Source organism: Paenibacillus xylanexedens (genome assembly GCF_007676705.1).
In the GTDB taxonomy this organism is placed as follows: Bacteria; Bacillota; Bacilli; order Paenibacillales; family Paenibacillaceae; genus Paenibacillus; species Paenibacillus xylanexedens_C.
This window is the reverse complement of record NZ_VEBF01000003.1, coordinates 519,043-576,713: the sequence shown is the minus strand read 5'-3', so window position 1 is coordinate 576,713 and position 57,671 is coordinate 519,043. Positions and strand designations below refer to the sequence as shown.

The window sequence follows — 57,671 nt, the reverse complement described above, 5'->3', positions numbered from 1 at the left end:
TTTCTGGCCTATGCTCATCACCAAAGACCCTGACCTGCAGCTGGTATCGGCTGGTCTGCGCAGCTTCTTTGTAGAAGGCGGGGCATATGGACTGGCTTGGCCACAGATTATGGCTGCGAGTGCCTTCACCATCGCACCACTACTTATTCTCTTCCTGTTCACCCAGAAGACGATCATGCAGAGCGTGAATATCACGGCTGGTGTGAACAAGAACTGATATGAATCACCATGTACAAAGGCATCTATCCAGATGCACCGTGTCAACACCAACATTTCACCTAAAACGGGAGGAACGACAATGAATTGGAGTCAGGCAAGCATGACATGGAAAAAGAGATTGAGGTTGAACTGGAAGGGTGGCATGTCGCTGGTACTCGCGACCAGCTTTGCACTGCTGACCGCTTGTGGAACACAAGCACCCGCAGAATCAGGCACGACGGCTGCTGCCAGTGGAACCGAAGCGCAGGCGAAAGATCCGGTGGAGATTGAATTCTGGTATGGTCTGGGTGGTAATCTGGGCGATAACATGAAAAAGACGATTGATGCGTTCAACGCCTCCCAGAACGAAGTCGTTGTAAAAGGAATTGTACAAGCCGATTACACGGAAACGGAACAGAAGCTGCAAGCAGCAATTGCTTCCAAGAAGGTTCCGGCCGCTGTACTCAGCTCCAATATAGACTGGGCACGTAAAGGATATTATGCACCTATGGATGAGATGATTGCCGCTGATCCGAATTTTAAGAAAGACGATTTCATTCAGACATTTCTGAACCAGGGACAGGTGGATGGAAAGCAATACTTTTTGCCAATGTACGGTACGACTCAGATCATGTATTACCGCATGGATACGTTCAAGGAGAATGGAATCGATCCAGCGAGTCTGACGACATGGGAGAAGCTGGCTGAGGCAGCTGCGAAGATGAGCAAGCAAGAGAATGGCAAGACCACCTTCTACGGTTGGGAACCGATGTGGGGTAGAGACAATATGATTGATGCCGTGCTGGGTAAGGGCGGACAGATTCTTAGCGACGATGGCAAAACTGTCATGATCGACTCCCCGGAATGGATCGAGACATGGGACTTGTTCCGTAAATGGATTAACGAAGACAAGATTATGGGCATTCACTATGGAGGTCAGGGCTGGGAGTACTGGTACAAAACGATTGATGATGTGATGAAGAATAAAGCAGCGGGTTACACGGGATCTAGTGGTGACCAAGGTGACTTGGACTTTAGCGTAGTCGCTGCGATGCAACAACCAGGCTGGGAAGGCGTTGGTGAAGGAAAACCAGTAGCTAGTGCCATTTCGGCAGGTATTCCGTCAGCTGCAAGTCCTGAACAACAACAGGCAGCGTACAAGTGGCTTACGTATTTCTCTGAGACTTCGAACACAGCTTCATGGTCTATGAACACCGGATATATTGCAGTTCGTCAATCGGCTCAACAAGATCCAGAGTTCATGAAATTCAGTGAGGAAAATCCACAGATCACCGTACCACTGCAACAAGCAGCTCACGCTTCGGCTCCATTCCAGGATCCAACGGGTGGCAAAATCAATGATGCATTGAAGGATGCAGCTGATCAGGTGCAGATCAATAATATGCCAGCTGAACAAGCGCTGAAGGAAGCCAAAGAGAAAGCGCAGAAAGAACTGGATCGTGTAACGAAATAAGAAACGTATACAGGCAATTGACTCACGCGAAAAGGGCGGTACATGCTGTACCGTCCTTTCCGTTCATACAAGATCGCAGACAAGGAGTTTAACCAATGCAAGATGAGACGTATGTGGACGGATTACCGAATCCGATTGAAGCCGTTTTGTTCGACAAGGACGGGACATTGCTTGATTTTACAGGTATGTGGGGATTCTGGAGCGATTGTGTGTTGAACGACTTCAGAGATCAGTTGGCAATCCGAGGACTGCGTATCAACACAGATGAACTTCCGCAGATCTGGGGTACATTCCACGATGAACAAGGCCGAATGAATGGGTATGACGTGCGAGGGCCGCTTGCGATGGGAACCATGGATGATGTGTATGCCGTGCTGACGTGGCATGGATATCGTGCGGGTCTCAGCTGGGCGGAAGCCAAGATTATGGTTCGGGGATGCTTGGCGCGAGCGGAGGAAGAGATGGAGAAGCATCGTCCGGCACATCCGTTACCGGGCGTTCGTGAATTCCTTGAGCAGTGCCGTAGCGAAGGTATCGTTATGGGCGTAGTAACGGCAGATGATACACCAAGTGCGGTTAAACATTTACAGTGGATGGGACTGGATTCCTTTTTTGACGTGGTGATTGGTACGGATCTGGTGGAGCGGGGCAAACCTTTTCCCGATATGCTACTGCTCGCCTGTGAACGGTTGGGTGTATCTGTGCAGCATACTGTGGTCATTGGGGATACGGACGGAGACATGGAGATGGCACGAACGGCTGGTGCGGGGTATAGGATTGGCATTGGAGAACCGGGAAAAATCCGCTTGGCGGATAGGACGATTCAATCGTTCCATGAATTAATGAATGGTGGGTTCGGCCAATGACGAACAGTCATGCTTACTTGGGCTGGGTACTACTGGCAATGGCCATCGTGCTGGAGCTTAGCGCTACCATTTTGCTGAAAGTATCGGATGGATTCTCGCGGTTATGGCCTTCGGTGTTGATGTTTGTCTGTTATGGCGCAAGCTTTACCTTTCTCAACTTTGCAGTGAAGTATATGCCGCTGGCTGTGGCATATGCGATCTGGTCTGGCGTGGGCATTACGCTTATTGGCATCGTGGGGCATTACTATTTTGGTGAACGTCTGCGGCTCACGTCGATGGTCTGGATCGGTTTTATTCTGATTGGCATTATTGGACTGAAATGGAGTGATTCCTGATGAAAAATGAACATACACCTGAGCAACCTCTTGCTACCTTCCAAGTCATTACAGATACGCATGTACGGGATGAGGCAGACCACATTCATAACCGACATTTGGAGCTGGCACTTGCTGATATGGCCACGTATAGTCAGGGTAGCAGTGGGATTATGCATGTGGGCGATGTGACGGATCGAGGTCTGCCGAGCGAGTACCGTGAGTTGCAACGTATATGGAAGCAACATGCGGAGCGCTTGCCCGATATCCGGTACACGGTAGGTAATCATGATATTGGAGCCGTGGTATGGCAAGATCCGCCGATCGTGTTGCTTGAGATGAAAGAGGATGAAGTAGCCGAGTTGTTGGAGCAAGAGACAGATATGGAGCTGGTTCAAAAACAAACCGCTGCTGAATCAGCTGCACTAATTGGGCAGTTATCAGGTGGAACTTATACGTTGTCTGCCGCACCTTCGGATCAGGAGGGTCAGGATATGTCAGAGGAAGCTCAGTCCATTACAATCGCCGGGTTATGGCAACGTCGATTGAGTGATTTTGAAGCGACAACCGGCATGAAGGGTTCCTACCACGATCACTGGATCGACGGGTATCATTATATTTTCTTGGGCACTGAGCAACCTCATCCGAAGGATTGTGATATGTCGGCTGAACAGTTGAAGTGGCTGGAGGCGAAATTGTCTGAACGTGCAACGTCGGATCATCCCATCTTCCTGTTCTTGCACCAACCGCTTATGGATACGGTAGCTGGTTCGTTGAAGGAACAGGGATGGTATGGGGTGAATCAGGATGCGGAACTCAAGACTGTCCTCGCCAAATATCCGCAAGCGATTCTCTTTTCAGGTCATACCCATTGGCAGTTAGAGGCGCAGCATACAATGTACGATGGTGCAGGCCACATGCCAACGATGTTCAATGCTTCGTCTGTAGGTTATCTCTGGACAGATCAGGATGAGCATCTGGAGGGCAGTGAAGGACTTCATGTTGAGATTTATAAGGATCGAGTTGTTGTGAAGGGACGGAACTTTGTTACGGGCGAATGGATTGAGGGTGCTGAGTTTACGGTGCATTATCCTGTAGAAGGGTAGTTATTCGGATAGTCAACGAGAAAGGGGCATTCTAAGAGTCAATGTCATTAAGATGAGTTAGACTTGATGATGTTGCTCTAAGGGTGGCCTTTTTGGTGTGCATCTGTTGATGTGCATCAAATCAAAGGATGGATAGTTCATTTTCACCTCACTTTTACGAACATCTGCCCCATAAAGTTCCACGTGAAACGTAGTAGGAGTACATAATACTGGGTAAAGTTGTAAATGGGTGTTCGTACAAACTATACTCAAATAAGTCACATTAACTTATTAATCGGTAGTCTAACCTTATTCATGGAGAGGAAGTAGAAGCGGCATATGAGAGAACTTCAAGTTGCAACGAAGTACGGTACAGTTCAAGGCGAGCTTTTGCATGGTGCAAGCGTATGGAAGGGCATTCCCTATGCGAAACCCCCAGTAGGTGAATTACGTTTCCAGGCTCCGGAACAGCCCGAATCATGGGATGGAATACGACAGGCCACTCAATTTGGACCTGAGAATATACAACCTCGAAATCATCAACCAGAAGGCCTGACAAAACTTCCGAATGAGTCAGAAGATAGTCTATATCTGAACATCTGGGCGCCTAAGGAAAAAAGCGCGGAACCACTGCCGGTCATGGTATGGATTCACGGCGGCTCTTTCGTATCAGGTTCAGGTAGCCAGCCTATGTATGATGGTACGCAGTTAGCGGTTCGGGGTGAGGTCATCGTTGTGACAATCAACTACCGACTCGGACCTTTGGGTTTCCTTCACATGGCCCCATTGGATGATTCATTTGTATCCAATGCAGGTCTGCTGGATCAGGTTGCGGCGTTACAATGGGTGAAGGACAATATCTCTGCTTTTGGTGGTAACCCGGACCAGGTTACGGTGTTCGGCGAATCAGCAGGCAGCATGAGTATTGCGGCGTTGATGGCGATGCCAGCGGCCAAAGGACTCTTCCATCGTGCCATTATGGAGAGCGGTGCTTCACAATTCATGCCGGCAGAGCAAGCTTCAGCAATGCGGGAAGGGATGCTGAAGATTCTTGGCGTGGACCGGGATAATCTGCAGAAGCTAAGTACAATCCCTGTAGAGCAGATTATTGCAGCTGGTGAAACGGTCAAACAGCAGAGCGGAGCAGGCATGGCATTATTATTCCAACCTGTATTGGATGGGGAGATACTTCCACAGATTCCACTCCAGGCGGTGAGCGAAGGATCAGCACAGGACATCCCGGTGCTGATTGGTACGACATTGCACGAGGGTGCACTGTTCATCCAGCCGCATGTACCGTATTCAAAAGAAATCGATATGGTTCAGGGCGTAGACTTTATGACACCAGATCTGCAGAATCGGGTATCCATCGCGGACAGTTATCCGAAAACGGCTGATGGACAAGCTCAAGTTATGACCGATATGTTCTTCTGGCGGTCATCGCTGCAATATGCTGCGGCACAGCAGAAGTATGCCCCCGTGTGGATGTATCGATTTGATTGGGTCATGCCGGAACATCCCCTGTTGAAAAGAGCAATTCACAGCATCGAAATGTTCTTTGTGTTCAATACACTGCATGTCCTTAAATTCATGAATGCGGAGCCCGACGAAGCTGCGTCGGTACTTGCTCTAAAGGTACAGGATGCATGGATTTCCTTTGCCAAGAATGGCAAACCTGAGGTTGCAGGTGTGAACTGGCCAGCTTATGAGCAGGATCGCGCGACACTGATCTTCAACCATGAGATTGAAGTTGTGCATGATCCTGAAGCATCCAAGCGTAAGTTACTGGGTCTGTAGTTCAAAAAGAAGGCGACTCCATTATGTATAAGTGGAAGGCGCCTTTTTCTGATGCCAGTGCATGGAAGCTTAGTGCTTAACAGACATGTTAACTATTTACGAGAGGCTCGCGTGCGGGATACCTCATCGAAGTAGAAGGAACGTTTCCCACGGGAGAACAGCACAATGAAGACATGAATGAAGAGCACGGCATAGACCAACATATAGACACCGACTGTTCCTAGGGAAAGCAATATTTGATAAGGCCGGAGCATTACATCCTGATTACTGGTGAAGGCATAGTCATTGACCCAGCGGATGATTGTAATCACGAACCACGGCGTGTAAAGTGCGAGCAGTCTTTTAAATAATGATTCGATGGTCGGTGAGCCGCTCTGGCGATTCACATATCGGAAGCGCAGAATAGCTGAGCCTGGTGTTGTTCCGCTCCGTACCCATGGAATGAAGAACAGTACGATGACCATCGCGATGGATGTATTCAGTGCTTCTTGAATTACATCGGACGGGGTGAAGATGGACAACACATTGGTAATCAGCACGACTACCGCACCGTCGATAAGCAATGCAAGCAGTTGTGGTACGGGATACACGCGATTTTGCTCCACGATCTGCTCACTTTTCGCCTGGATACTTGCTTGGGATGGAAACAAAGCGAGTAGAATGGGAGCTGTGACAAATCCAAGCACTGTTCCTGAAGTGTTCAATAACAGATCATCTACATCAAACAAGCGATAGGGACAGTTGTAATACCCGTAGAATCCGGTGATTTGAGTGATCTCGAAGAATAAGGAAAGCCCCAAGCCACCCAGTAGAGCATATTTCCAGAACGATCTCTTTTGAAAAAAATAACGGATATATACACCTAGCGGCATGAGAAGCAGGACGTTAAATAGAACTTGCAGAAAGGCTCTGCCCTGAATCATGCTGAGATAGCTGGATGGCTGAGACCATACAACGGGTGTTTCCTTCATGATGTCTTTAACAAAAGTGAATGGAACCAGATTATAGTAGATCGTGTCAGCAGCTTGCTGTGCACAGGTATCTCGCGTAGTCGGAAACGGGAGAATGACAAGGCAGTAGGCAGCCAGAATATAAAAGATAAAGGAAAAGCTGATGCCAAACCGCGACCAACTAAAGAAGCCGTCCTTACGATAACCATAGATCAACCACGGCACCAGCAAAAACATGGCCGCGACGACAAATATAGCAAATGCCGCTTGCACCGGAAAAACATATGAAGACATGAGTAGGCACTCCTTTGATATCAGAAAAATATAGTGAATTTCACCAGAATTTCATGCATTTGTAGTGCGTATCTAATAGTTACATCATAAGTAGTTACCCTTAAAGTGAGGGAGGCATGAACCTTAAATTTGGTTTAAATCCATTCATGCAGTGAGCAAGCGTATGGAACATACCGCCGAAATCCCGTATACTTGCGGGAAAGCCAATCGTAGAATGGAGAGTTTAATACATATGTCTAATTTGCCTAACTGCCCGAAATGTAATTCTGAGTACACGTACGAGGATGGTAACCTGTTGGTTTGCCCGGAGTGCGCGCATGAATGGTCTCCAGAAGGGGAAAATGAGAATGCAGAGGATGCAAAAGTAATCCGTGATGCCAACGGAAATGTGCTAAGTGATGGCGATACCGTTACGGTCATTAAAGATCTGAAGGTAAAAGGCAGCTCACTCGTGGTCAAACAGGGTACGAAAGTGAAGAATATCCGCCTGATTGATGGGGATCATGATATTGATTGCAAGATTGACAGTTTGGGTGCGATGAAGCTGAAATCCGAGTTTGTGAAAAAGATATAAGATAAGATCGAGAAACGTTCAGTTCCGTATCCAAGGGAATTGAACGTTTTTTTGTTTGACAGGAAATATTTAGTAGATATATACTGGTTGGAATTTAATTTTTGAACATGCTTGGGTGGTCTACATATCAGAAAAGGCAGGTGTCAGAGCGATGAAGAGAGATCATATTATTAAATATTATTCCGGGTTTGATGAGTGGGGGAGATTGGAGCGGGAACCGATTGAATTCATCATTAACATGCATTACATCAAAGAGTATCTTCCTGCCAACGGTCATATTCTGGATAATGGCGCTGGGCCGGGGAAGTATGCCATGGAGCTGGCGAAACTGGGGTACCAGGTTACTTTATCTGATCTGACACCGTCCTCCGTAGATACTGCACGGCAAAAGGCTCAAGAGTTCGGTTTGACACAGCAATTCAATGGATTCCATGTTCTCGATGCGACTTCGCTCTCCGGTATTGCTGACGAGACTTATGATGCGTCCCTCATGCTGGGGCCGTTGTATCACCTGCAGACAGATGAGGAGCGTGTGGCTGCTGTGCAGGAGTTGTATCGTGTGACCAAGCCGGGGGGCATGGTGTATATAGCGATGCAGAGTCGAATGCGCATGAGTATCAATTCGTTACAATCTCCGCAGCATTGGAAGCCAAATGACCATATGGGAGCAATCCGTTCTTTTGTGGAAAAGGGTATATTCGATCATCAGGATCAAGGACGATTTACGGGAGCATACTATTTTAATATTCAGGACGTTACGCCCTTCATGGAACAGCACAACTTCGAAACTGTTGATTTGATTGGTTCATCGAGCCTTAGAGCGATGCTCACGGACGAGCAGCTACAACACTGGCAAGAACGCGGCGAGTATGATGAACTCATGCAATATATGATTGAAGCGGCCAAAGATCCTTCCATATTGGGAATCTCGTCGCACCTGCTGTACATTGGGAGAAAGAAATAATCATAAAAGTGCCCTCTGGAAACAGAGGGTACTTGTGTTTTTTATCAAAATAGTTCAATATTAAGATACATAACAAAAGGTGATCTACTTACAATAGGTTAGATGGACAACGGATCGCTTCATACCAGGGAGGAACAGACAATGGAAATAGGAATTAGTACATTTGTGGAGACGAATCCGGATGTAAAAACAGGAGAGCTTATCAGTCATGCGCAGCGCATTCGCGATGTCGTTGAAGAGATTGTTTTGGCAGATCAGGTGGGTCTGGATGTATACGGCGTGGGGGAACATCATCGTGCTGACTACGCGGCTTCATCACCAGCTGTCATTCTGGCAGCCGCAGCTTCACAGACGAAGAATATTCGCCTGACGAGTGCGGTAACGGTGCTGTCATCGCATGATCCGGTAAGGGTATATCAGGATTTCGCGACACTGGACGGCATTTCGAATGGGCGTGCAGAGATTATGGCAGGGCGGGGATCATTTATCGAATCGTTCCCACTATTCGGCTATGATCTGAACGATTATGATGAACTATTCGACGAGAAACTGGATTTACTGCTCAAACTGCGTGATTCGGAAAAAGTAACCTGGGAAGGCAAACATCGCCCTTCCTTTAACAATCTGGGCATCTACCCGCGCCCTGTACAGGAGAAACTTCCGGTATGGATTGGCAGTGGCGGTAATCAGGAGTCCGTAGTTCGTGCAGGATTGCTCGGTTTGCCACTGGTGCTTGCCATTATCGGTGGCCGTCCGGTACAATTCGCACCATTGGTGGAACTGTACAAGAAAGCAGCTGCACATGCGGGACATGATGCTTCCAAGTTGACCGTTGCTTCTCACTCTCACGGCTTCATTGCCGATACAACAGACGAAGCCGTGGAGAAATTCTTCCCGCCAGCTCAAGCGGTTATGAACATACTGGGCCGTGAACGTGGCTGGGGACACTATAGCCGTGCGACATTTGATGCGGCGCGCAGCCTTGAAGGTGCATTGTATGTAGGTGATGTGGAGACGGTAGCTCAGAAAATTATTTACCTGCGCAAAGAAGTCGGCATTACTCGCTTCATGTTACACACCCCCCTCGGCACCATGCCGCATAACGAGGTAATGAGAGCAATTGAACTGCTTGGTAAAGAGGTCGCTCCAATCGTGCGCAAGGAAATTGCACGTTGGGAAGCCGAGAACCAAGAGGCACGTTAATCAGCTGTAAATCAATATGGTTATAGATAGTGAACAAAGGAAAGGAGCATGTCCTAGGCGCATTACGCCAATGGACCTGCTCCTTTTTCGTTTATCTTCTAAAAGCTTCAAATACAGCACCGACTCCATGCTTATCCATTTGCAGATGTACTCAAAAGGGAGTGTATGACCATCGATACCGTATGATCATAGAGGGTTCTGGCAGCTTCTTCGCTCTCAATATGACCTCCCAAGTACAGATGAATAACACCGTGTAAAGGAGCCCAGATCATTCGTACCGCAAGCAGGGGATCTTGCACCTGAATCATTCCCTGTTCAATGGCTATCTCCACCAGGGCAGATACTTGCTTCAGTGCAGTCGCTGTTCCCTGCAAGGTCTCTCCATCCGGTTTGAATTCGGAAAAAGAACCTCCGAACATCAGCTGATAGAAGCTGGATTGCGAAATGCCGAAGTCCCAGTAGACGTAGGCCAGATCACGGAAATATTGTTCGAACGACGCTTGTCGGGGTATAGCTTCAAAATACTGGGCCATAAGAGAACATCCCTCGAAATATAGATGTTTGGCTAACCCTTCTTTTTTCCCGAACAGGTTATATATGATTTTGGTGGAACACTCCATGCGTTCAGCAACACGGCGTACCGTGACGGCCTCTGGTCCATGCTCTTGCAGTAAAGCAGCAGCAGCATGCACAATATTTTGCCGCAGATTATCCGAGTGCTGGAGTCTGGCTTGCTGAAAGGTCGTTACTGTATGTGCAGATTCCGTGGAACCTGAATTATGATCCTTCATTGATTTCATCCTCGTAACCGTATTGTTGTTCAACAGAAACTACGTTTCCGTTTCTTAAGGTCATTCTACTGTTTTACGCGGGCTAACGTCAATTTAATCCGAATTAAGAAAAGAAGCACCATGTTCTAATTTCAAATTTAACAATTATTATTTGACAGGATCGTGGATTGTGGTTACGATGGTTTTATACAGAAACAACGTTTCCTTATAAAAACGAGAATTCCAATTACAATTAGAGGATGGATGAAAAATGAAAAAGGGTCAACATCAATGGGTACTTATTACAGGTGCTTCTTCAGGTATCGGGGAGATTTTTGCACTCGAAATGGCTTCCAAGGGTAAAAATATCGTGCTTGTGGCCAGAACGGAGTCCAAACTGAATCAATTGGCAGAACGAATAGAGCGTACATATCAAGTGAGGGCTGAGGTAATCGTATCGGATCTTTCCGAGGTAGAGGCACCACGGAACGTATATGAGGAATGCCAGAATCGGGGTATACAGATCGATATATTGATCAACAATGCTGGATTCGCTACTCATGGGTTATTTGAACAAGTGGATGGTTCCAGGCAGCAGGATGAGATTATGTTGAACGTGTTGGCCGTGACCAATATGACACATCTTTTCTTGCCAGGCTTGTTGCAGAAGAAACATGGTGCTGTCATTAATGTGTCTTCAACGGCTGCCTTTCAACCTGATCCGTATATGGCTGTGTATGGAGCGACGAAGGCATTTGTACTTTCTTTTACAGAGGCCTTATATGAAGAAAACAGGAAGCGTGGTGTTCAGTTCTTAGCGCTATGTCCGGGTTCAACTGAGACTTCGTTCTTTGATGTAGTGGGCGCTGAAGAAGCCTCCGTGGGCAAACGTGATACACCTGAGCATGTCGTGGCAGTGGCCATGAGGGCGCTGGAGTCAGGCAAACCTTATGCTGTGCCTGGGGCCCAAAACTATTGGACAGCGCAGTTCTCCCGCCTCATGCCACGCAAGTCCATGTTGCGAATCGTAGGAAGTATGCTAAGGCCACGTTCCAAGGGTGGTAAAGCAGAGAAAGTGCAAGCCTGAATAACTTATATGAGATGAACGCTTTAGGCCAAAATGCCTTTGGCCCGAGCTTCCTTCATCCAGTCTGGAAATTCGGTAAGGAGACGATCATACAATTCTTCATCACTGATCTTGGAGATGTCGTCCAGTGCAAAAAAGTCAGCATTATCGATGAAACGTCCAGTCATATCATCGAGATTCTCCAGAATACCGTAATTGGCTTGTCCCAAGCCGACGAATTGCCAGAACAGATTTTTGGTTGAGCTTTCGGTAATAAGCCGCATGATTTTCCCTTTTTGACTGACTCCACCATCGCTAAAAAAGATAATATACGTTGGGATCTTCACATTAGGTTCCTCGATCGTGTATTTGCGAATGACATCCTGCATCACAGGAGGTTCGTTGTTGGTACCGCCTTTGCTTCCCAACGTATATGTGCGTTCAATATAATTCTCGAAATCCCTGGCGGTGACGCTAGGGGCACGCAAGAAGTCTTTGGCAAAGAACCAGACGTCCAACTCTCCGTTATCGTCAAACGCTGATGCAATCGCCAGGATACGCTCGAAGGCTTCTTGCACAACGCCTTTTCGATACAGATGGTACATGGAGCCTGATGCATCGAATACGACGGCAACACGTGCCTGTATAGGTTCAATATTTTTCTTTTGCAGAGACAGGGTTACTTTACGCTTGAGGAGATCGATCTTGGTCAGGTTTAGTGGTGCATGATTCGTGTTCGGTACAGCAACAGATGCCGGGGCTTCAAGAGAGGTCGCTGCAACTTCAGCACGTGCCGTGAGAAGGACCTGTTCAGCTTCCGAGGTGTCGTTACTCTCAATCTCAACACCAAATGACTCTGCCAGCGGCTGCAACCCACCAAAGAAACCTCGTCCAATTGCACGAACTTTGAATCCGTCACGATACTTATAGATTTCAATGAAAATAAGTGCTGTTTCCGCAGTGACTTGCGTGATCTCATAGGTAATCTGCTGGGAACCTGCTTGTACAATCGCCTGACATGCCTGAACATCGGCAAATGTGCCTCTCGCATCCAGAGTAGCCGTAAACACACATTTTTCCACAGGAGCCTGCCGTAATTGATTCGTATCCAGTACAAAAGAGGATTGCAGTTCCTCTGCCTGTTGCAGAAGTACACTATGGTGAGGATCAGCCTTCTGATTATAAAATACAAAATAGTCGTCAGATGGAACTTTTCCTTCTTCGTTCACCATAAAGCAGCTAACATCCAAGGGAGAAGGGGTTGATGTACACTGAATGGTTACCTGAATTTGCTCGCATTCGTTGATGCTGATATTTTGCCCTGAGTTTAATTGAATGAACGAATCGGTCATGATCGGATGCCTCTCTTCTCCAATATAATGGTTGAAAATGAACAGTAACAAGATAGATTCTGAGACAAATGTTTCCATAAGTCAATCGTTTACCCGATGTTCTTACGTCTGCTCTGACTCGTACTTTTCCCGATGCTCCTTCTTCATCTTCACATAGTCCGGATCCGTCTTCGCAATCTCCCATTGCGCTTTGAATATGGCTGCCGCTTCTGCCTTCACCTTATCATTCTGATAGGGCAGGATCGAGCCATCCTCCTTCGAATATTTGCGTCCTCCTTTGTGATTCGTATACCGTCTGGCCCGTGTATAGCCCATCTGGAGAAATTTGCGAGCCATATCCATACCAACGAAATCTCCCTTTTTCTTATACTCCAAAAACAGCTCATAGATCTTCTCCGATGACTCTGTCGCAATCTCGGGTGTCTTGAACCGCCAGTGTGGCAGAATTTCGCCTTTGTACGGCTCAACCATGAGAACACCCTGCTCGCCCCGGCCTACGGTGTACAGCTCAGGATGTTTGCGCAGATCTAGCTCTTCATAATTGATGCTGTAATCAAATTTTTTCATTTGTATGCCCTCCTTGAGATGATATGTGTTCCCGTCAACAATTTGTAATCTGTACTATCGTTTACCCGGTCTTATTAAGGATGAAAATAAGTGAAAAAGCGTTGTTGACATATAATATGTCTCCTGTATAATGACATATTATATGTCAATTTAATAAAATACATTTGTGAAGGACGTGTTGTGCATGAATCAAGTTTCATTGCCCTCAATGACGGTATTGCAGTACTTGGCTCATATTCACCAGTTATCTTACACTCAGGTGTGCAAAGAGGTAGGACTCACTCCACAGCAATTTAATGACTGGGTCAAGAAACGTCGACCAATTCCTAAGGATAGACTGCAACAACTGGCCGATTATTTTCATGTCGAACATGAAGTGCTGATTGATGGACAACATTATTTGCGTGATCTCACACCTGAAAATACAGTGGATGTACAGATCCTTTTTATTCAACAGAAGTTAGAGAAGGAAGGGGAAGAAGAGGAGCAAAAAGCCTACGAGATGAAGCTTCTCCAGTTGCTGCGGGAGAAACACAAGCAGGCTTTAATTGCGAGATTTGCAGCGATCATTGAACAGGGAGGCGAGAAAACGCTCAAACATTCTGAAGAATGGCTTAGTAAAGCGGAGTCCATGGCAAGTGTATCTGCACCCTTCTCACATCAGGAGGGGGAGAAATGAGCACAGCATTCGCAGTGAAATCTCAAGAGAACTTTTGGGTCTGCAAAAATCAGGATGTGATCTACGATGGAGTATATCTTTTCACAAATCAACGTGGTCTGCACAAAACTGCCTTGATCATGCCTCCATCACTTCCTGCATCATGGACTTCAGTCTATGGGAGTCTAACCGTTTCTCAAGTAGGGAAGGAGAATCCCAATGGAGGAATAAATGAAGCAGGGCTTGTGATTGAACAGACCACGTTATGGTCGACCCATTATCCAGCTGAAGACGGCCTTCCAGTTGTAAGTGAGCTTCAGTGGATACAGTATCTTTTGGATACATGCAGTACTGTAGATGAAGCATTGGAGGCAGCGGGGAAAATCCGAATAGATCAGAGCACTTCCCAGTTGCATTATTTAATCGCAGATCGCACCGGGAATTATGTAATTGTGGAGTTTCTCCAGGGTCATATGTGTGTGCATTCCGCGCCTTTGGAGGCGCCAGTAATTACAAATACCGCATATAGTGATGCAATAAGTGAACTGGAGTCAGGGCAGAATGTATGGTCACAATGGGACGATTATGAGAAGAATTCAATGGATCGGTTTTCATGTGTTGCCGACATTTATACTAATTCCGGGACATTTCTTGATAATCCAGACGCACTCTTCAAGGTACTGGCTTCTGCCAAACGCGAAGATACGGTATTTTCCTTAATCTATGATCTGCAGCGAATGGAAGTACATTTAACAACGTCAAAGTATGTAAAACCTGTTGTTATTCGTATGATTGACTTCATCTTTGAACAATCTTCGCTTGCACAGGTGGCAAATCTGCAGTGTCGATCAGGGGAGCGAGAAGAGCTCCTATTTGAAGATTATTCAGCGGACATAAATATGGAAGCGGTTCGATCCTTTTTTCGTAATCCTCTACTGACTAGTGTGTTCAAGTGGGCTATACCTGATGAGTTGATTCACTATATGGCACAATACCCCGATTCTTTTACATCAAGCACGGTTAATGGGGAACAACAGAACGAATTACACAGGAGGGATAACGGTATGGGAATGTCCGGCAGATATCTTGTGGTAACGAAGGAGCTCATTGAATCTATCAAGTCAGGTGAGATCAGTGTGCATGATTGTGCAGTTGATCTGGATATTGATAAAACGTGGCAGATGCTTCAATTCACGCTGAACGGTAACTTGGTAGAAGGGGAGCCGCCCCTGGGATATGTGGTACCTCTCGCAGGTGAGCAATACTTGGGAAACTATTCGGACATGGATCTGTTTTTGCTTAGTAACGAGCAGGTGCTGGAAGCCTACATGGCATTGGAGCAGCTCACACCGGAAGAATTAAAGCAGCGGTATAGTCTGGACCAGATGATCGCTGAAGGCGTCTACCCTGTTATGGAAGATTGGGATGCAGAAGAGACATTTCAGGAGATCGTTCAGACCGTGGATGATATCCAGGCCTTATTTCAGGCAACGGCTGCAAGTGGAAATGGGATCGTCTTTTATGTTTTCTAAATGAGCACTGAAATGATGATGGAAAATGGTTGGCCGACGCTGGGACAGGTTTGAATTACGCCTATTCGGGTTATTGATAGACACAAGGCTCAGGCCTTGATGACATGACAATCCGGTAGAAGAGAGGGAATGCGATATGACACAGGATCAGAACGAAGAGAACAAAGCGATTCAAGAGGACGAGCCGGATCAATTCGAGACTCCCGTAACTGCGGAAGATGAAGAAACTGATGAAGATCAGGCAGAAGATCAGGAGCAAGAATAACTCCCAGCATTGCATAATGAAGCAGGATATTTTATCGAATCTTACGATATGCTGAAATATAGATAGACCAGAGGTCGGACATGTTCCGGCCTTTTGGTTTATTTTTTGCGTATCCGTTTACAAGAATTACCTGTACCTTCATAATGGAAATGAACCATATTTTTCTAAGGAGGAGATCATATTACGAATCGAAAGTTAGTCCAATGGATGGCAGTGCCACTCGTATTATTAATGGTTGTTCTTACAGGATGTCAGGCTGTGGGTGGAGTAGATGTTGGCAAAGCCATGGCTAATGGCGCGAGTATCAAGTCCGGTGAATCCAGACAATCCATGAATATAAACATAGAACCGGCTGCGGAATTTGCCACAGAGAAAGACCTTGAAATGATCGAACTCATTAATTCCATATCCCTGGATATTGATCAAGCCAAAATGAAAGATGCTAACACAGCATCAGTGAAAGGCACATTCAGCATGGAGGGAACGAAGTTACCTTTCCACCTGTCCATGAATGAGTCTCAATTGGTCATTGATCTGGACGGAGCCCAGAAACCTCTGTACATATCTTTGGATACGTTCCAGGATGCACAAGCTCTTCCGATGGTAGATACGAAAGCTCTGGAGAAGCAACTCGAGGAACTTTCCCCGAAACTGTTCTCTTTTGTCCTGAAGCACCTGTCCAATCCGAAGAACATCTCCGTGACTCCGGTACAGGAATCCGTGAATGGCGAAGCACTTAGCCTCTCCAAGCTGCACATGGAGATTAGTGGTGAAGAGATGCTTGCCATGGTCAAACCATTCCTGACGAGTATTTCGAAGGATGAGCAAGGACTGAAAGATCTGATTGGAGATCTGTATGATGTGTTCTACCCTGTACTTGAAGCCGTTAATGAGGTAGAAGGTGGGGGAGACAACACGCTGAATTCAATCGTTCCTGAATCGAAAGATGAAGCTGTTGCATCACTGTATGCGATGATCAAAGTGGGACTGGACAGTATGCTGGTCAATTATGATCAGGAACTGAACAACCTGTTGAATGAGACCCCTGAATTCAAAACGGTATTTGGCACAGAAACCAAACTGAAATTGGACTTCTATCTCGACAGCAAGCTGGATGTTCGCAAGCAAAACTTTGAACTGAAAGTGGCACTGCCTGCTTCCGAAGATCTGCCGCTGAACTCCGTAACCGTAAGTGGTAACAGTGAACAGTGGAATATCGGTGGAACGGTTGCAGTCGACGAAGTGGATGTAACGGGTGGCGTTTTGGATCTGATGAAGGATGATATTACGCCTGGTCAGATGCTGCGCAATTTCGATTCCAATTCACTGGCGTATCAATTGCTGAAAGATGAAGCCGGGATCACGAGTAAAAGTGTAGTGCTCTTCCCGGATGATGAATACGCTGGAGCGATCACCGTTAAGAATACAACATTTGTTCCGCTTCGCTACGTGTCCGAAGAATTGGATGCTGAAGTGAAATGGACCAAAGGCTCGAACCAAATCGTTGTCATTGATGACATCACTGGGGATGAGATTATCCTGACTGTAGGTTCCAAGAAGGCAACGGTAGCTGGTAAAGAAGTGACCTTGGTGGAATCCGCCTATGTAGGCAAGGACGGCAAGACATATGTGCCGCTGCGCTTTGTGGCTGAATCCCTTGGAGCTACTGTAGATAAAGAACAAGAAACAGGCTGGATTTACATTGACCGTCCTTAAGTGAGAGTCATAAGTAAGCCTTAGTATGAGAGGGGATTTCAGAATATGCCAGATTTCTCGTAATGATCGTGAAAAGAACACCGCAAAAATTCCGTTAGACCATGAACGGGATACGTGTGTCCTTTTGACCCATTACGAGGAGCTTCGGCGTTTCTGAAATGAGGAAACGGATCGAGGAGTGCCTCTATTGGAGGTGCTCCTCTTTGTTGTCATCCTAAATAAATCCCCAGAGGTGTTTTATATGAAAAGTCAATTATTCATCCATTCAAACTCCATTACGCTGCGTCCATTTACGATGGAAGATCAGGCTGCCGTGCATGCATTAATCCAACAACCCGAAATCACGGATATCCTGCCGGATTGGAAAATGACCGAGGAGCAGCTGCGCGAATTTTTACAATTTGTCGTAAGCAGTTACGAGCAATTCAACCCGGAAGATGTACGCATCCTACTTGCCGTGGTACACAATGAAGATCAGCGCATCATCGGTTGGTGCGGGGTGTTTCCGAATGACATGCTGGATCAAGGAGACCGGGAAGTGGCCTACGCCATCTCCCGGGATTACCGGAATAAAGGATACGTCACAGAGGCTGTTCAAGCCCTAACATCATATTTATTTGAGCATACTTTGCTGAATCGAATCGTGGGCATTGTGAAGCCGTTCAACCAGCCGTCACGCAAAGTTTTGGAGCATATGGGTTTTCGTTATGTCTCTCGTAGAAAGCTAGTGGACCAGGAGAACTACGATTATTTTGAACTGTTCAAAATAAAGTCCGAACCAGTGCAACCGAAGCGGGTACATTCTGCAATCGGCTTACGACGAGCACAGCAGGAAGATGCTGCTGTACTTACAGAGATTTGTAGTCGTGCTTTTGATCATGCCATAAAAGTCTGGTCGGACGGTGAGAAGGATATCGATAGCAATCTATGCCCGCCTGATTATTCTTCTGTCCGAATGCATCGTTACCTGATTCGTGAATGGGACTATTATGTTGTGGAGTCAGACGGATGTGCCATTGGCGGGGTGAGTGTTAACGTGCTTGGACGAAAACATGCCAGGATCGATAAGATCTATATTGATCCCGTATGTCAGGGACTTGGTGTGGGATCTCAAGTCATGCAACTTATTGAGAATGAATTTCCGCAGATTAAAAATTGGAAGCTGGAGACCTCAGGTCGGCAGCTGGATAATCATCATTTTTACGAAAAAATGGGATATGTTCGTGTCTATGCATCTGAAGAAGAGTTTGGATATGAGAAGAACATGTCAGTTGATTCTTTTGATCCAATATGTGATGAGACATTATCCAAGGACTCGGGTGAGTCAGTGGTTGAGTTTGTTCAAGCTAATCTTGACTCAGTTCGGTACAGTACCAGTAATCTGACCAATAGTCGGATCACCGACTGTAACCTGAATGGAAGCAAATTCACCAATCTAAACATGACCAATATATTGCTGGCTGATTTACGCCTAACCGACAGCAAGATTGAATTCTGTGCTCTGGATGGCGTTCAATTCCAGGATACACATCTTGGATCTGACCGTGTACCCATGCAGTGGGCGCATTGTGATCTTGGAGGAAGTCGTTTTATCGATTGTGATCTATCTGGGGTTCAGTTAGAGCGGTGTCAAGTGGCTGGGATGAAGATCAACGGAGTAGAGGTAGAGAAACTGTTTGCGGCTTATGAAGCTATGAAATCCTGAGCATGAATGGCAGAACGAGTGAGGAAGCATAATAATCCGGTTGAGATGCTGGTTGTAACAGATCCGTGTTTGATTAGAGCAAATGAAGAAACGGGTACTTCGTATGGAGAATGTCAAAAATAGCATAGGGAGGTCTATGAAAGATGACTGAACGATTTGCAGGTAAAGTAGTCCTGATAACAGGCGGGGGCTCCGGTCTCGGCCGATCGGCAGCTGTGGAAGTTGCACGTGAAGGGGCCAAGCTTGCCCTGGTTGACGTGAACATGAAAGCGCTGGAAGAGACCAAGCGTGTGATCTCGGAAGAGGTACAACATGCCGAGTTTCTGTTAATCGAAGGTGACGTATCTGACGAAGAAGCTGTGAAGAAGTATGTTAGTGATACGGTAAATGAGTTTGGACGTATCGATGCATTTTTCAACAATGCAGGTATTGAAGGCAAGCAAAACCTGATCGAGAATTATGATACGGAAATGTTCAATAAAGTCATCGACATCAACCTGAAGGGTGTATTTTACGGGTTGAAGCACGTCTTGCCTGTGATGAAGAAACAGGGCGAAGGCTACATCGTCAACACGTCCTCTGTAGGTGGCATTCGTGCCGTGCCGAACCAGATTGCCTATGGAGCGAGTAAACATGCCGTAGCCGGCATGACCAAAGATGCAGCGATTGAATACGCCGAGCACGGGATCAGCATTAATGCAATTGCCCCCGGAGCCATTCTGACAGATATGGTTATCGGTTCGTTCAAACAGATCAATCCGAATGACTGGGAGTCAGCATCCAAAGAGTTCGTGAAGGACAACCCGGCGAAGCGCTTGGGTGAACCGAAGGAAGTAGGGCGCCTCGTTGCCTTCCTGCTGTCTGGCGAATCACCCTTCATCAATGGAGCCATTATTCCAATTGATGGTGCACAATCAGCGAAATATTGATCCCATAACTAAACCGCGTATTCATGCGTAATAGACATATACCGAAGAACGCCCGTTTCCGCCAATGTGCGGAGTGAGGCGTTCTTTTTGATGTGAAATTTGGGATAGCGTATCTGCCGCAGGTTAAGTGTGTTGTAGCATCTGCGGCTTTTTGCTGAATCCGGTACTCCCGGCTGTGAATCCCATCTGACGATAGAATTGATGTGCAGCTTCACGTTCCGGGCTATTGGCACTGTTCAGAGACAGGGAATCCACGTTATGTGTGGCTGCCCATTGTTCGGCTTCCAGAATGAGTTGACGGCCGATGCCTGAGCCTCTGAACTGGTCGTGTACAACCAATGCCAAGATACGGCAGTGTCTTCCGTTCTTTTCATACAGATAAGACGTCTGTAATCCGATCAGTCCAACTACACGTCCGCGTGCTTCAGCAACCAGTGTGGTGAAGTTAGCGTCTGCAGCAATGTGGGTATAGCGCTCCTCCATCTCGGCGTAAGTGGTTGGATAACCGAGTTGGTCCATCAGAATGACCATATCTTGCAGATCCGTAGTAGAACTATGTCTAATGGTTACATCCAGACTCATAATCGTATCTCCTCCTTGGGTCTTTCTTTCAATGAAAGTTCAATAATGGTATCCAGCAGCTCTGCAAAAGAAATGCCTGCAGCGGCTGCACTTTTGGGCAGCAGACTGTTACGGGTAAGACCCGGCAGCGTGTTTACTTCAAGCACATAAGGCAAGCCTTCGCGAATCATCATATCCACGCGCGCGTAGACGCTGCATTTCAGCACCTGATAGCAGGCAAGTGCCGCGGCTTCCACACGATGGTGAAGATCCACAGGCAATTGCACAACCTGCTCATCGGCTCCGTGGTCATCATATTTGGAAGAATAATCGAAAAACTCGGCGTTCGAACGAATGGAGATCACCGGCAGCATTTTTCCATCCAGAATGGCACAGGTGATCTCCTCACCTTCGATATACTGTTCAATCATGACCGTATCATCCCAGGCGAGGGCAGCCTCCACAGCACCGGGCAGGACGGCAGCCTCCTTCACTACTTGGGTACCGATGCTGGAACCGCCTGAATTGGGTTTTACCACCACAGGGTACGTTAATTGTTGAACAGCAATTGAGGACAGTTCCTCGATATGACTCACTCGTAGCCACTCTCCGGTAAGCACACCTGCATGCTGCATGAGCTGTTTGGACATGTCTTTATCCATGCATACACTGCTCGCCAGCACGCCACAACCTGTGTAGGGAATACCCAGGGATTCCAGTGTGCCTTGAACCGTACCGTCTTCGCCGTATTTGCCATGCAGGGCAAGCAGTGCCACATCGATATCCGCTGACTTGTCGATTAGATCCCGCTTGGTGTTCAGCTCAATGGGCACAACCTCGTATCTACTTTTATCCAGATGGTTGATCATCTCCTGTCCGGTGAGCAGGGAAATATCCCGCTCTGAAGATGTACCGCCCATAATCACGCCAACTTTCATGTGAAATCCTCCTTATCTCATTTGAGCTGCTGTCTCGCCAATGATCCGAATGCCCTTGCGTATATGCTCATCGCTGACTCTGGAGAAACCCAGACGCATCGTGTTTACACCCTGACCGGATTCCAGGTAAAAAGTATCTCCAGGTGTGAACGTTACACCCTTCACCTTACAAGCCGCGAGCAGTTCACGAGTCCTGTATTCGGACGGGAACTGCACGAACAGGTGCAGGCCGCCCTCACCGGAGATCCGGCACATCGGCAGATGCTGCTTCAGGCAGCGCACAACCAGTTCATATTTGCGCTTATACTCCGTACGAGCCCGCTTCAGATATTTCTCGAAATTACCGTTGCTCAGATATTGATACAGTAGCGATTGATCCAGCGTTGATGTGTGGATGCTGCGTGCCCGTTTCATACTCTCCAGATAATCGATCAGCGCCGCATCCGCGATAACCCAACCAACTCGTAGTCCTGGGAACAGCACTTTGGAGAAGCTGCCCAGATACACCAGTCCGTTCCCTCTGCCCATGCTGGCGATCAGGGGAGATACGTGGGAACCGGAATAGCGCAATTCTTCATTGAACCCGTCCTCAATGATCGGAACCTGGTACTGATTCATCAACCGGATAATTTCCGCCCGTTTCGCAGGGGACGTCACAATCCCGGTTGGATTGTGATAGGAGGGCACAAGATAGGCCAGATCATAAGGACTTGCCTCAAGCTCATGTTCCAGTTGCTTCAAGTCCAGGCCATCCGGCTCCATGTTCACACCGGTCAGGTGGAACTGGTGCAGCTTTAGATTCTTGATCGCCGTGTGGTGCGTTGGATTCTCACAGAGCGCTTTGCCGCTTTTTTTGCGTAACGCCCCAAGAACGAGATCGAAGCCTTCCGTGAATCCGTTGGTGATCAGGATGTCCTTGCCACGGAGGTCGACACCTTTGTTCTCCATATATCGAAGTAAATAGTTCATCAGTGGTCTGTATCCTTGCGCATATCCGTAATTCAGCAGTACTTCGCCTTCAAGTGACATGCGATCCAGAAAAGCCCGTTTCACGTTGTGCAGATCGAACAGCTTCTCGTCCGGTGCTATGCTGGTGAACGAGATCTCGCCGCGCTCTGCTCCGGAGCCATGCTTCATCAGATCGTACTGCTCTGCCTGGATCGCATACTCACTTACCTCCGTCGTCCAGTCCAGTTCCCAGCTTGCTGTAGCCTCAGGTGTTTCGATGGAGGCGCTGACGTAATTGCCCTTGCCTTTGACTGCATAGATCAGTCCCTCATCCTCAAGCTCGGCGTATGCGAGCAGGACCGTGCTGCGACTAACCTTCATGAGTGTACTAAGTTCACGGGTCGAGGGCAGCTTTTGTTTGGCTTGCAGGCCACCTTTGAGCATTAATCGCTTCATATAATCTTTGACTTGTATATATACAGGGCGGTCCTCCGTCAGTTGCAGATCGGAATACATCCCATCACTCCCTCTACTGGTATCTTGCCATATTATAAACCCAGCAGAAAGAACCACGATACCTCTGTTTCCCTGCGGGAGTGGTTGGTTGTTCGCGTAAACGCAAAAAAGCCCAGGCAATATGCCGGGGCCGGGTGGTGAAACTTGATCCATTTCTATAGTACTGCTGCTATAATTTCTACAGTTGCATTGCATGACTAGTCTCTCTAGGATCGATAGCTATCTGACCTTCTACATGTGTCTATTTAACTTCTGTACGGCTATAATTGCAGGCTTTCTAGGTGATACTTAAAATCTACAGTGAAATCATGAATCTAGGTCTTTCTACGTTTGCTTGCTGCAAGGGTCGAATAGAGGGTGAATCCACAATCTATAAGCTAAGGTTCTTGCTAACTGTACTCTTGTCGTGATCACGTAACAGAATTCAGCATGAAAAAGATATTCAATCATAGGGTACAATAGACGGAGGTAGATATAAAGACGTATGTCTCAGTGCCCAATTTCTTCCTCATACCCCTATAGTACCACTTTGAATCAGGGAAGTTAACCTTTTTTTTGAAATATTTGTCGTAATAGCGAAAATTGCGTGAATTGTACTTCTAATAGAATGAAATGGTGTCCCTTTATAATATGTGATAAGATCTAAACCTATAGATAATGAGGAAGTGAGCCTATTGATTAATATTACCGTGCCAACACCGGATGTAACCATCACGAAGCAGGCTGATCCACAGCTTAGTCACATTTATGGATTTACTGATTTTCACCTGATTACCCGGGAACTAGGCGGGATTTTCATGTTTTACAATGCCGCTGGAGAGTTGTTGTTTGTCGGGAAAGCACGAAAACTAAGACCCCGCATCAAAAAGCATTTTGAAGACACCGTATCACCAATCAAGAATCACCGCGAGGAAGTAACGAAGATTGAAGTATGCCTGGTTGAAGATCCGGTAGATCGTGAAATCTACGAGACCTATATCATTAACACGATGCGTGCGAAATACAATGTAGATAAAGTCTTGTACAAATAAGAAACTTCATCTGGGACATATGTCCTAAGTGTTATGCCAATGGAGAAGGATGTGATCGCAGGATTGCATCCCGTTTCGCTTGGCACCATTTTTTGAAGACGAACGCCAGGGAGTAGTCTGTAGAAATCAAAATGTAGAAACACCAGAGTATCAGCTTAGCATCACAGAACGTAGAATCACAGATATACCAAATACATATGAAGAGGTGATTGTGTTGATCGGTCGTAGCGGTAACCCTACACTCAAAGACAGCACGTTTGAAAACAAAGGGTATGGAGAAGATCGGTATCAGAATTACATGACGATCAATGGTACGGTGAACAAAGCGTTTATTACGCTTGTGATCCTGCTGGGCAGTGCGTTTGCGACATGGATGATGTTCTTTAACGGACAACAAGTGATGCCGCTGGCTTATGGTGGATTAATCGTCGGTTTCATTCTGGCGCTTGTGATTTCGTTCAAACCAGTAGCGGCACCTTATCTCGTACCTGTCTATGCCGTGGCAGAAGGCCTGTTCCTGGGAGCACTCTCCGCAACCTATGAGTCCCTGTATAACGGAATTACCTTGCAGGCGGCCTTGTTGACCATGGCTGTATTCATCGCTCTGCTGATGGCGTACAAAACCAGACTGATCAAAGCTACGGAGAACTTCAAGCTGGGTGTAGTGGCTGCAACCGGCGGCATCATGATCATGTATCTGCTGAGCTTTGTACTGGGTTTCTTCGGAATTACGATTCCTTATCTGCATGATAACAGCTTGATCGGCATTGGTATTTCAGTGGTTATCGTCATTGTGGCTGCCCTCAATCTGGTCCTTGACTTTGACTTCATCGAAGGTGGCGCTGAACGTGGTGCGCCCAAATACATGGAGTGGTACGGCGCATTTGGCTTGATGGTAACGCTTGTATGGCTGTACATTGAGATCATCCGTCTGCTTGGCAAATTGCGGAGTCGGAATTAGTCCTATTCAATACGTCAGAGACGTAAAACGGATTGTGAATTTAAAGCTAAAAAGCTAACGCGTGATACTCACGTCGTTAGCTTTTTTGATTAACATTAGCAAGTGTTTTCTTAATGGAAGCCTCTTACAAAACTCAACTGATTCCAACTCGTTGAGGCCCTGCACCACTCTATACTAACTCTGTATACAGATCCTCCAAGGTTATAATTTCCGGCTCGCTCGGCAGCTCTCCCCCAGCCGAACATGCCGCAAGCATATGTCCATCATCCAGTCGCTGACTGAGAAAGAGATATGTCCCGGCCTGTTTGCAATGCCAATCTTCCCGCTCATTGGGAAGGATGGCGAAGGAATCCAGTGGAATGGACAACCCCATACCGACTGCCTTGATATAGCTTTCCTTCAGCGTCCATAGACGGTAGAAGGTCTCCCGCTGCATTTCGGTAGGCTTCGCAGCGAGGAACTGGCTTTCGGATGTAGAGAAGAAACGCTCTGCAATCTGCATGTCAATCGGTGCTATTTTCTCCACATCCACGCCCAGTTCATCTGCACCGCCAGAGATCAGAGCAATCCAATCACCAGAATGGGAGACATTGAATTGCAATTTGGAATGGTGACTGAGCGAAGGTTTGCCATAGGAGTTACGGGTAAAAGAAAGCTCAGCAGGTCTCAAGCCGGTTAACTTGCTTAGAGTCACACGAGTCAATATCTCCCCCAGCACGGAGCGATACGCGTCAGCCTGACGCACAAAACGCGAAGCCTGAGCACGTCGCTCGGCAGAGACTTGCGACAGAAAGTGGTTCCAGTACGCTTCGGGCAATATTTCTGGAACTTGGAGCAGACAAATAGTTATCATCATTTATCACCTGAGGACATAATTCGGCGTGGATCAATAACTTTCCTTTATATGGAACGTTTCCTCAATAGATCTCTCTAATGATGCTCCGATTAAGCTGGCTATCCCGTTTTTCATGTTAAGGTTTCAGGGTATCATCTGCATCTTCACGCTTCTTGCGCTTGCTTCCATTCCGTATGGGCAGCCTGTACGCGATTCCACATGTCTTGGCATTCCTGTTCACTGTAATTCACCAATGGCTCATGGAATAGTCCAGTTAACACTTCACGCCACTCTGTGTAGGTCTGAATCTCCTTTTTCCGAATCCCTTCCATATCATGTGTTCGGAGCATACATCCACGTAGTTCATGACTACAGTTCTCGTCCCGCTGACGAAGCAAAAATACATTATGCCAAGGTGATTCGGCCGCTCGACTGTAGAATTCATGCTTCGGAATGAACTCTTTCAGGCTAGTGATTGCTTCAGGAGCATAGTCCACACCCTCGCTTGGTCCATTCGGTTCATATTCGAGTCGCCACCCGCCCGCAGCAACAGGTGATGGCATCAATTGATACGTGAATGGTGCCGAACCATAGGTTCCATAACGAAGTGGCAGAGGTTCGAAGGGCATTCCGCCCAAGCCCACATCCACAATCCAGCGCTCAACTGTCGGGTCAGCATCCGGCAAAAGGACAGATAGACCGAGATGGAACGAGTTCACTCGTGGTTGTTCTCCATGGGGCTGTACTCCGCCGCGATGCCAATCAACCTTGTAACCCAGAGAGCGGAGAAGAACACTAAATGCACCATTTAGATGAAAACAGTATCCACTGCGCCCCTGCAATATAAGTTGGAACGACTCTTGAAGACTGATTCCCGCAGGACGACCCACAAAAATATCGACCGTCTGCCAGGATAGATATTGCACATGTGCTCGTTGCAGTTCAAATAAGAATTCCAGTGTGGGTTTCTTTATATCATCCATGCCGATCCGTTTCAGATAGGCCCGTATTTCAGCTGCATTTAGTGTAACGTTCATCCAGATCACCTCATGTTATATAGTGGGCTGCAGGCCGAATTATAAACTTCTGCTGCCCTGAGTTCATTGTAAAAGTGAACGGTTGAAATATACACAATCAGTTAAGCAGATTGTAACGGTACAATTAATGAGTACAGTCTTAAAAATGATCTCAAGTGATTAACATGTTTTGATGCAATCAAAATACAATATATGGATGGGCTATTTCTTTTTCTGGGGTATGTTAACCCTTTGGAGTGGATATAGGTTAGAATATAGATAGATAGCAGGATTAGGAGATGGAAAAATGGCTAATGATGAAGTGATTTTGACACAGGAAGGCTTGGAAAAGCTGGAGGACGAACTGAGGGATTTGAAGACGGTGAAGCGTAAGGAACTGGCTGAGCGTCTGAAACTCGCGATCAGTTACGGTGACCTGAAGGAAAATAGTGAGTATCATTCAGCCAAAGATGATCAGGCCTTTATGGAGACTCGGATTTTGATTCTGGAGAAGATGCTGACGAAAGCAAGAGTCATCTCTTCAGACAATATAGACTCCAACAAAGTGAGCATTGGATCGACGGTGTTGCTTAATGATATTGAGTTCGCCGAGAAGATTGAATATAAAGTGGTTGGCCCTGCCGAGGCTGACGTTGCGGATAATAAAATTTCGTACGAGAGCCCGCTGGGCAAAGAATTGATGGGCAAAGAAGTGGGCAGCGTCATTCATGTAAATGCTCCGATGGGCGTTATCAAATATGAGTTGCTTCAAATCAAGGTGTAATTCAAAAAGAGAGGTGCTCCGCAGTCATCCAAGTGGCTGAGGGGACACCTCTTTTTGATTCTATTGGGCTTTGAACGGTTGGGAATACGGATTTGTGTAACTTCATACGGTTGGACTAACGGACTTTATCACATACTGTGTTTAAGGAATTTATGAGATGAAGATTTCCGTGTGTTTTATATGTAAAAAAATAACATTTCGACAAATTTCGAATTTCGAATGACCTGACAAGGTGAGTAGTATATAATTACGGGAAAACTTTAAAGTGATGGAGTAGATACGATGAATTTTAGTAAGCCTAATCTCGATCAAGACAACGCTGGCAAAGGTGAGCGCTTCTCGCGTGCCGGATTCATTCTGGCAGCCATTGGTAGTTCGGTTGGTCTGGGTAACATGTGGAAATTCCCGTACATTACGGGTGAGAACGGAGGAGCTGCGTTTTTCCTGCTCTTCATCGTCTGTTTGCTGCTGATCGGTCTGCCGGTGCTGCTGGCGGAACTTGCGATTGGTCGTAGCGGCAGAGGAAGTGCTGCAACTGCTTTTATCAAAGCAGGCGGTCATAAAGGCTGGCTCGCAGCCGGTTTGCTGCAAGTACTGACGCCTTTTATTATCCTTTCTTTTTATGTCATTATTGCAGGCTGGACCTTGCACTATGCAATTACGTCATTCAGTGGAACATTGTTTAACAATCCGGATTATGCGGGACAATTCAATTCCTTCGTAGGCGGTTATATGCCGATCGTTTGGCAACTGGTTTCGGTTCTGATTACAGGCTGGATTGTTGCTAAAGGAGTATCCAACGGAATCGAGAAGTTCAACAAGGTACTGATTCCTGCGATGTTGGTGCTGCTTATTATCCTGATGGTTCGGGCAGTTACGTTGCCGGGCGCAGGTGCGGGGGTTTCCTTCTTCCTGAATCCTGATTTCTCGCAGCTTACAACTGAATCCGCACTGGTAGCCCTTGGACATGCCTTCTTCTCCCTGTCACTCGGGATGGGTATTCTCGTAACCTATGGTTCGTATGTGGATAAAAATCAGTCCCTTGGTGGGGCTACCATCGCAGTCGGTGCGGGTGACCTGCTCTATGCATTCATTGCTGGTCTGATCATCTTCCCAACGACATTCTCGTTCGGTATTGCACCAGACCAAGGACCGTCATTGATCTTTATTGCACTTCCGGCGGCTTTCTCGGCGATGCCACTGGGCTTCTTGTTTGGCGGACTGTTCTTCATCTTGCTGGCTATTGCTGCATTGACATCAGCAGTATCTTTGCTGGAAGTTCCGGTGAAATATTTCATGGAACGTCTGTCCTGGAGCCGGAATCGTGCGGTATGGGTGATATCACTTGCAGTTTTCATCGTGGGACTTCCTTCGGTATTGTCGCTCGGCTTGATGCCTGAATGGACGATTGGATCGAAGAGTGTGTTCGACTGGATGGACTTTGTAGCGTCCAACATCCTGCTGCCTGTTGGTGGATTGCTTGTAACGATTTTTGCCGGATACTTTTGGAAAACGGCTGCGGAAGCTTCTGGCCTGCGTTCCGGATGGTTCCGGGTGTGGTTGTTCATGCTTCGTTACGTGGCACCGATCCTGGTTCTGCTGGTTCTACTGCACACATCAGGTATCATCCACTTCTAAATTGAAGACCAGATAGGCATAAATGTGGTCTGTTGTGCAGATTTGCCATAGATAAAACCTCTTGGAAGAAATGCGAAAGCCCTTGTTTTCCCGCTTCAATTTTGGGACAATACGGAGTAGAGGTTTTTTGGGTAGGACCGATAAGCCATAGCTTTTTTGCGAAAAGAGGATTATACAATGAACAAATCATCCATATATGGATTAACATTAGAGCAATTACGTTCCTGGCTGCCGGAGCATGGGCAGAAGAAATCCCGTGCATCCCGGATCTGGGAATGGTTATATCAAGAGCGTGTACACGATTTTCCCGCGATGACCGATGTACGTCAGGAGTGTCTGGATGTACTCTCTGAACATTTCACAATGAATTCGCTGAGCGAGCATGTGAAGCAGGAATCGGCAGATGGTACCGTGAAATTTTTGCTTCGGATGCAGGACGGCAACTTGATCGAGACGGTTCTGATGCGGCAAAAATACGGGCTTACCGTTTGTGTGACCACACAAGTCGGCTGTAATATTGGCTGTAGCTTCTGTGCGAGCGGCCTGATCAAGAAAAGCCGTGACCTGACCGCTGGAGAGATTGTGGAACAGATCATGCATGTACAGCGACATCTGGATGCAGCGGGTCAAGACGAGCGGGTAACGAACGTGGTTGTGATGGGTATTGGCGAACCGTTCGATAACTTCCAGCACATGAGTGATTTCATCGAAGTCATCAAAGATCGCAAAGGACTGGCGCTGGCCGCCAAACGGATTACTGTATCCACGAGTGGCCTTCCGGACAAGATCAAAGAATTTGCAGACAGCAGTCTGCAGGTTAATCTGGCGATCTCTCTGCATGCACCAAATAATGAACTGCGCACACACATCATGAAGATCAACCGGGCTTTCCCGATTGAGCAATTGATGGATGCGGTGGATTATTATCTGGCTACGACGAACAAACGTATCATGTTTGAGTACATCCTGCTGCGTGATGTTAACGATCAGCGTGAGCATGCTGCGGAACTGGCTGAGCTGTTGTCCAGCCGCAAGAGTATGGTCAGTGTGAATCTGATTCCTTACAACCCGGTAGATGAGCACAGTCAGTATCAACGGAGTACTGAAGAATCGATTCTGGGCTTCTATGATACGCTCAAAAAGAACAACATCAACTCGACTGTACGTATGGAACACGGTACCGATATCGATGCCGCCTGCGGACAGTTGCGTAGTAAACAAATGAAGAACAACGCTGCTGAATCCGAGCCAGACCGTCTGGCAATGGGATAAGAATAAGACACAGCACGGAGCTGGTAGATAAGTCAGGATGTGTGGTTGCTATGATCCGAGCCCTTACGTGTCATAACCGTGCGATCACGAATGCGTTGCCTGAATACAAAACGCCTCTGTATATCACTGAGAAGTGATGACAGAGGCGTTTTTGGGGTGTCATTATTTCAGTTTTTTGGTCATCAGCAGATGGGGGATGCCATCTTCCATAAATACTTCCGACGCCGGTGCATATCCGAGACGTTCGTAGAACCCGGAAGCCTGTACCTGTGCGTGCAGTTTGGCTTTCTCAAGTCCTTCGGCAACAGCCATCTGCTCCAGCTTGTCGATCAGTACACGACCCAGGCCGTGTTTGCGGTAATCGAGCATGACGCAGATCCGTTCCAACTTGGCGACCTGTTCCACCACGCGCAGCCTGGAGGAAGCAGCAGGTACACCGTCTACGTAGAGCAGAATGTGGCGTGCCTCCGCGTCTAATGTATCATAAGCATCGAATTCATCCGCTGCGGGCACGCCTTGTTCTTCGACGAAAATAGCTGTGCGAATGGCGAAGCAGGCATCGAGCAATTCCTGATTATTAACTTCAACAATCGTTGTATTCATGAATGTTTCTCCTTTGGGTGATCGTAATGTTATCCTGACGTGATAAACTGGTACATAACAGGAAAGTAAACGAGTCTCGATCTTTTACACGATTCAAGCGATATGGTTCAAATTGAAACCAATTCAACTGTAGTTATACCATCAATTATGTTGCGAATGCAACAATTTTATAGGGGCGTGAATGTGTTGACTGAAAAAAAAGAAGTGCTGCGTGAAATTGGTATGATTGCCCGTTGTCTGGATTCAATCAGTAATGTCGAGTTTCAGCATCTGAACCTCTCCCGGGGGCAGTATCTGTATCTGTATCGAATCTGTGAGAATCCCGGGATTATCCCGAACCAGCTTGCCGAACTGATCAAAGTAGATCGTACAACTGCGGCAAGGGCTATTAGCAAACTCGAATCGGATGGATTCATTATTAAACAGCCAGCAATGGGTAATAAGAAGAATAAAGTGTTATATCCCACGGAAGCTGGGCTTGAAGCTTGGGAATTCATTCGTAAAGAGGGCGTGCATTCAGATCAGGTGACGCTGGACGGTCTGACGGAGGAAGAGATCGAGACAGCGATTCATCTTCTCAGGCGCATGCGTCATAACATTGAAGTGGACTGGAAATTTGTTAAAAAGGGTGGACGACGACCCTACATGGATAATCTCGAATAGACAACAGCCTTTTTTGGTATAGCCAGGCACATCCACATTCTGTATACTCTTACAGGCTGTAAGTATGAAGCATGCTTATCCGAAATGGAGGGTCACGGAATGAAGGGCAGAGGATCAGACTTTTACGATAATGAGGCGAATTTTGAAAAGTACATGGAACGTCGCAAGTGGCAGGAGAACGCCAATGATACATTGGAGAAGCCGGTGATGCTGGAGTTGATCGGAGACGTTGCCGGCAAGAATATTCTGGACCTTGGTTGTGGAGATGCAAGGTTCGCGGCAGAATTGCTGAGTATGGAGCGCGAAGGTACAACATATACGGGGATTGAAGGTTCTGTGAATATGATTCAGGCAGCCAACGAGTCGGTAAACGGATTGAATGCCCGGATTGAGCAAGCGTTCATGGAAGATTGGACCTACCCGGCCGGCGTGTACGATCTGGTTATATCGAGACTGGCTATTCACTATATTGAGGATGTGGACAGCCTGTTCCGCAACATATACGATACGTTGAAAGAGAAGGGTACATTTGTATTCTCGGTAGAACATCCTGTGATCACGTCCACGCTGCAACCTTCAGGGACTCGAACCGATTGGGTGGTCGATCAATATTTTGTAGAAGGATATCGTGAGCAGCAGTGGCTTGGCGGTTCTGTGAAAAAGATGCATCGGTCCATTGAATCGTACTATATGGCGTTGCAACGTGCAGGGTTCCATGTGGAGCATTTGCGCGAGTCAGCACCACAGCGTGCTCATTTTGTAAACGAGGAAACCTATCTGCGCAGGCAACGCATTCCGTTGTTTCTGTTTTTAGGTGCCCGGAAGTAGATAGTGATAAAGCGTATAGATAAATAGATGAAACCGTAAAGTTATACTCATAAAGTAGAAAGTTCTACACAGAAAACGGTGGATAACACTAGATATAGGAGTAAAAAGCCCAAAATCTATCCACATGTGGATAAGATATTGGGCTTTTACTGTTATGTTTCTACACCTATGTTACGTTTGTTGTGTATAACCCCATGATTATGAATCCTCTGCAGCTCTGACATAGACACGATCCCCATGCCGATCGACTTCAACAGGTGCCTCGAAGAAGTTGCTCAGCACTTCCGTGTTCATCAGATCGCCGGTTAATCCACTACGGACGACTTCGCCCCGGCGCAGCAAAAGGCTGTGACTGAATACGGGCAATATTTCCTCCGTGTGATGGGTGACATAGATGAGCGAAGGGGTATCTGGACGCTGGGACAATTCACGGATGCTCTCCAGCAGTCGCTCTCTTGAGAACAGATCCAGTCCATTGCAAGGCTCGTCCAGAATAAGTACGCGCGGATTGGCCATCAGTGCTCGGGCAATGAGAAGTTTCTGTTTCTCCCCTTGAGAACAGGTGCGATATTCGCGATCCCACAGGTGCTGACAACCCAGCGTTTGCATCAATTCTTGTGCCTGATCCAGTTCATCATCTGACAGCTTGTCATACAGGCCAATGGTGGCGTGTTTACCGCTGATCACCACATACTGTGTGCGGTCTGTGCCGTGCAATTTCTCTTGCAGAGATGAACTGACCCAGCCGATGGATTTGCGAAGTTGCCTCAGATCCACATCACCATATTCATGGCCTAACACGGATATCTTGCCTTCGGTCGGCCAGAGATACCCGGTGATCATGTTCAGGAGTGTTGTTTTGCCAGAGCCATTCAGGCCAAGCAGCGCCCAGTGTTCACCGTCATTGACCTGCCAATTGACATCGTTCAGCAGGGTGTGAGGGCCCCTTTTCCAAGTGACATGCTGTACATCAATAATCATGCGTTATTCCTTCCTTCTGTTATCCTCAATTGTCCTAGGTGTATTGTAGTCACAAAACGAAAGAGGTTTCAACGGTCATCACGCTGTCCTTGGTCGATCCCTGCGCAGAAATACAGCACACACACCAAGCAGTGGCAAAAACGAACATAACTTGATAACAAACGCAATGCTGGTCACGTCAATTAAGGAACCTAGCACAACCGAGCCAAGTCCAGCCATGCCGAACGACAGGCCGAAAAATAATCCGGATACCGTTCCAATATGACGAGGAAGCAATTCCTGTGCGTAGACAATGATAACGCTGAAGCCGGACATCAGGATGAGTCCAATCATTCCGCACAAGACCATGGACAAGACGGGTCCAGCGTAAGGTAGCAACAGTGAAAACGGTGCAGTACCTGCAATGGAGAACCAGATCATCGGTTTACGTCCATAGCGGTCAGCGAGTGGGCCACCGAGCAAGGTTCCGACCATGCCTGCAAATTGCAAAATAAACAGACAGATCTGTGCCTGGGAGAGAGGCAAGTGATATGCATCGGCATAATAGAAGGCGTAGTATCCAGTCATGCCAGCAATATATACGAATTTGGAGAACAGCAGCAGGATGAGAATGCCCATTGTAAAAGCGATGAATCCCCGGCTCACAGGCTGAGCTGTTGGCTCTGCGCCGCTTGATTTTAGAGGCTGCTGCTGCCGAATACGAGTTGCAGCAAGTTGGTCTCTGTACCAGCGGCTGACCAAAGACTGAATGAAGATGCCGATCAGGGCAAAGCCCATCAGCCACAGAAAACTACGCTGCCCATGTGGCAGCAGGATGAAGGCGACCAGCAATGGAGCAATGGCCTGCCCCGTGTTGCCTCCCACCTGGAAGATCGACTGTGCCATTCCACGCCCACGACCAGCTGCCATATGGGCCACGCGTGAGGATTCGGGATGGAGGATAGATGAGCCTATACCAATCAGTGCTGCCGAAACAAGCAGCATCCATAACTCGGAAGACAAGGCTAAGCCGAGAATGCCGATTAGGGAGAATAACATGCCTCCGGGAAGCAGAATCGGCATTGGCTTGCGGTCTGACATATAACCGACCAGTGGCTGAAGAACGGATGCGGTAATATTCAGGGTGAAGGCAATCCAGCCCATCTGGGCGAAGCTGAGCTGCATGGTTTGCTGGAACAGCGGGAAGGCAGACGGAACAACCGTCTGCATCGCATCATTCAGCAGATGAGCGAAGCTGACTCCGGCGAGTGCCCAATTGGCGGAGGAGTTGATTTGCATTTTGCTTAAAGTGGCCTGAGCCATGTGAGATCACCTCGAATTATTTTTTTCAATGATAAAAGATGGGGGTAGATCATGTCTTTGTGAAAAGTGCTTGGAAAGTGAGCACGATTTGCTATAATGTCAGCAGGTGAGGAAACGATGGAATTAAACATGACGCTAAATGGGTTGGAATTATGGAAAGCTACCGGAGGATTCGCGAATGAGCCGCATGTACATGACGACTGGTACCAGCTAACGCTGCCGGTCAGAGGCCAATGTCATCTGGTACAGGAACGGCACGTATACCCGCTAAAAGCAGGTATAGGGATTATTGCTCATCCCCAGACTGAGCATTATTTTGAAATAGGATCAGATTCAGCTGTCATTGTAATCAAGTTCCGTAAACCGCCATCAGGCAGTTTCGAAGATGTAGAGTCAAGTGGGGAACGAGCTGAGTTTCGGTCTACCCAGACTTTTGATCCGGCGGAGATCAGCAGTCTGTTTCGAGGCTGGAATTCCATTTTGTTAGATGACATGCCAGATTTGCTGCAAGTACAGGAAACAGAGCTGGCGGTCGAGACGTATCTAAGACGGATGTTGACGGGGCAGGTAAATGGAAAACAGATTGTAGATACCGGTACATTCGTAGACCCACATCTCCGCCGAGTGCTGGAGTACATTCACAGTGCCTACACGAGCCCAATGGATATTGATTCAATGGCGATGGTTGCTCATCAGAGCCGGTATCATTTCATGCGTTCTTTCAAGGCTGTTACGGGATCAACACCGTATCAATATCTGCTGAGTTTGCGCGTAGAAGAGGCGTCCAGAAGGCTTCGTCTTACGACTGATTCAGTGACGACAATCAGTTATGAGCTGGGATTTTCCAGCGTCAGTCAGTTTTACAGAGCCTTTCAGCGAGTGTATGTGATGACACCGATGGAATATCGGAATCACGTGTAGATTTCAATAGCCAGTCTCGCGTATGCGAGACTGCATTCAGAACATTACAGCATGACACTGATTTTTTTGTTGCCAAACGATGGAGACTTTGCTAAGATGGGAAAAAGTTAATGTAAGCGTATACATTTAGGTTAAAATTACAACGTTGTAATTATGGTTAACCATCAGAATACTTGAAGCAGTTTTAGCGAGATTGATGATAAAATAGCAATTCATCAATGGTAATAGAATTGATATACGGATAACTATAATCCATATACCAATTATGCAGAATATGCTCGTCTAAAAATTCAAACGTTGTAATTATGAAACGAAGGGAAGCGATTTAAGGTGAAGAGACGTATGTCCACGTTGTTCAGCTTGATCAGACGGGATAAGTATTTACTGCTGATGTTCTCGCCAATCTTTCTGTATTATCTCATTTTCATGTACCTTCCGATGCCTGGCGTGTTACTCGCATTTCGTAATTTCTTGCCGGGGCAGGGCATGTTCAGTGGGGAATGGGTAGGCCTGCGCTGGTTTGAGCAGTTCGTGAACTCCATCTATTTTTGGCGGCTGCTGCGCAACACGTTTTTGCTCGCATTTTTGCCGCTCCTGTTTGGCTTCTCCATCCCCATTCTGTTCGCGGTCTGCATCGTAGAGATCAAGAACCGGACATTCAAGCGATTTGCCCAGACCGTTACGTATCTTCCCCACTTCATCTCCACCGTCGTTGTAGCCGGCATGATTATCAACTTCCTGTCACCAACAGACGGTATCGTGAACACGCTAATCGCCAAGTTCGGCATGGACAAAGTGAACTTCATGATGGAGGCTGGCTGGTTTCGGACCATCTTCACCAGTTCAGACATCTGGCAGAGCTTCGGCTTCAGCTCCATCATCTACATTGCAGCCATTATGGGCATTGATCCCGAGATGTACGATTCCGGCAAAATTGACGGGGTCAACAAGTTTCAGGAGCTCTGGCACCTGACCCTTCCCAGCATCAAACCAACGATCGTCATTCTCCTGCTCCTGTCGCTTGGCGGCATTATGAGCGTAGGCTTCGAGAAAGTATATCTGCTCTACAACGGAGCCACCTATGAAACTGCCGATGTATTGTCTACCTACGTCTACCGGATGGGGATTGAGGGACAGAACTACGGTTTTGCCACAGCAGTGGGTTTGTTTAACTCCATTATCACCTTTGTGCTTGTCTTTGCAGCCAATTCCATGACCCGGCGCCTGACCAAGATGTCACTCTGGTAACACCATAACCGAACCCAAAGGAGATCCTGTATGCAAAAATCGAGTAGTGATCGGTTGTTCTACGGATGCGTTTACCTGCTGACCATACTGGCGGTCGTGATTACGTTGTATCCCTTCCTGTACGTGATTAGTATTTCATTCAGCTCGGTGGATGCCATCGACAAACAAAAAGTCGTGCTGTGGCCTGTCGGGTTCACCCTGTCAGGTTACCAAATGGTCCTGCAATACAAGGAGTTATGGGTTTCATTCTACAACACCGTCTGGTACACCGTGGTTGGCACGCTGTTGAATATCGTGGCGACTTGCCTCGCCGCCTTCCCGTTATCGAGACAGCAATTTTTTCTGCGTAGAAAACTGAATTTTTTTATCGCCTTCACCATGTATTTCTCGGGTGGACTCATTCCGGTTTACATGCTCATAACATCACTTGGGCTATACAATACCCGCTGGGTGATGGTGCTGCCTGTACTGGTCATTACGTTTAACGTCATGATCTGCCGCTCGGCTTTTGAAGGCATTCCGAATGAGATCTTCGAGAGTGCCAGTATAGACGGGGCCAACGAGCTGACGATGCTGTATCGTCTGGCGGTTCCGATCATCAAGCCAACACTGGCTGTCCTTACCCTGTACTATGCGGTATTCCACTGGAACAACTTTTTCTCGGCCCTATTATATCTGGGCAAACAGGATATGCAGCCCTTACAGATGTTCCTGCGAAGGGTGTTGATCATGGCTTCTCCGGAAGTGATGCAGAAGATGGGAGGTACGATGACTTCAGGTGCACTGGCGGTCTCCTCCCTTCAGGTTCGTTATGTATCCATTGTGGTCAGCATTCTGCCTATTGTTACGATCTACCCGTTTATCCAACGGTACTTCGTTAAGGGGATCACCCTCGGAGCCGTGAAAGGATAGCCTTTTTTACCCGAGCATCAGGATTGACCAAGGTTGTTCAGGACTGTTCATACCTAAGGAGGAATGATGGATGAGATTTAAAGGGGCAGGAAGAAAAAGTGTAATGGCAGCGATACTGGCAATCAGCCTTGCGGGTTGTAGCGGAGGAACAGGGGCAGGGACTGATGCGGGGAGTACCCCAACTAGCTCGGAACCTGCATTTAATTACACTGGTGCAGGACCGGTAACGGATCAGCCGGATGCCAAATTATCTGTTCTTGGAACCAACGCATGGACGACCAATGTGGATCTGTCTACCGCCGCAATTGTGAAGAAAATCGAGAGCAATGCCGGTGTTGAGGTCGATTGGGATCTGATTCCACCACAGAATTACGCGGATGCTGTGAATCCCAGACTGGCTGCCGGTACGGGATTGCCGGATATCGTCTACCTGCCGGATCAGGATCAGCTCATGAAATACATCAACAGTGGCCTGTTTATCCCGATTAACGACCTGGTGGAGAAGTACGGCGTGAATCTCAAAAAAATATATGAAAAGTCCCCTTCGGTTAAAGCCAGTTTAACGACGCCAGATGGTAAAATGTATTATATCCCGCAGCAGACGCTCACCAGAAACTATATGCCTGTGTTTATGATCAATCAGCGCTGGCTGAAGAAGCTGGGATTGAACGAACCGACTACACTGGATGAGTTCACAGCGATGCTGCGCAAATTCAAGACGGATGACCCGAATGGCAACGGGCAGGCTGATGAGATTCCTTTGTCCATGGAATCCAAATTTGTGTCGATGGCATTTGGTCCTGTTTTTGGTCTGGATCTGTCCAATCAATTCTATGCGGACGATCAGGGCAAGGTGCATTTCAGCTATTATGAGCCTGCCTACAAGGAATATCTGGCTTACTTGAACGGGTTGTACAAGGAAGGTCTGCTTGGGGTGGATTATGCCAGTACCACAAGTGATCAGGTGACCTCGCGCATCTCTCAGGATGTGACGGGAGCGACGTTTAATTTTAGCTGGTACATGTCGATGGTCTATAGCCCGCTCTTCAAGGATTATGATCCGGCAGAGCCCATCTTCAAAGGCATTCTGCCACTGAAAGGACCGCATGGGGACCAGTTCTATGTAGGACGTACACCGGTAAGTGGTATCTTTGGCATTACGCGTGATAGTAAAAATCCAGAGCTGGCTTTCCGTTTCCTGGACTATGCCGTAAGTGAGGAAGCGCAGACGTATTATACATGGGGCATCAAGGATGATACGTATACGGAAGAGAATGGCGTGAAGACATTCACGGACAAAGGCAAAGACAATGAATACATTCAGAAGCTCGGGATCGGCCCCGTCAATCTGCCTAACATTCAATCCACCGACTCTGCCGATTCTGTCGTAGCCGAATGGCATGCCAAGCTCGACAAGGAACTGGAGCCATACATCCGTGAACCGTTCCCGTTTGTCTACGCGCTGCCGGATGAGGCAAGTGTAGAGAGCATGGCGATGCCTGACATCACGACATATGTGGAAGAGATGAACTTCAAATTTATTAGCGGAGATGCCAGTCTGGATCAGTTCGACAGTTATATTGAAACATTGAAAAAGATGAATATTGAGCAGGTTATTGCTGGCAGACAGGCGCAGTATGATCGATATAAAGCTGCACAGCAATAAGTTTCCCAAGGTATGAAGGGTGTTGATTGATTTTGATAACCATTAAAGATATTGCCAAACTGGCGGGGGTGAGCTATAGCACGGTATCCAAGGCGCTTAACGATGATCCTCGAATCAAACCGGCGACGAAGCAGAAGGTGCTCGCCGTTGCGGAGAAACACCAGTATCGGAAAAATATGTTGGCTCGGCAGCTCTCCACGGGCAGAAGCAATATCATCGGTTTTGTGCTGGATGAGCTGAGTAATCCGTTGTTCTCGAACATATCCGGCAGTCTGCACGCGGAGCTGAAGAAACGGGGATACCAGATGATTCTGGTCGTCGCCGATGACGGGGTAGATGTGTTCAGCCAGCTGCGTGTGGACGGTTGTATCCTGTGGGACTATGCCTTGGACAATCGGGATGTATTCTGGAAAAAGTTCGCAACACTCAACATGCCATGTTTCGTGCTGGGTACAGATGAGACGCCCAACTCTCCATACATCAAGATTGATCGCAAAGAGGGCATATTCAAAGCAGTCGAGCACCTGCAATCGCTCGGTCATACCCGAATCGGTTTTATCGGCAACTCGCAGAATATCAAACTGGAAGGATACAGGGAAGCGATGCAGCGCACAGGCTTAATGTTCAACGAGGACCATGTACTGCCAGCACATTCCTCTTGGGAAGATGGATATTTTGCCATACGTAATCATACATTTGGCCCGGAGTCACCCACGGCTTTTATCGGATTGAACAACCTGGTGACCCGGGGTGCGCTGCGGGCCTTGCTCGAAGCGGGTTACAGTGTCCCACGGGATATCTCATTAATCGGTTACGATGATCTGCCAGATATGCAATATGCCGAGGTCGCACTGACAACGATTGGACCACCACTGGATGAACTGGCTGCGCAGGCCGCTGAGCTGATTGTATCGTTGATCCGTGATGAACACGTGGACTATCCGGTGGTAATTCAGCCGAAGTTGAATCATCGCAATTCCACGGCAATATGCCAGTAACGAAGAACAGGAATGATTAGACGCACATGTGCACGTTAAGGATGGTACAACATTCAAGGAGGTGTCCGTTATGCAGGTACAGACGCAATTATCCTGGTCTGAGCGAATAGCAGAGACGATTATCCAGCAATGTGACGGAGACGGCTATCATGCGTTTCCTTCTGAACGATGGGCTTATGTTCAGGGTATGACACTAATGGCAATGGCGCGAACGGGTAAACAGTACGGCAAGGATGAGTATATTGCTTTTATGAAGAGACATATGGATATGTATGTGCAGCAAGATGGTTCCATTGCGACGTATTCACTTGAAGAATACAACCTGGATCAGGTCAATCAGGGCAAAAACCTGTTTGGATTGATGGATACTACCGGAGATCAACGATACACGGAAGCAGCACATCTACTGGCAACGCAACTTGCAGGGCAGCCTCGAACATCCGAAGGCGGCTTTTGGCACAAAAAGATCTATCCATTCCAGATGTGGCTGGATGGATTGTATATGTCGTCTCCTTTTCTTGCTCAGTATGCGAAGCAGTTCAATCGTCCGGAATTATGGGATGAGGTAGCTCATCAGATCTTGCTGATTGAACGCAAGACGCGTGATCCACGCACCGGGCTGCTCTATCATGGCTGGGATGAATCCAAAGAACAGGTCTGGGCCGATGCGTTGACTGGATGCTCCGCACATTTCTGGAGTCGCGCGATGGGCTGGTATGCGATGGCTATTGTAGACAGTGTGGAGCATTTCCCTGTGCATCATCCGAAGCGTGGAACGATTATTGGTATCTTCGAACGGATGTGTCATGCATTGGTTCGCGTGCAGGAGCAGGAGAGTGGGTTGTGGTTCCAAGTACTCGATCAGGGTTTCCGCAAGGGCAATTATCTGGAAGCTTCCGGCTCAAGCATGTTCGTGTATGCACTCGCAAAGGGTGTACGGTTGCGTTATCTGGAGCCACATTTCAGAGAGGCGGCGGAGAAAGGCTGGAACGGACTGATCTCCAGATTGATGGAAGAGACCGCTGACGGAGTGAGGCTGAATGGAATCTGCCACGGGGCAGGACTCAGTCTGGACCGGGACGGCTCTTACAGCTACTATGTGAGCGAAGCAGTTGTAAGCGATTCCTTTATGGGCTTGGCTCCGTTATTGCTGGCTGCGCTGGAAATGGAGCGATTGTCATGAGTAAGCAGGTATCACCGTATACAGATCAGGATCAAAAAACCCAACATTATAACGTTGCTTCGGATGGGACGGGTGATTATGCTACCATACAAGCCGCCATTGATGCCGTTCCGGATCATGCAACGGAGTGCTTCGAGATCCGAATTAAGTCAGGTGTATATTATGAGAAGCTGCATATTGAGAAGCCCATGATTCATCTGGTAGGCGAGGGAGCGGAGCAGACCGTCATTACGTATGATGATCATGCACTCAAGAAGTTTCCAGACGGATCACAGTATCACACGTTTCATTCGTATACTGCCTTCATCGGAGCTGACGATTTTACAGCCGAGCGACTTTCTTTTGTTAATTCTGCTGGGCCAGGTAAGGTAGTAGGTCAGGCGTTGGCTATTTATGTGGACGGAGATCGGGCTGCATTCCGTGATTGTCGCTTTATCGGCCATCAGGATACGATCTTTACCGGGCCATTGCCGGAGCAACCGCTGGATCGCAGCTACTTTGGCGGGCCACGAGATGGTGCGGAGCGGCGAAAGCTGCGTCAATATTATGAGGACTGTTACATTGAGGGCGACATCGATTTTATTTTCGGCTCGGCTACGGCTGTATTCAAGGGTTGTGAGATCTTTGCGAAGAACCGTTTGTCTGATGCGGCGGCTGCGAACGGAGAAGTGAACGGCTGGATTACCGCGGCTTCTACACCCGAGGATGTACGTTATGGGTATGTATTTATCGATTGTGATCTGACCAGTAACGCACCCCCCCAGTCGGTATACCTTGGTAGACCTTGGCGTAATCATGCCAAAGTCTGTTTCTTGAACTGTTGGATCGGTGCTCATGTGAAGCAGGAGGGCTGGCATAACTGGAACAAAGCCGATGCGGAAGCGACGGTTGTGTACGCCGAATATCACAGTGCCGGACCTGGGGCCGGAAATGCGACGGTGCGGGTCCCATGGGCGAGAACACTCAGTGAGCAGGAAGCAGCCGAATACGCGATACCTCTTGTTCTGTCCGGTGTGGACGGGTGGCAACCTTTCGGTGAGGAGAAGGGCTAATCAGTGACAATTCAACTTTCTACTATTGCAAATTAAAAGATAAAGGCTTTCTTTCAAGTCTCTTAAAGACTTGGTAGAGAGCCTTTTTTGTGCGGCATCTTACATTTTTCGCCCCCCATAGAAATAATTTATCCCTTATCTGATTTGCATTTTACTGATTAAATACAGGGTGAGGATCTGTAAATTCCCTGTAAAATTTGGATGGTGTCTGTTAAAAAAAGAAAACGAGAGGGAAGGTCCATTTTGGTAAGGGAAGGGAGTGAGGAGGCACTTAGCGTCAGACGGTTTGATGAGGCTCGAATTGATCGCCGATTACATGTGAGTGCACCAGTGAAGCTTTGTCTGCAAGGTGAGAATAACCTAGTACAGGAGGGATTTTGCTTGAATAAAGCTGTTCGATTCCGCCCGGTCATTACATTCGCTTTGGCATTTCTTCTGATTATTTCGTGGTTTGCACCTAGAGCTGACGCCGCTGCCTTATGGCAGGCAGGCACCGCATACAAGAAAGGAGATCTCGTAACATATCAAAATAAAGATTATGAGTGTATTCAGCCCCATACAGCGTTGACTGGTTGGGAGCCTTCCAATGTTCCTGCATTGTGGAAATACGTCGGTGAAAATACCGGCGGAGGGGGAGAGACTCCGGGTCCTGATACGACACCTCCTTCTGTGCCGACTGGTCTGACCACATCCTCCATCACGGACACCTCAGTCAATCTGGCTTGGAGTGCATCCACGGATAACGTGGGCGTAACGGGATATGAGGTGTATCGAAACGGTGTTCTCGTGACAAGCACCTCAGGTGCAACGGCTGTAGTAACGGGACTGACAGCTGGCACGACTTATGTTTTTACGGTAAAAGCAAAAGATGCCGCAGGCAATACATCTGCTGCGAGCACATCCCTCAGTGTAACGACTTCCAACGGATCTTCTCATCCTGGGCCAACCGGCAGCAAATGGCTGATCGGCTACTGGCACAACTTCGACAATGGTTCTACCAATATCAGACTTCGTAACGTATCAACAGCCTATGACGTCATTAATGTCTCCTTTGCCGAACCGATTTCACATGGCAGCGGAACGCTTGCCTTTACTCCATATAATGCGACGGTAGCCGAATTCAAATCCGATATTGCCTACCTTCAAAGCCAAGGAAAAAAAGTGCTGCTTTCCATGGGGGGAGCCAATGGCACCATTGAACTCACCGATGCGACCAAGAGACAGCAGTTTGAAGAATCGTTAAAATCAATTATTTCGACCTATGGTTTCAATGGTCTGGATATCGATCTGGAAGGAAGCTCCCTGTCTCTTAATGCAGGGGATACCGATTTCCGTAGTCCGACGACACCGAAGATCGTTCATCTCATCAATGGCGTAAAAGCGGTTAAATCTCATTTTGGCGCCAATTTCATCCTGACGGCAGCACCGGAGACGGCCTATGTACAGGGCGGATATCTGAGCTATGGCGGCCCTTGGGGCGCATACCTGCCAGTCATCCATGCCTTGCGTAATGACCTGACGCTGCTTCATGTACAGCACTATAATACGGGCTCCATGGTGGGGCTGGATGGGCGCTCCTACGCCCAAGGAACAGCAGATTTCCATGTGGCCATGGCTGAAATGCTGCTTCAAGGCTTTAATGTAGGCGGAAGCTCAGGACCATTCTTTAGTCCCTTGCGACCGGACCAGATTGCAATCGGTGTACCGGCTTCCCAGCAAGCTGCCGGAGGCGGTTATACGACGCCAGCTGAGCTGCAAAAGGCACTGAATTATTTGATCAAAGGTGTGTCATACGGCGGCTCCTACACCCTTCGCCAACCTGCTGGTTATGCAGGCCTTAAGGGGATTATGACCTGGTCGATTAATTGGGATTCGTATACGAACAACCAGTTCTCAAACGCACATCGCTCATTCCTGAATGGTTTTAGCACGCAAACAACAAAGGAGGCTGTGTACTAAATGCCAAATGTAAATAAACACACGGTTTGGAAGAAAACCGCAACGTTTTTCCTGGGTCTGTCCCTGCTCTTATCCGTTATTATCCCTTCATTTACACTCCAACCTGCTACGGCAGAAGCAGCGGATACTTATAAAATTGTTGGTTATTACCCGTCCTGGGCTGCGTACGGGAGAAACTATAATGTAACCGATATTGATCCGAATAAAGTGACGCATATCAACTATGCTTTTGCTGATATTTGCTGGAACGGGGTTCATGGAAATCCGGACCCTTCAGGGCCAAATCCTGTGACCTGGACCTGTCAGAATGAAAAAAGCCAGACGATCAATGTGCCCAACGGAACGATCGTACTTGGCGATCCTTGGATCGATACGGGTAAGACATTTGCAGGAGATACGTGGGATCAACCCATTGCAGGCAATATCAATCAGCTGAACAAGTTGAAACAGATTAATCCTAATCTGAAGACAATCATCTCCGTGGGAGGATGGACGTGGTCCAACCGCTTCTCTGATGTAGCTGCGACTGCGGCAACCCGAGAGGTATTTGCGAACTCTGCCGTAGACTTTCTGCGGAAGTACAATTTTGACGGGGTGGATCTGGACTGGGAGTACCCGGTATCTGGCGGGCTCGATGGTAATAGCAAACGTCCTGAAGATAAGCAGAATTACACCCTGCTCTTGAGCAAAATCCGTGAAAAGCTGGATGCAGCGGGGGCTGTAGACGGCAAGAAGTATCTGCTTACGATTGCCAGCGGTGCATCTGCGACCTACGCTGCGAATACAGAGCTTGCAAAAATTGCTGCCATCGTCGACTGGATTAACATCATGACATACGATTTTAACGGGGCTTGGCAAAAGATCAGCGCACATAATGCACCATTGAACTATGATCCTGCGGCTTCAGCCGCTGGCGTGCCAGATGCCAATACATTTAATGTAGCTGCCGGAGCACAAGGGCATCTGAATGCAGGTGTGCCGGCTGCTAAACTTGTGCTTGGTGTTCCATTCTATGGACGTGGCTGGGATGGATGTGCTCAGGCAAATAGCGGCCAGTATCAGACGTGCACGGGTGGTTCTTCCGTTGGAACATGGGAGGCAGGCTCCTTTGATTTCTACGATCTGGAGGCCAATTACATCAATAAAAACGGGTATACCCGTTACTGGAATGACACGGCCAAAGTGCCATATCTCTATAATGCATCCAACAAGCGCTTTATCAGCTATGACGATGCGGAGTCTGTTGGGTATAAAACGGCTTATATCAAGAGCAAAGGACTCGGTGGGGCGATGTTCTGGGAGCTGAGCGGTGACCGTAACAAAACGCTCCAAAACAAGCTGCAATCGGATCTGTCCAATGGAGGCACCTTGCCGCCAGTAGATACGACAGCACCGAGCGTACCCGGAAATGCCCGTTCGACAGGCGTGACGGCAAACGCGGTGTCGCTGGCCTGGAATGCTTCAACAGATAATGTAGGTGTGACCGGTTATGACGTCTACAACGGTGCTAATCTTGCGAACTCCGTCAACGGGACGACGGCAACGATCAGCGGACTTACAGCGGGTACATCATATAGCTTTACGGTAAAAGCAAAAGATGCGGCAGGTAATCTGTCTGCAGCCAGTAATGCTGTAACCGTAAGCACAACGGCTCAGCCGGGAGGTGATACGCAGGCTCCAACTGCACCAACGAACCTCGTTTCGACGGGTCAAACATCCTCAAGCATTACACTTAGCTGGACGGCATCGACAGACAATGTAGGTGTAACGGGTTATGATGTGTACAACGGAACGGTACTGGCAACAACGGTGACCGGGACGACGGCAACGATCAGCGGGCTTGCAGCGGATACCTCGTACACATTTACGGTGAAAGCAAAGGATGCGGCGGGCAATCTGTCTGCTGCGAGTGGTGCTGTGACTGTAAAAACGGCAACAGGAACGACGAACCCGGGAGTTTCCGCTTGGCAGGCGAACACAGCTTACACTACAGGACAGGTGGTCACGTATAGCGGCAAGACGTACAAATGCTTACAATCCCACACATCCTTACCCGGGTGGGAGCCATCCAACGTTCCAGCATTGTGGCAGGTTCAATAGTTAAAATATGGATTACAACATTTTTAATTGAAGCGTGCAGCATAAAAAATAGAAAACCAAAAACCACCGGCTCTCTTGATCCGGTGGTTTTTGCTGCGTTATTTCAAAGTAGCCTCCCAAAAGGCTATCTATTAAAAATCGAAGTTGTCTGGATCAGGTCCAACGCGTACATCTTCGTTCAGGGCACTGATCTGATCCATCTCTTCATTTGAAAGTTCAAAGTCGAAGATGGAGGAATTCTCGATAATCCGGTTTTCCTTGGTGGACTTCGGAATTGTAATGACTCCATTTTGCAGATCCCAACGCAGGATTACTTGTGCAACCGATTTGCCTTTGGCTGAAGCAATCGCCGTGAGTACCGGATTGTCCAGCAGTTGCCCTTGCATCAGAGGGGACCAAGCTTCAAGCTGGATACCATTTTTTTCACAGAAAGCCTTAAGCTCAACCTGAGTCAGGCGAGGGTGGTATTCCACCTGATTGATCATCGGGTTCACTTTGGCATCCTGCATCAGGTCTTCGAGATGATGAATCTGGAAGTTGCTTACGCCAATAGCCTTAATGCGGCCGGCTGCGTACAGCTCCTCGATTGCTTTCCAGGCTGCTTTGTATTTGCCTGCTTTTGGCCAGTGAATCAGATACAGATCCAGATATTCCAGTCCCAGTTTGTTCAAGGTGGTATCAAAAGCGGCAAGTGTCTCTTCATATCCGAGGTCTGCATTCCATACTTTGGATGTCACGAACAGTTCTTCGCGCTTCAGGTTGTTCTCTTGCAAAGCTTCGGCAATCGCTTGGCCCACACCGGCTTCGTTACCGTATATTGCAGCAGTATCGATGCTGCGGTAGCCATGTTTAATCGCATTTTTCACGGCTGCAATCAACTCAGATCCTTCTTCTACCTTAAATACGCCAAGTCCGAACCAAGGCATATGAACACCATTGTGCAGCATTACTTTGGATTGTAAATGTTGTGCGGTTTGTATTGTTGTCATGAGAGTTCCTCCTTCAATTGTGTAAAAATCAGTCCTTTGAAGCTGAATTTCCGTTATTTCATCATACAAAATCAAATCATAGTAGATCAAATTGGGTTCAACGTATATAGTATAGTAAAATACGATGTGAAACCGGTTCCCTCATAAATTTGGAACCAATATTCCCAGGCCGATCCCAATGGTCGGGATGCAACTTAGAACGAAGCCTTCTCTATTTCGGCGGGTACATGTTGATCCTTGCTTTCCAGCATTTTAGCCCATGCAGTCAGGATTACGGCTATGAAAACCATCAAGGCACCAACCCATGTCGTGTGAATCAAACCTATGGAGTCATTGATCACGCCACCCAGATAGGCACCTATGGCAATGCCTGCATTAAATGCGGCGATGTTAAAGGCTGAAGCTACATCCTTGGCCTGTGGTGCATATCGTTCAGCCAAGGTTACTACATACATCTGAAGACCAGGAACATTCATGAAGGCGAGCAGGCCCATACCCATAATGGTGAGCAGTGCTGCCAACTTGAACGGGACGGTAAAGTACATGATGCCCAGAATGATGGTCTGAATGATGAACATGTAGAAGAGCGCCTTGAGCGGGTTGCGGTTGGCAGCTCTGCCGCCGATGATATTGCCCACTGCAATGGCAATTCCGTACAACAACAGAATGAACGCTACTGTTTTCTCGGAATAGCCGCTGATATCATGTAACAACGGGGACAGATAAGTAAAGACAACAAATGTTCCTCCGTACCCAACGGCAGTGATGGCAAAAGCCAGCAGTAAGCGTCCACCTGTAACCAGCTTCAGCTGATCCCGAAATGCTGTTCGTGTTCCGCGTTTCAACGTGGATGGCACGAGTATCAGGTTCCCAATCATCGCAACGATGCCAACTACAACAATCAGGATAAATGCAGCACGCCAGCCCCAATGTTGACCGATGAGTGTACCAAGAGGTACGCCCGTTACCGTGGCTATTGTAAGGCCGGAGAACATAATGGCAATGGCACTTGCTCTGCGGTTGGCAGGTACCAGATCCGCTGCAATAGTGGAGCCGATGGACATGAATACTCCGTGTGCCAGAGCGGATACCACGCGTGCAATGAGTAACATGGTGATACCCGTTGATAGCGCAGCCATCGTGTTACCCGCAATGAAGATAACCATGATGGCAAGCAGTAGCGTTTTGCGTGATACGGTAGACGTCAGTGAGGTCAGGACAGGAGCCCCAAAGGTAACGCCTAAGGCATATAAGGTAACGGTCAGTCCCGCTGTAGTTACGGAAATGCCCAGGTCATCTGCAATGAGGGGCAGTAGCCCAACGCTGATAAACTCAGTGGTACCGATAGCAAATGCACTAATGGCCAGCGCCAGCAGCGCCCATGTGCTGCGTTTTGAATCTTGTAACATTTCTTGCTCAACTCCCCAGAATGTAGATTTACGTACCGGCAAATGCTATTATGAGTTATTCAGTATAGATTGAATAGTACGTACTTTTTAGTACCCTACGTACTTTTTGGTGCCTATACAGCATGCATCGGATGTAATTCAATTCATCAGGGAGGAAACAAGTAATGGTTCGAAAAAAATATAACATCTCGGTTGAAGCAACGTTGGAGGTGATCGGTGGCAAGTGGAAATGCGTCATTCTATGTCATCTGACACATGGGAAAAAGCGAACCAGTGATCTTAAGCGTATTATGCCCGCTATTACACAGAAAATGTTAACACAGCAACTGAGAGAGCTTGAAAACGACGGAATCGTGAACCGGATTGTATATAATCAGGTCCCACCCAAGGTAGAGTACGAATTGAGTGATTATGGGCGGAGTCTTGAACCGATTCTTAATGCGCTCTGTAATTGGGGAGATCAGCATATTGTGAAGGAATACGGAGACAAATCAGCAGTGTTGGAAGATAACGGGCTGAATGATTTTAACTCGGACAATAGGGAGCTGGTGCAACCGTGAACTATGAGATTTTATATGATGGTGCTTTTGCGATGCTTAAAGTACATTTGCAGCGGGGAGAACGTTTCAAGGCCGAAAGCGGTGCGATGGTATCCATGACTCCGACGGTTGAACTGAAGGGTTCAGCGGAAGGTGGAATGTTTGCCGGGTTCGGTCGAATGCTGAGCGGGGAGAAGTTCTTCTTCCAGGAACTGACGGCTGCGGGCGGATCGGCAGAGATTCTACTCTCGCCTTCAAGCATGGGCGATGTGGAAGCCGTTGAATTGGACGGTTCCTATTCACTCTATGTGCAGAAAGACGGATTTCTGGCAGGTACCGAGGGCATTCAGGTAAATACCAAAATGCAAAACCTGAAGAAAGGTCTCTTTTCGGGAGAAGGTTTCTTTATTATTGAGATCAGCGGGCGTGGGACTGTATTTCTGTCTTCCTATGGTGCAATCCATGCGATCAATCTGGCTGCGGGTGAAGAAATGATCGTGGATAACGCCCATTTGGTGGCATGGCCCCATTATGTAGATTACCGTATTGAGAAAGCTTCACAAGGCTGGTTATCCAGTGTGACAAGTGGAGAAGGATTGGTATGCCGGTTCCGTGGAGAAGGAACCATTCTTATACAGAGCCGCAATCCGCAAGGATTCGGACAATGGGTGAAGCAGTTTATCCCTGCGCGCTAAATATTATTGCAGAAGAACACACAGAGTTGCAACGGATGTGTTTCCATCATCGTTATAGGAATAACGGACTTGCTTGAATGTCTGATGGGTACACATTCTGCTGCATAAGTCACACATCATGGAGGTATGAAATGACAAGCTCACGGTATAAAAATGCACAGGAAAGCCCGGGATACCTGCTCTGGCAGGTTACATCGATGTGGCAAAAGGAAGTACGCAGAGTGCTGGAGCCCCTCGAACTGACACAACCGCAATTTGTATTGTTGCACGCCTGTCTATGGCTCAATGAACACGATGAGGAAGGTAGAGGCGTTACGCAAGTTCAGATTGCCCAATTTGCCAAAGTGGACGTTAACGTGACTTCTCAGGTGCTGCGTGCTCTTGAAAAGAGAGGGTTGATTACCCGTGCTCGTCATCAGACGGATACACGTGCCAATATTATCACAACAACGGAAGAAGGAACCCGATTGGCTGTGGAGGGAATCCATCTGGTCGAGGAATCGGACAAGGCATTTTTCGAAACATTGGATGATCGTAAGGGAGAGTATTTGGAGATCATGCAAGAGTTTCTTCGCCAAAAAACAGAGGGCTAATCCATAATATAAATTTTTTTATTTTATTAAACTACATATTGTAGTGGAATTGGAAATTTTTCTGAATACTATTGATTATAATGTCTATGCAAAAACAAAATGAACCTCCTGACTTCATCCGTCGGGAGGTTTATTTCAGTTGCTTCAATCGATTCGGTAGGACGCAAACGGCTCGCGGCGGCGGAAAGAGTCACTGATCTGATCCAGATCGGACAACAGCTCATCTGGCAGTGACACGTCCAGACTAGCGAGATTGTGTTCCAGCTGTTCAGTGCGTGTAGCGCCGACAATTACTGTGGATACAGCCGGGCGTGCCAGCAGCCATGCGAGTGACAGCACGCTCGGGGAGCAGCCATATGAAGCAGCTTTAGCACTCACTTGTTCACTTAGCTGGATGTTATGCTCCAGCAGGAAACGGTTGAAGGACGGATCGGTGTCTGCTCTGGACCCGGAAGGCACACTTGCCTGTCCGTTATATTTACCCGTGAGAATGCCACCTGCCAGTGGGAAATACGGGATAATGCCTACACCCTGATCCAGACACATCGGTATCAATTCTAGCTCAGGTGTACGGTCAGCCAGAGAGTAACTGGTTTGGGTGGAGATGTAGCGTACATAACCTTTCTGTTCACTGATCCCCAGTGCTTTCATCAGCTCCCAAGCTGCATAGTTGGAGGCTCCGATGTAACGGACTTTACCGGAAGTGACCATATCGTCCAGTGTGCGCAGTGTCTCATCCAGCGGTGTATGCGGATCAAAGGTATGGATCTGATACAGATCCACATAATCCGTTTGCAGACGCCGCAGGCTATCTTCCAGCTCTTGTTGCAGATGGTAGCGGGAGGATCCGCGCCCATGAGGACCATCATGCCGGGGAAGTCCGGCTTTGGTAGCAAGCACCGCGTTTTCCCGTCGACCTGCGAGGGCCTGTCCGATGATGCGTTCTGATTCTGTACCTGCATAGATATTGGCGGTATCGATAAAGTTGATGCCCTGATCCATCGCTGCATGAATAATGCGGGTAGAAGCTGCTTCATCCGCGCGTTTGCCGAACGCATTGGTGCCGAGCCCCAGTGCCGACACACGCAGACCACTATTGCCCAAATGTCGATAATCCATCATTCATCGCTCCTTCTCTGTAAACCTTGGTAATGCAGATTATAACGTAATCTATTGAAAACGTGTTATTAATATAGTTAAATGATTCTAAGAACCCGTTATTAAAGGAGATATGATGGAAAACAGTGCTGCACATTTAACAAGGCGGAAGCCGAAGAAACCGAAGAAGAGATGGAAGAAGCCGTTGATCATCATCCTGAGTGTGCTGCTGGTGTTGGGAGGACTCGGATTTATCTATCAAAAGCAACTCGTCGTGTTTGCATTTAACCTGTTTGCTTCGGATACCGTAAAGGAAACGCTCGATGAATCCTTCAAGCCGGTTGGTGATAAGGATGCACCCGTTGTTGAACATACCGATCCTTTCTCGCTGTTGCTGCTAGGGATTGACCAGCGGGATAATGAACCAAGCCGTTCTGATACTATCATCTATTCCGTCGTGCGTCCAGAAGACAATAAAGTGCTGCTACTGTCCATTCCACGTGATTCCTATACCGAGATTGTCGGTCGGGATGTGAAGTCGAAGATCAATTCAGCTTATGCCCACGGTGAAGCCAAGATGGCGATGGACACGGTGGAGAATCTGCTGGGGAACAAAGTGGATTTCTATGCCGCAATTAATTTTAACGGGCTCAAGGATATTGTCGATGCGGTGGGCGGTGTTGAACTGCCGATCAAAAAGAATATTGAGAACAAATCAAAAGCGCATGAAAAGCTGTTTGTCGAAGCCAACAAACCAATCTATAGCGGTGAAGAAGCGCTTGGATATGTGCGTTATCGGGAAGATTCCGATTTCAATCGGACGATGCGTCACCGGATTTTCTTAAGTGCCTTCATGAATCGTGCGCTGGAGGTCAAAAATCTGACCAAGATTCCGGATGTAATCCAGATTGCCGGATCGAATTTTACAACCAACATGACCTCGGACTTTATCGTGAAATTTGCCGAGTCCTTATATATGAAAGACAGCATCCCAACGATCAGCAATTATATGCTGAAGGGTGAGGGTGCAACGCGCAGTGGCACATGGTACTACGATCTGTCGGAGGACGATCTGCAATATGTGCGTGGCATGATCGCCAGTTGGCTGGACCCGGATGCGACTGAGATAATTGAGCCCGAGTCAGCCGAACAATCGGAGACGAGTGATGCGGCATAGTCATCGATTCTTGTGATGGAGAAGTTGTGGTTGTGCACTCCGCCAACTCCGAAATGGATCAGAGATTTTGCCAAATGTACCTGGAATGCCAAGGTGTATGTATATGAATATAAGTCCGGAGAAGCGTATGCTTCCCGGCTTTTTTGCGTTTGAGATTCTTTGGATGAAATATTGCACGGATATATCTAATGTTTAAACCTCTTTTTATGGCATACATATAGTAAAATATAGGGAAAAGATTAAACATCAACCAACGGAGGAAGCTCATGAGGGATTTTAAGGAACGGCTTCAACAGGTTCAGGAGCAGCAGAAGCAACTGGCGAAGGAGTATCACGCCCTGCTCCAGGAATACCAGTCCGATGACCTGATCGTTCAGAATGAACAGCTGCAAGAACAGTACGAAGCCCACAAGCTCAAGCTGCAACAGCTCGAACTTCGCTCGCGCAAGATGGAAGAAGAGAATGCACGTCTTCGCATGGCGTTATCCGAACAGATGCTGGATGAGAAGCTGAATCTGATCCGGGTATTCCGGGAGAAGATGGAGACCTATTTTCAAGGGAAAACAGCGGTACATAATGATCGAATTGCATCTCATGAACATCGAACCAAATCCAATCTAAACGCCCTGTACAACCGGGCAGCACAGGAGTTGCAAGAAGATTCTCACGAAGTGAAGGAGAGGATTGCTTACCTTGCGGCAGAGGTGAATGAGCGGATTGAAATGCACAGACAGGCCGTACGGGAGAGAGAAGAGGCTTTACGTGGGAACATGGGTCGTGGGTATGAGCAGATGGCGGAGGAGGGATTGAGCGAAGAGACTATTCAACGCCGGATCAAGCAGAATCGTATGGAGATGAAAATCGGACTCAGCTGGATCAACAAAGTAGCCATCCTGCTTCTCATTCTGGGTGTTGGAGCAGCATTCCAATACTCGTACTCGACCTGGTTTAATGACGAGATGAAGAGCGGAGCCTTTTTCCTGCTCGGTGCACTGATGCTAGCGGGAGGAGAGTGGCTGTTCCGTCGCAAAAGGCAGACGTTCGCGATGGGGCTGCTCGGCGGCGGGATCTCCGTGTTGTTCGGATCCATCTTCTATAGTTACTTTTTACTGCATATTATCGGGTTATATACGGGACTTGGCTTGTCTGTATTGGTATCGGCAATCTCTGTATTGCTGTCCTTGAGATACCAGTCGAAGACCATCTGTTCATTGGGTCTAGTAGGTGGATATCTTCCGCTATTCTCCTACATGTTCTCGTTCGGGCTTGAGGGCCCTGCTGTCTATGTAGCCATGATCTATCTGCTGCTCTTAAACGGCATTATTGTATTCATCTCATTCGGCAAACGTTGGCCTGTGGTACACTATATCAGTTTTCTGTTCAACACACCGTCCATGCTCATCCTCTTATGGCTGTCGCCAAGTGAGAAGATTGGCATGCTGTATTCCATTGTGACGTTTGCATTATATCTGGGCATTACGCTGGCATATCCGTTCAAACACCGGATGAAGTTAACCTGGTGGGATTTCGCTCTACTCGCCATGAATACGAGCATTAGTTGTCTGATGTTATACGTGTTATTTGATGTGGCGGGTTGGAATGATGCTCAGGGCTTGCTGGCGTTAATCTTCTGCGTGGTGTATCTGGGCCTCGCACGATTCGTTCAGCGCAATATGGCTCAGGAGAAACAGACGATTCTACTCTTTTATGCCACTTCCCTAACCTTCGCCATTCTGATTATTCCGTTCCAGTTCGGGGCCAAGTGGTTATCGATGGGTTGGTTAATTGAAGGCGTTCTGCTAGTAACGCTCGGACATCTGAAACGGCTCAAATCGGTGGAACGTGCCGGATGGGGCATCGTGCTTCTATGTCTAATCACTTTCGTGTACTATGATCTGCTGGCGCTAATCTTCATCGGGGAACGTTCTTACTTTATGTTAAAATACACCAGCATCACGCTGGGAACCTTACTTATTACACTGTATTATGCCTGGGCAGTTCACAGCAGTTCATCTTCCAGAGAGAGATTCAATTACAGCGCGCTGGAGCTGGGTTTCCTGAACGGATTCAAGTATGTAGCACTTGCGAATCTGTGGTTATACGTACTGTATGAGTCGAATGAATTGTATACCAGAGCTGTCGATGGGACGTTCCTGTTATACATGTTCTACAAGTTGTTGATGTTCGCAGCACTCACCATTGCATTGGCCTATGGACTGAGCAAAGTGACGTTGTTACGTGATCGCTTCGTGCAAGTGTACACCACCTTCCTTCATGCCGTTGGCTGCTGTATTGCACTGGCCGTAACCTTAACCATGCCAGCGCTTCAGCCCGAAGTTCAGCAGCATACAGCGGCTGAGATTGTTGGTTTACTGGTGCTGATCATCTTTAACGTAGGGGTATTCTTTGCAGGAAGGGATCTACTGATTGCAGGCATCCGAGGGCAGTTCAAGAGCATTGAATGGTACCCGGTTATCGCAGGGGTATATCTGCTGGGTGTCATCACCGTATTTCTGACGATTCAGTTCCAGTGGGGCGATGTGGGGCTGATGTTCAGCCTGATCTATCTGCTGCTGGCGATTCTCTATATTGCGTATGGATTCCGTAGAAAATATGTCATGATTCGGCGTCTGGGTCTGGGACTAACGTTGTTCGCCACGGGTAAGATGGTGTTCTATGATGTGGGTATGCTGACCTCGGGCAGCAAAATCTTTGCCTATTTCAGCTTTGGCGTACTATTGCTGGGGATTTCCTACCTGTATCAGAAGGTGTCCAGCCGGATGGAGGAAATACAGTCCAGAGAAACAACAGCGAAGCCTGACGACGAACCGAATGTACCTGAGGAAGAACAAGATTGATGTAACGATTCTACTTCCAGCCCATGATGTGTTAGCAATGTATCACTAAGGAGAAAAGAATAGGATACAACCCAGAGGGGGCAGTTTGAACTGGTGTATGTTTTCATTTGAACTAATGGAAGGACTCCGGAAGTGTTTCAAATCCAGAGTTCTTCCAAAATTCTTTACTCCTTGTTCTTAATTTCTTCGACGACTTGAATGCCGTTTGCTTTTCCATTAAGATATCCTTGCTCATAGTAGTCTATGCCATCAGGGGTTATAGTTACTGCAACTGTCTCCGGATCATTCTCTACGGGTTGTGCAACGATATATCCTCTGTCTAGCAGATATGAAATTGCCCTGTACTTTTCTATGTTTTCCTTTTGATAGAATCTATTGCTCGGTAAAAGCACCGCAGAATTTTCAGTAAACCAAGCTGAATATATTTGCTCCGTAATATCGTATCTTTCTTGTATTCTCTCTTTAATTTGAAGCTCTCTTTCATCGAGCATACTCACACCTCCGGAAATTAAGTTAAAATCACGGGTCTAGCTATTGATCATACCTTGAAAATGAACTAAGCCTATAAAAAATAAAATATACCTATTAAGAGGGACTTGCTCCAAAATGTCTATCTTAAAGGGTATATTTTTAATAGCAACCTAACTGAAGAAGATTTCTTTTTATTCATCAAAACTACGTTCTGTCTTCCAGTACCAGAACTTCTCGCCCTGAGAGATTAGAAAGCGATCTAACCATGTTTCAAAATTACTGTAAAATCGGCTTGCGTAATCCACAGGATTTAAACTCTCACAAAGTAGCAAGTAATCTTGATCCTGAGAGCGACAACGTTCTAAATCGATTAAAATTCGATCATCAAGAATTTTGGCGATCACAATCTTATTATCTGATGCTTCATTGTAATGTATAACATCCTGGGCTGAATATAAGAAGCTCTCCCCGCCATATACAGGGTCTTCAAATAAGGATGCTCCATTACATATTTGTAAAAAGCTTATGTAATCTGGAGGCAATGCAACAGAAAAATACTCGTAAAGTTCCTTTAATTTATCTTTGGATGCACCAGGTTTGAATCTATTCATAACAGTCGTTTTCCCAGTAGGAGCAAGTATTTCAAT

The 57,671-nt window shown here is 47.4% G+C and carries 54 protein-coding genes (2 of these 54 only partly in view); 37 read left to right on the top strand and 17 right to left on the bottom strand.

What is annotated here, in order from left to right:
- The 6 genes from FS628_RS20440 to FS628_RS20415 form a co-directional block, all read left to right on the top strand.
- A protein-coding gene (locus FS628_RS20440) for a carbohydrate ABC transporter permease (RefSeq protein ID WP_145325024.1) crosses the window boundary here: on the top strand, positions 1 to 217 show its 3' end. 653 nt of this gene lie to the left of the window's left edge; the window shows 217 of its 870 coding nt (coding positions 654–870); its start codon lies off the left edge, out of view; the stop codon is at positions 215 to 217.
- A gap of 81 nt (positions 218 to 298) precedes the next feature.
- On the top strand, positions 299 to 1,672 hold the full coding sequence (locus FS628_RS20435; RefSeq protein WP_145324860.1) for an ABC transporter substrate-binding protein: 1,374 nt from the start codon (positions 299 to 301) through the stop codon (positions 1,670 to 1,672).
- Between the two features lie 95 nt (positions 1,673 to 1,767).
- Positions 1,768 to 2,538, top strand: coding sequence for an HAD family hydrolase (locus FS628_RS20430; RefSeq protein WP_145324859.1), 771 nt, complete (start codon positions 1,768 to 1,770; stop codon positions 2,536 to 2,538).
- Positions 2,535 to 2,873, top strand: a complete 339-nt coding sequence (locus FS628_RS20425; RefSeq protein WP_145324858.1) for a DMT family transporter — start codon at positions 2,535 to 2,537, stop codon at positions 2,871 to 2,873. Before FS628_RS20430 ends, FS628_RS20425 begins: the two co-directional genes overlap by 4 nt.
- On the top strand, positions 2,873 to 3,958 hold the full coding sequence (locus tag FS628_RS20420) for a metallophosphoesterase family protein (protein WP_145324857.1): 1,086 nt from the start codon (positions 2,873 to 2,875) through the stop codon (positions 3,956 to 3,958). Before FS628_RS20425 ends, FS628_RS20420 begins: the two co-directional genes overlap by 1 nt.
- Before the next feature lie 318 nt (positions 3,959 to 4,276).
- Positions 4,277 to 5,734 carry a carboxylesterase/lipase family protein gene (locus tag FS628_RS20415; RefSeq protein WP_145324856.1) on the top strand — a complete coding sequence of 486 codons (1,458 nt, stop codon included), beginning with the start codon at positions 4,277 to 4,279 and terminating at the stop codon, positions 5,732 to 5,734.
- Positions 5,735 to 5,826: 92 nt separating this feature from the next.
- On the opposite strand, the gene FS628_RS20410 is transcribed toward FS628_RS20415, so the two are convergent.
- The gene (locus FS628_RS20410) at positions 5,827 to 6,978 is read right to left on the bottom strand and encodes a VanZ family protein (protein WP_145324855.1); all 1,152 of its coding nucleotides are present in this window, start codon (positions 6,976 to 6,978) and stop codon (positions 5,827 to 5,829) included.
- Between the two features lie 232 nt (positions 6,979 to 7,210).
- On the opposite strand from FS628_RS20410, the gene FS628_RS20405 reads away from it, so the two are divergent.
- From FS628_RS20405 to FS628_RS20395, 3 genes are all read left to right on the top strand, one after another.
- Positions 7,211 to 7,552, top strand: a complete 342-nt coding sequence (locus FS628_RS20405) for a zinc ribbon domain-containing protein YjdM (RefSeq protein ID WP_145324854.1) — start codon at positions 7,211 to 7,213, stop codon at positions 7,550 to 7,552.
- Between the two features lie 151 nt (positions 7,553 to 7,703).
- Positions 7,704 to 8,516 carry a class I SAM-dependent methyltransferase gene (locus tag FS628_RS20400; protein ID WP_145324853.1) on the top strand — a complete coding sequence of 271 codons (813 nt, stop codon included), beginning with the start codon at positions 7,704 to 7,706 and terminating at the stop codon, positions 8,514 to 8,516.
- 141 nt (positions 8,517 to 8,657) lie between these two features.
- A complete protein-coding gene (locus FS628_RS20395) occupies positions 8,658 to 9,719 on the top strand; it encodes an LLM class flavin-dependent oxidoreductase (RefSeq protein ID WP_091035571.1) in 1,062 nt (353 codons plus the stop codon).
- A gap of 131 nt (positions 9,720 to 9,850) precedes the next feature.
- Here FS628_RS20395 and FS628_RS20390 read toward each other — a convergent pair whose 3' ends face one another.
- A complete protein-coding gene (locus tag FS628_RS20390; protein WP_145324852.1) occupies positions 9,851 to 10,510 on the bottom strand; it encodes a TetR/AcrR family transcriptional regulator in 660 nt (219 codons plus the stop codon).
- A gap of 250 nt (positions 10,511 to 10,760) precedes the next feature.
- Here FS628_RS20390 and FS628_RS20385 point away from each other — a divergent pair, with 250 nt between their 5' ends.
- Complete coding sequence (locus FS628_RS20385; RefSeq protein ID WP_145324851.1) at positions 10,761 to 11,576, top strand: SDR family NAD(P)-dependent oxidoreductase; 816 nt, start codon at positions 10,761 to 10,763, stop codon at positions 11,574 to 11,576.
- Positions 11,577 to 11,599: 23 nt separating this feature from the next.
- Here FS628_RS20385 and FS628_RS20380 read toward each other — a convergent pair whose 3' ends face one another.
- Positions 11,600 to 12,985 carry a VWA domain-containing protein gene (locus FS628_RS20380; protein ID WP_260871126.1) on the bottom strand — a complete coding sequence of 462 codons (1,386 nt, stop codon included), beginning with the start codon at positions 12,983 to 12,985 and terminating at the stop codon, positions 11,600 to 11,602.
- A 24-nt stretch (positions 12,986 to 13,009) separates the two neighbouring features.
- Complete coding sequence (locus FS628_RS20375) at positions 13,010 to 13,474, bottom strand: DUF4385 domain-containing protein (protein WP_145324849.1); 465 nt, start codon at positions 13,472 to 13,474, stop codon at positions 13,010 to 13,012.
- 184 nt (positions 13,475 to 13,658) lie between these two features.
- Between FS628_RS20375 and FS628_RS20370 the strand changes: the two genes are divergently transcribed.
- From FS628_RS20370 to FS628_RS20350, 6 genes are all read left to right on the top strand, one after another.
- Positions 13,659 to 14,153 carry a helix-turn-helix domain-containing protein gene (locus tag FS628_RS20370; RefSeq protein ID WP_145324848.1) on the top strand — a complete coding sequence of 165 codons (495 nt, stop codon included), beginning with the start codon at positions 13,659 to 13,661 and terminating at the stop codon, positions 14,151 to 14,153.
- On the top strand, positions 14,150 to 15,664 hold the full coding sequence (locus FS628_RS20365; RefSeq protein ID WP_145324847.1) for a DUF1877 family protein: 1,515 nt from the start codon (positions 14,150 to 14,152) through the stop codon (positions 15,662 to 15,664). Before FS628_RS20370 ends, FS628_RS20365 begins: the two co-directional genes overlap by 4 nt.
- 136 nt (positions 15,665 to 15,800) lie before the next feature.
- A complete protein-coding gene (locus FS628_RS32735; RefSeq protein WP_260871125.1) occupies positions 15,801 to 15,929 on the top strand; it encodes a hypothetical protein in 129 nt (42 codons plus the stop codon).
- A 207-nt stretch (positions 15,930 to 16,136) separates the two neighbouring features.
- The gene (locus FS628_RS20360) at positions 16,137 to 17,645 is read left to right on the top strand and encodes a copper amine oxidase N-terminal domain-containing protein (RefSeq protein WP_145324846.1); all 1,509 of its coding nucleotides are present in this window, start codon (positions 16,137 to 16,139) and stop codon (positions 17,643 to 17,645) included.
- A gap of 241 nt (positions 17,646 to 17,886) precedes the next feature.
- On the top strand, positions 17,887 to 19,350 hold the full coding sequence (locus tag FS628_RS20355; RefSeq protein ID WP_145324845.1) for a GNAT family N-acetyltransferase: 1,464 nt from the start codon (positions 17,887 to 17,889) through the stop codon (positions 19,348 to 19,350).
- 143 nt (positions 19,351 to 19,493) lie between these two features.
- Positions 19,494 to 20,279, top strand: a complete 786-nt coding sequence (locus FS628_RS20350) for a glucose 1-dehydrogenase (protein WP_145324844.1) — start codon at positions 19,494 to 19,496, stop codon at positions 20,277 to 20,279.
- 123 nt (positions 20,280 to 20,402) lie between these two features.
- Here the strand turns inward: FS628_RS20350 and FS628_RS20345 are convergent, their stop codons facing one another.
- From FS628_RS20345 to pdxR, 3 genes are read right to left on the bottom strand one after another with little or no spacing between them, the layout of a single operon-like run.
- Complete coding sequence (locus tag FS628_RS20345; RefSeq protein ID WP_260871124.1) at positions 20,403 to 20,861, bottom strand: GNAT family N-acetyltransferase; 459 nt, start codon at positions 20,859 to 20,861, stop codon at positions 20,403 to 20,405.
- Positions 20,858 to 21,778 (bottom strand): D-alanine--D-alanine ligase, encoded by a 921-nt coding sequence (locus FS628_RS20340; protein WP_145324843.1) that lies wholly within the window; start codon positions 21,776 to 21,778, stop codon positions 20,858 to 20,860. Before FS628_RS20340 ends, FS628_RS20345 begins: the two co-directional genes overlap by 4 nt.
- A 12-nt stretch (positions 21,779 to 21,790) precedes the next feature.
- Positions 21,791 to 23,242 carry a MocR-like pyridoxine biosynthesis transcription factor PdxR gene (gene pdxR / locus FS628_RS20335; RefSeq protein ID WP_145324842.1) on the bottom strand — a complete coding sequence of 484 codons (1,452 nt, stop codon included), beginning with the start codon at positions 23,240 to 23,242 and terminating at the stop codon, positions 21,791 to 21,793.
- 674 nt (positions 23,243 to 23,916) lie between these two features.
- Between pdxR and FS628_RS20330 the strand changes: the two genes are divergently transcribed.
- The gene (locus FS628_RS20330) at positions 23,917 to 24,273 is read left to right on the top strand and encodes a nucleotide excision repair endonuclease (RefSeq protein WP_036612270.1); all 357 of its coding nucleotides are present in this window, start codon (positions 23,917 to 23,919) and stop codon (positions 24,271 to 24,273) included.
- A gap of 214 nt (positions 24,274 to 24,487) precedes the next feature.
- Positions 24,488 to 25,234, top strand: a complete 747-nt coding sequence (locus tag FS628_RS20325) for a Bax inhibitor-1/YccA family protein (protein ID WP_145324841.1) — start codon at positions 24,488 to 24,490, stop codon at positions 25,232 to 25,234.
- A gap of 169 nt (positions 25,235 to 25,403) precedes the next feature.
- On the opposite strand, the gene FS628_RS20320 is transcribed toward FS628_RS20325, so the two are convergent.
- Positions 25,404 to 26,087 carry a 4'-phosphopantetheinyl transferase family protein gene (locus tag FS628_RS20320; protein ID WP_186327899.1) on the bottom strand — a complete coding sequence of 228 codons (684 nt, stop codon included), beginning with the start codon at positions 26,085 to 26,087 and terminating at the stop codon, positions 25,404 to 25,406.
- Between the two features lie 146 nt (positions 26,088 to 26,233).
- Positions 26,234 to 27,106 carry an arylamine N-acetyltransferase family protein gene (locus FS628_RS20315; protein ID WP_145324839.1) on the bottom strand — a complete coding sequence of 291 codons (873 nt, stop codon included), beginning with the start codon at positions 27,104 to 27,106 and terminating at the stop codon, positions 26,234 to 26,236.
- Positions 27,107 to 27,392: 286 nt separating this feature from the next.
- Here FS628_RS20315 and greA point away from each other — a divergent pair, with 286 nt between their 5' ends.
- From greA to rlmN, 3 genes are all read left to right on the top strand, one after another.
- Complete coding sequence (greA, locus tag FS628_RS20310; RefSeq protein ID WP_062836673.1) at positions 27,393 to 27,869, top strand: transcription elongation factor GreA; 477 nt, start codon at positions 27,393 to 27,395, stop codon at positions 27,867 to 27,869.
- Positions 27,870 to 28,151: 282 nt separating this feature from the next.
- Positions 28,152 to 29,507, top strand: coding sequence for a sodium-dependent transporter (locus tag FS628_RS20305; protein WP_145324838.1), 1,356 nt, complete (start codon positions 28,152 to 28,154; stop codon positions 29,505 to 29,507).
- Between the two features lie 177 nt (positions 29,508 to 29,684).
- Positions 29,685 to 30,779: a 23S rRNA (adenine(2503)-C(2))-methyltransferase RlmN gene (gene rlmN / locus FS628_RS20300; protein ID WP_145324837.1), complete on the top strand. Its 1,095-nt coding sequence runs from the start codon at positions 29,685 to 29,687 to the stop codon at positions 30,777 to 30,779.
- Between the two features lie 162 nt (positions 30,780 to 30,941).
- Here rlmN and FS628_RS20295 read toward each other — a convergent pair whose 3' ends face one another.
- The gene (locus FS628_RS20295; RefSeq protein ID WP_145324836.1) at positions 30,942 to 31,382 is read right to left on the bottom strand and encodes a GNAT family N-acetyltransferase; all 441 of its coding nucleotides are present in this window, start codon (positions 31,380 to 31,382) and stop codon (positions 30,942 to 30,944) included.
- A gap of 222 nt (positions 31,383 to 31,604) precedes the next feature.
- Here FS628_RS20295 and FS628_RS20290 point away from each other — a divergent pair, with 222 nt between their 5' ends.
- Both FS628_RS20290 and FS628_RS20285 read left to right on the top strand, forming a co-directional pair.
- A complete protein-coding gene (locus tag FS628_RS20290) occupies positions 31,605 to 32,045 on the top strand; it encodes a MarR family winged helix-turn-helix transcriptional regulator (RefSeq protein ID WP_248278100.1) in 441 nt (146 codons plus the stop codon).
- Positions 32,046 to 32,144: 99 nt separating this feature from the next.
- Positions 32,145 to 32,873, top strand: a complete 729-nt coding sequence (locus FS628_RS20285; RefSeq protein ID WP_145324835.1) for a class I SAM-dependent methyltransferase — start codon at positions 32,145 to 32,147, stop codon at positions 32,871 to 32,873.
- A gap of 198 nt (positions 32,874 to 33,071) precedes the next feature.
- On the opposite strand, the gene FS628_RS20280 is transcribed toward FS628_RS20285, so the two are convergent.
- Entirely contained in the window at positions 33,072 to 33,854 is a 783-nt protein-coding gene (locus FS628_RS20280; protein WP_145324834.1) for an ABC transporter ATP-binding protein, read from the bottom strand.
- A 78-nt stretch (positions 33,855 to 33,932) separates the two neighbouring features.
- Positions 33,933 to 35,156, bottom strand: a complete 1,224-nt coding sequence (locus FS628_RS20275) for an MFS transporter (RefSeq protein ID WP_145324833.1) — start codon at positions 35,154 to 35,156, stop codon at positions 33,933 to 33,935.
- 117 nt (positions 35,157 to 35,273) lie between these two features.
- Between FS628_RS20275 and FS628_RS20270 the strand changes: the two genes are divergently transcribed.
- From FS628_RS20270 to FS628_RS20230, 9 genes are all read left to right on the top strand, one after another.
- Positions 35,274 to 36,077, top strand: coding sequence for an AraC family transcriptional regulator (locus FS628_RS20270; RefSeq protein ID WP_186327898.1), 804 nt, complete (start codon positions 35,274 to 35,276; stop codon positions 36,075 to 36,077).
- 330 nt (positions 36,078 to 36,407) lie between these two features.
- Positions 36,408 to 37,325, top strand: coding sequence for an ABC transporter permease (locus tag FS628_RS20265; RefSeq protein WP_260871123.1), 918 nt, complete (start codon positions 36,408 to 36,410; stop codon positions 37,323 to 37,325).
- Positions 37,326 to 37,355: 30 nt separating this feature from the next.
- On the top strand, positions 37,356 to 38,237 hold the full coding sequence (locus tag FS628_RS20260) for a carbohydrate ABC transporter permease (protein ID WP_062836682.1): 882 nt from the start codon (positions 37,356 to 37,358) through the stop codon (positions 38,235 to 38,237).
- Positions 38,238 to 38,307: 70 nt separating this feature from the next.
- Complete coding sequence (locus FS628_RS20255; RefSeq protein ID WP_145324831.1) at positions 38,308 to 39,903, top strand: extracellular solute-binding protein; 1,596 nt, start codon at positions 38,308 to 38,310, stop codon at positions 39,901 to 39,903.
- A gap of 32 nt (positions 39,904 to 39,935) precedes the next feature.
- Complete coding sequence (locus FS628_RS20250) at positions 39,936 to 40,901, top strand: LacI family DNA-binding transcriptional regulator (protein WP_186327897.1); 966 nt, start codon at positions 39,936 to 39,938, stop codon at positions 40,899 to 40,901.
- 70 nt (positions 40,902 to 40,971) lie between these two features.
- Positions 40,972 to 42,084, top strand: a complete 1,113-nt coding sequence (locus tag FS628_RS20245) for a glycoside hydrolase family 88/105 protein (RefSeq protein WP_145324829.1) — start codon at positions 40,972 to 40,974, stop codon at positions 42,082 to 42,084.
- A complete protein-coding gene (locus tag FS628_RS20240) occupies positions 42,081 to 43,136 on the top strand; it encodes a pectinesterase family protein (RefSeq protein WP_145324828.1) in 1,056 nt (351 codons plus the stop codon). Before FS628_RS20245 ends, FS628_RS20240 begins: the two co-directional genes overlap by 4 nt.
- Before the next feature lie 381 nt (positions 43,137 to 43,517).
- A complete protein-coding gene (locus FS628_RS20235; RefSeq protein WP_260871122.1) occupies positions 43,518 to 45,095 on the top strand; it encodes a chitinase in 1,578 nt (525 codons plus the stop codon).
- Complete coding sequence (locus FS628_RS20230; RefSeq protein WP_145324826.1) at positions 45,096 to 47,195, top strand: glycosyl hydrolase family 18 protein; 2,100 nt, start codon at positions 45,096 to 45,098, stop codon at positions 47,193 to 47,195.
- Between the two features lie 131 nt (positions 47,196 to 47,326).
- Here FS628_RS20230 and FS628_RS20225 read toward each other — a convergent pair whose 3' ends face one another.
- Together FS628_RS20225 and FS628_RS20220 are read right to left on the bottom strand one after the other, a co-directional pair.
- A complete protein-coding gene (locus tag FS628_RS20225) occupies positions 47,327 to 48,184 on the bottom strand; it encodes an aldo/keto reductase (RefSeq protein ID WP_145324825.1) in 858 nt (285 codons plus the stop codon).
- Between the two features lie 194 nt (positions 48,185 to 48,378).
- Entirely contained in the window at positions 48,379 to 49,593 is a 1,215-nt protein-coding gene (locus FS628_RS20220) for an MFS transporter (protein WP_145324824.1), read from the bottom strand.
- A 164-nt stretch (positions 49,594 to 49,757) separates the two neighbouring features.
- Here FS628_RS20220 and FS628_RS20215 point away from each other — a divergent pair, with 164 nt between their 5' ends.
- From FS628_RS20215 to FS628_RS20205, 3 genes are all read left to right on the top strand, one after another.
- Positions 49,758 to 50,153 (top strand): winged helix-turn-helix transcriptional regulator, encoded by a 396-nt coding sequence (locus tag FS628_RS20215; protein WP_062836690.1) that lies wholly within the window; start codon positions 49,758 to 49,760, stop codon positions 50,151 to 50,153.
- The gene (locus FS628_RS20210; protein ID WP_017691614.1) at positions 50,150 to 50,827 is read left to right on the top strand and encodes a TIGR00266 family protein; all 678 of its coding nucleotides are present in this window, start codon (positions 50,150 to 50,152) and stop codon (positions 50,825 to 50,827) included. Before FS628_RS20215 ends, FS628_RS20210 begins: the two co-directional genes overlap by 4 nt.
- 131 nt (positions 50,828 to 50,958) lie before the next feature.
- Positions 50,959 to 51,420, top strand: coding sequence for a MarR family winged helix-turn-helix transcriptional regulator (locus FS628_RS20205; RefSeq protein ID WP_186327896.1), 462 nt, complete (start codon positions 50,959 to 50,961; stop codon positions 51,418 to 51,420).
- 144 nt (positions 51,421 to 51,564) lie between these two features.
- Here FS628_RS20205 and FS628_RS20200 read toward each other — a convergent pair whose 3' ends face one another.
- Positions 51,565 to 52,539 carry an aldo/keto reductase gene (locus tag FS628_RS20200; protein ID WP_145324822.1) on the bottom strand — a complete coding sequence of 325 codons (975 nt, stop codon included), beginning with the start codon at positions 52,537 to 52,539 and terminating at the stop codon, positions 51,565 to 51,567.
- A gap of 112 nt (positions 52,540 to 52,651) precedes the next feature.
- On the opposite strand from FS628_RS20200, the gene FS628_RS20195 reads away from it, so the two are divergent.
- Positions 52,652 to 53,695, top strand: coding sequence for an LCP family protein (locus FS628_RS20195; RefSeq protein WP_313958621.1), 1,044 nt, complete (start codon positions 52,652 to 52,654; stop codon positions 53,693 to 53,695).
- 266 nt (positions 53,696 to 53,961) lie between these two features.
- On the top strand, positions 53,962 to 56,553 hold the full coding sequence (locus FS628_RS20190) for a DUF2339 domain-containing protein (RefSeq protein WP_145324821.1): 2,592 nt from the start codon (positions 53,962 to 53,964) through the stop codon (positions 56,551 to 56,553).
- A 164-nt stretch (positions 56,554 to 56,717) separates the two neighbouring features.
- Here FS628_RS20190 and FS628_RS20185 read toward each other — a convergent pair whose 3' ends face one another.
- Positions 56,718 to 57,044 (bottom strand): hypothetical protein, encoded by a 327-nt coding sequence (locus tag FS628_RS20185; RefSeq protein WP_145324820.1) that lies wholly within the window; start codon positions 57,042 to 57,044, stop codon positions 56,718 to 56,720.
- A gap of 171 nt (positions 57,045 to 57,215) precedes the next feature.
- A protein-coding gene (locus tag FS628_RS20180) for an SMI1/KNR4 family protein (RefSeq protein WP_145324819.1) crosses the window boundary here: on the bottom strand, positions 57,216 to 57,671 show its 3' portion. Its footprint extends 48 nt past the window's final position; only the last 456 of its 504 coding nucleotides appear in the window; its start codon lies off the right edge, out of view; its stop codon occupies positions 57,216 to 57,218.

What these genes read in the sequence shown, in the direction of transcription:
- FS628_RS20290 (WP_248278100.1), top strand. Translation starts at nt 31,605, where the DNA reads ATGATTGCCCGTTGTCTGGATTCAATCAGTAATGTCGAGTTTCAGCAT.
- FS628_RS20390 (WP_145324852.1), bottom strand. Translation starts at nt 10,510, where the DNA reads ATGAAGGATCATAATTCAGGTTCCACGGAATCTGCACATACAGTAACG.
- FS628_RS32735 (WP_260871125.1), top strand. Translation starts at nt 15,801, where the DNA reads ATGACACAGGATCAGAACGAAGAGAACAAAGCGATTCAAGAGGACGAG.
- FS628_RS20435 (WP_145324860.1), top strand. Translation starts at nt 299, where the DNA reads ATGAATTGGAGTCAGGCAAGCATGACATGGAAAAAGAGATTGAGGTTG.
- FS628_RS20340 (WP_145324843.1), bottom strand. Translation starts at nt 21,778, where the DNA reads ATGAAAGTTGGCGTGATTATGGGCGGTACATCTTCAGAGCGGGATATT.
- FS628_RS20305 (WP_145324838.1), top strand. Translation starts at nt 28,152, where the DNA reads ATGAATTTTAGTAAGCCTAATCTCGATCAAGACAACGCTGGCAAAGGT.
- FS628_RS20355 (WP_145324845.1), top strand. Translation starts at nt 17,887, where the DNA reads ATGAAAAGTCAATTATTCATCCATTCAAACTCCATTACGCTGCGTCCA.
- FS628_RS20415 (WP_145324856.1), top strand. Translation starts at nt 4,277, where the DNA reads ATGAGAGAACTTCAAGTTGCAACGAAGTACGGTACAGTTCAAGGCGAG.
- FS628_RS20400 (WP_145324853.1), top strand. Translation starts at nt 7,704, where the DNA reads ATGAAGAGAGATCATATTATTAAATATTATTCCGGGTTTGATGAGTGG.
- rlmN (WP_145324837.1), top strand. Translation starts at nt 29,685, where the DNA reads ATGAACAAATCATCCATATATGGATTAACATTAGAGCAATTACGTTCC.
- FS628_RS20345 (WP_260871124.1), bottom strand. Translation starts at nt 20,861, where the DNA reads ATGAGTCTGGATGTAACCATTAGACATAGTTCTACTACGGATCTGCAA.
- FS628_RS20295 (WP_145324836.1), bottom strand. Translation starts at nt 31,382, where the DNA reads ATGAATACAACGATTGTTGAAGTTAATAATCAGGAATTGCTCGATGCC.
- FS628_RS20245 (WP_145324829.1), top strand. Translation starts at nt 40,972, where the DNA reads ATGCAGGTACAGACGCAATTATCCTGGTCTGAGCGAATAGCAGAGACG.
- FS628_RS20405 (WP_145324854.1), top strand. Translation starts at nt 7,211, where the DNA reads ATGTCTAATTTGCCTAACTGCCCGAAATGTAATTCTGAGTACACGTAC.
- FS628_RS20365 (WP_145324847.1), top strand. Translation starts at nt 14,150, where the DNA reads ATGAGCACAGCATTCGCAGTGAAATCTCAAGAGAACTTTTGGGTCTGC.
- FS628_RS20410 (WP_145324855.1), bottom strand. Translation starts at nt 6,978, where the DNA reads ATGTCTTCATATGTTTTTCCGGTGCAAGCGGCATTTGCTATATTTGTC.
- FS628_RS20370 (WP_145324848.1), top strand. Translation starts at nt 13,659, where the DNA reads ATGAATCAAGTTTCATTGCCCTCAATGACGGTATTGCAGTACTTGGCT.
- FS628_RS20420 (WP_145324857.1), top strand. Translation starts at nt 2,873, where the DNA reads ATGAAAAATGAACATACACCTGAGCAACCTCTTGCTACCTTCCAAGTC.
- FS628_RS20360 (WP_145324846.1), top strand. Translation starts at nt 16,137, where the DNA reads ATGGCAGTGCCACTCGTATTATTAATGGTTGTTCTTACAGGATGTCAG.
- FS628_RS20215 (WP_062836690.1), top strand. Translation starts at nt 49,758, where the DNA reads ATGGTTCGAAAAAAATATAACATCTCGGTTGAAGCAACGTTGGAGGTG.
- FS628_RS20225 (WP_145324825.1), bottom strand. Translation starts at nt 48,184, where the DNA reads ATGACAACAATACAAACCGCACAACATTTACAATCCAAAGTAATGCTG.
- FS628_RS20190 (WP_145324821.1), top strand. Translation starts at nt 53,962, where the DNA reads ATGAGGGATTTTAAGGAACGGCTTCAACAGGTTCAGGAGCAGCAGAAG.
- FS628_RS20205 (WP_186327896.1), top strand. Translation starts at nt 50,959, where the DNA reads ATGACAAGCTCACGGTATAAAAATGCACAGGAAAGCCCGGGATACCTG.
- FS628_RS20240 (WP_145324828.1), top strand. Translation starts at nt 42,081, where the DNA reads ATGAGTAAGCAGGTATCACCGTATACAGATCAGGATCAAAAAACCCAA.
- FS628_RS20230 (WP_145324826.1), top strand. Translation starts at nt 45,096, where the DNA reads ATGCCAAATGTAAATAAACACACGGTTTGGAAGAAAACCGCAACGTTT.
- FS628_RS20320 (WP_186327899.1), bottom strand. Translation starts at nt 26,087, where the DNA reads ATGATAACTATTTGTCTGCTCCAAGTTCCAGAAATATTGCCCGAAGCG.
- FS628_RS20255 (WP_145324831.1), top strand. Translation starts at nt 38,308, where the DNA reads ATGAGATTTAAAGGGGCAGGAAGAAAAAGTGTAATGGCAGCGATACTG.
- FS628_RS20185 (WP_145324820.1), bottom strand. Translation starts at nt 57,044, where the DNA reads ATGCTCGATGAAAGAGAGCTTCAAATTAAAGAGAGAATACAAGAAAGA.
- FS628_RS20285 (WP_145324835.1), top strand. Translation starts at nt 32,145, where the DNA reads ATGAAGGGCAGAGGATCAGACTTTTACGATAATGAGGCGAATTTTGAA.
- FS628_RS20270 (WP_186327898.1), top strand. Translation starts at nt 35,274, where the DNA reads ATGGAATTAAACATGACGCTAAATGGGTTGGAATTATGGAAAGCTACC.
- FS628_RS20220 (WP_145324824.1), bottom strand. Translation starts at nt 49,593, where the DNA reads ATGTTACAAGATTCAAAACGCAGCACATGGGCGCTGCTGGCGCTGGCC.
- FS628_RS20380 (WP_260871126.1), bottom strand. Translation starts at nt 12,985, where the DNA reads ATGGAAACATTTGTCTCAGAATCTATCTTGTTACTGTTCATTTTCAAC.
- FS628_RS20315 (WP_145324839.1), bottom strand. Translation starts at nt 27,106, where the DNA reads ATGAACGTTACACTAAATGCAGCTGAAATACGGGCCTATCTGAAACGG.
- FS628_RS20385 (WP_145324851.1), top strand. Translation starts at nt 10,761, where the DNA reads ATGAAAAAGGGTCAACATCAATGGGTACTTATTACAGGTGCTTCTTCA.
- FS628_RS20200 (WP_145324822.1), bottom strand. Translation starts at nt 52,539, where the DNA reads ATGGATTATCGACATTTGGGCAATAGTGGTCTGCGTGTGTCGGCACTG.
- FS628_RS20350 (WP_145324844.1), top strand. Translation starts at nt 19,494, where the DNA reads ATGACTGAACGATTTGCAGGTAAAGTAGTCCTGATAACAGGCGGGGGC.
- FS628_RS20375 (WP_145324849.1), bottom strand. Translation starts at nt 13,474, where the DNA reads ATGAAAAAATTTGATTACAGCATCAATTATGAAGAGCTAGATCTGCGC.
- pdxR (WP_145324842.1), bottom strand. Translation starts at nt 23,242, where the DNA reads ATGTATTCCGATCTGCAACTGACGGAGGACCGCCCTGTATATATACAA.
- FS628_RS20260 (WP_062836682.1), top strand. Translation starts at nt 37,356, where the DNA reads ATGCAAAAATCGAGTAGTGATCGGTTGTTCTACGGATGCGTTTACCTG.
- greA (WP_062836673.1), top strand. Translation starts at nt 27,393, where the DNA reads ATGGCTAATGATGAAGTGATTTTGACACAGGAAGGCTTGGAAAAGCTG.
- FS628_RS20275 (WP_145324833.1), bottom strand. Translation starts at nt 35,156, where the DNA reads ATGGCTCAGGCCACTTTAAGCAAAATGCAAATCAACTCCTCCGCCAAT.
- FS628_RS20425 (WP_145324858.1), top strand. Translation starts at nt 2,535, where the DNA reads ATGACGAACAGTCATGCTTACTTGGGCTGGGTACTACTGGCAATGGCC.
- FS628_RS20195 (WP_313958621.1), top strand. Translation starts at nt 52,652, where the DNA reads ATGATGGAAAACAGTGCTGCACATTTAACAAGGCGGAAGCCGAAGAAA.
- FS628_RS20395 (WP_091035571.1), top strand. Translation starts at nt 8,658, where the DNA reads ATGGAAATAGGAATTAGTACATTTGTGGAGACGAATCCGGATGTAAAA.
- FS628_RS20280 (WP_145324834.1), bottom strand. Translation starts at nt 33,854, where the DNA reads ATGATTATTGATGTACAGCATGTCACTTGGAAAAGGGGCCCTCACACC.
- FS628_RS20430 (WP_145324859.1), top strand. Translation starts at nt 1,768, where the DNA reads ATGCAAGATGAGACGTATGTGGACGGATTACCGAATCCGATTGAAGCC.